The sequence below is a fragment of the Tannerella forsythia genome (assembly GCF_001006485.1).
Classification (GTDB): domain Bacteria; phylum Bacteroidota; class Bacteroidia; order Bacteroidales; family Tannerellaceae; genus Tannerella; species Tannerella forsythia.
Window position 1 is genome coordinate 1 of record NZ_JUET01000030.1, and the last position, 57,671, is coordinate 57,671.

Here is a 57,671-nt window from a genome sequence, read left to right on the forward strand (position 1 = left end):
ATTTGATATTCGTTTAAAAACCTAACAGATTAATCAAATTTTTTTTTCGATTTTTATAAACAACTGTTTTTTGAGTTTTCAGCTTACTTCATTTCTTCCTGAGAAAGTAACTGGTAAAAAAATCCCTCGAAAATCAAGAGGTGTTTCCGAGGGAAGAATATCTGTGAATTTGTTAGATAATCAATTAAATATATAACGTAAGCTTAGTTGCATATAATATGTTGAAGCATATCCTATGTTAGGTCTATATGTTTCTTTAAGTATTTCCTTTCCGTTTTTAAGAAAGTTAAAGATTGGTTTTACTGAGCCATTTCCTTCTATAACTTCTTTCATATTTGCTACTTCTAAGATATTATTTTTATTTACGCTATGACGGATTCCCCATTTACTGTTTAGAAGATTTCCTACATTTATGATATCTAAACCTACTTGTATTGTATTTCGTTTTCCGCCGGCATGTATAAAGAAATCCTGCAAAATTTTTATATCGAAAGTATTTACCCAAGGCATGAGTGCACCATTACGCATCGCATATTTTCCTTTGTGAGTTCTTAAATAAGCATCTTGTTCGACATAATTCCAAAAGTCGGTTTCTTGTTGCGAAGCCGTATAAATAACTTTACCGTAATTAGGGCTTTTTTTATTCGTATCGAATAGATCGGCAAATGTTATTTCAGATTTGTCTTTCGGAATATAAAGCACAGCATTGCCTCCTCCGTCATTATTTAAGTTGTTCGCGTATAAATAAGAAAAACGACCTGATTCACCGCCTTCATAAAATAAAGATACGGTTGTAGCGAAATATTTGGCATACTCTTTTCTATACGAAACAGAAGCTATTAAGCGATTGGGTAAAATATAGTTCATATAACCTATATCATGAGAGTTTGAACCGTAAGTACGAGGATCATTGAACCAAGCAGAACCTACTTGATCACCGATTCCATCGCCCGAGCTCTTTCCGTAACTATGTGTATAGGCTATTGAAGCATCAAAACCATTTTCAAACGATTTCTGTAATTTTGCCGTGATAGACCAATATTCATTTTTTCCTGCATTATTAAGTAAATATACATTCTTTAATTTAGATTGATAATATTGTTTTTTGGAAATAGGACGTTGATCCGGATATCCGTTTATTTGAAAAGCATCAGGCTTTAATCCCACATTCGTTACAGCTACCGAATGAATATCTTTACTATAAATTCCTTCTAGTGAAGCATTCATATTCCATGGTAACTTGACGTCAATGGCAAGGCTACTTTTCCAGTTCTGTGGTAATTTTAAATTATGATCTATTTTTACTATTGCTGAGGGTAATGCTGGTTCTGCTTTTAGTCCACCCGGATAGATTTCATTTAAAATTTCAGAAGTTGTCGGTTTAAATGATGGAATTGATTTACCTGAATAAGTTGTTTGTAATACTCCTGCATCACTTGCTTGAGCTACAATCCATACAAAAGGAATCGTTCCCGTAAAAAGACCAGTACCTCCTCGTAAAACAATAGAACGATCGCCTTTTATATCGTAATTAAATCCTAAACGGGGAGAAAATAAAACTTTGGCTGACGGTAATTCTCCCGTATCGAATTTTTTGCTGTCAAAGTCTAACTCTGCAACTTTAGGATTATATGTATTTATTTTCGGATAAAAAGGTAAATCAGTTCGTATTCCGGCTAATATTTTTAATCGTTCAGATATATTTATCTCATCTTGTGCATATAAGGTAAACTGGTTAAATTTAAAAGAAGGAAATGCCTGTGAAATGGAAAGATCGTTGGGATGTGTAATTGCAAATGATTTTGCAGGCTTATTTGAAATAAAATCGTCCCATGAATCAAAAGCATAATATCCTGTTCCAAAACGTTGAAAACCATTTTTTGTATGATTATATTCGAATTGTAATCCGGCTGTAATGGTATGTTTATTTACACCAAATGTAACATCATCATTTAAAGTAAAGGATTCAACTTTTCGTAAATTTCCGTGTGAAAAAAGTTCTGTTCCGAAACTTACGAATGGAGTTTTATCTTTTAATATATCTACAAAAGGAAATGCTTTACCGGAAGTAGAACGAGGTTCGTCTTGATTTGTATAAGTAAATCTGAATAAATTGCTTAATTTTCCAAATGAGGAATTTAATTCGGCAGCAACAGATGAAAAATTTTGTTCTTGAAAATACCCGGTATTTTTATACCACATTGCATACATTCCCCTTCTATTATAACTTCTGTCATAAGGTGAGGGGAAAATTTGGGATGATGAAGTGCTTGGGTACAAAGGTTCTTTACTTTTTGTGATGTTATATCGGATATTTAAACGGTGATTATTGTTTATATTCCAATCTACACGAGCTAAAAATTTCATTCCCGGACTCTCGTTTGAATAATTTTGATAGGGTCCTGTTTCATAACCGTACGTTTCGGAAAGATATTTACTGATCATATCCATTTCGCTGGCAAGCGGACGAGCGATATTATTTGATCCGTCAGTATAAGGATTACCATCTGTTGCAGCTATTCTTGATGGACCGGGAACAATCGTTTTTTCCGTTTCATAGTTAATGAAAAAAAATAATTTATTTTTAATAATAGGACCTCCGAAACGTATGCCGTACAGGTTATATCTACTTTCTGTGCGCTCAAAAGTCTGATCTTTTACTTTATTTCCTTTAAATTTTTCGTTGTTCAGATAGGTATAGACTGATCCTCTGAATTCATTATCGCCTGAACGAGTCACCGCATTAATAGAAGCTCCGAGAAATCCGCTTTGTCGAACATCATAAGGAGTTACGCTTACCGATATCTGATCAATCGCATCTAAAGAAATCGGTGAACCGTTTGCAGGCATACTTTGTCCGATACCGAACTTATTGTTAAAAGAAGCTCCATCAATTGTAATATTGTTTTGTCGGTAAGTACCTCCTCCAATAGCTGCTCCATTTGCTTGAGGAGTAAGTTTCGTAAAGTCGGTCAAACTTCTGCTAACTGAAGGTAATGTGCTAATAATTCTTGTATTAATATTGGTCACAGCACCGGCTCTGTCGCTGTTCATATTTGAACTTCCACCTTTTGCTACAATTTGAATTTCATCTAATCCGACAGCTTCTTCTATAAGTTGAATGTTTAATACATAATTTTCACTTAATGAAAGTGTTATTCCGGTTGTTACCGATTTTTTGTATCCGATATATGATACTTCTAATTTATATGGACCACCTACGCGCATTCCATTCAGGTTATATCGTCCATCTACGTTGGTAATTGTTCCATACGTTGTTCCCGAAGGTTCATGTGTGGCGACAATAGTTGCACCTATCACTGCTCCTTCTTTATCTGTCACGTGTCCGCTCATACTTGCGGTCGTTACCTGTGCTTGTATTGCAGTAGTTGTCATAAGAAGAAACATTACTGCAAGAAATTGAATTTTTTTTATCATAAGTGCTTATATTAATTAGTTAAATAAATTTCTTTTTGATTCTAACGATTATGTTGTTTCTATGGGTTTGTTCGATAATCAGGCATTTTATCGTTATTTTTCAACCACTTCCGTACGAGGGTATTGTGGTGTGATTTGTTTTTTGTTTCGGATATACTCCACAAGAGTTTCTTCCGATGTTTTGTCGGTAATCTGCGGTGCTTTTTTATGCTCGTACGTATATGCCGATGCAAGATAATCATTGATTCCAACGCGGTAATATTTGTTTTCGTCGAGCAGTTTTCCGTTTGCCATTTTCATTTCGACGAGTTCCGCTATACCGTCTTTTGTGAAAATTTTGTATGTCATCCCCGACACAAATAAGTCAGCGCGTTTGTTCCTGCGTTTATGTGAGTTTTTGATGAGTGAACGGATTTCGTCAGGTTTCATTTCGATGATCACGATACGGTTGTTAAACGGGTCCAATTCATAGATTTTTCCCATGGTAAGGTCACCTTTTTCGATTTTCCCGATGCGTACTCCGCCGGCATTTTGAAAGGCGAAATCCGTTTGATGTACGTTTACGATGGCATCGGTCATCAGATTGCCAAGCGCTTCTTTCCCGTCAAATTGTTTTCCTGCTTCTCCAATGATTTCATTCATCGGCGATTCGTCGTGATATTTAGCGATTAATGCTTTGATGGATTCATCTTCGTCACGCAGTTTGGAAAGGTTAATCAGCTCATTTTTTCTCTCAACCACTTTGCCGTTTCTGACTGTAAGCGTTGTTTTACCGATATATTTCAGATATTCGTTTGCCTGTGTGATCAGAACATTGTTTACGATGATTCCCGTATCAAGTTTCGTGTGCGTATGTCCACCCACGATTAGATCCAGTTCAGGCATACGTTCGGCGATCTCTTTATCTGTATCTATACCTGTATGTGTCAAAGCGATGAATACGTCACATTGATTTCGTATCTCCCGTAATGCGCAGAGCGCTTCCACAGGGTTTGTAAACGTAATGCCTTTTACTTTGTCGGGATGTGTAGCAGGAATGAGCCGACCGTTTACGTTTTCGATCTGAATGGCTGAGATGATGCCGATTTTCACTCCGTCGATTTCGATCGTGGCCGAAGGTTCGGGTTGTTTGATGCAAAGGCTGTCGTTAACCGTCATGTTAGCACAGAGGAACGGGAATTCGGCTTGAGCCATACGGTCGCATAAGATATGCTGACCGTAGTCGAATTCATGGTTCCCGAATGCCGTAAAACGATATCCGATGCGGTTCATCAAGTCGATTATGGGAAAGCCGTTACCGTATTTCGGACAGTAATCGACGATCGGGTTACCCGAGAATAAATCACCTGCGCTTAATACCAATACATTCGGATTTTTTTGTCGTTCTTGTTCGACGTAAGCCGCTACTTTCGCGTAGTCATCAATATGTGCGTGCATATCGTTTGTTGAAAGTATAATAATCTGTTTGTCCTGTTGCCCGCATGCTACGCAACAGAACAAAATGATCCATGTAGTGAGTTTCTTCAACATAAATTCCGTTTTTTTTTATCTTTGGTGCAAAGATAGTATATTTTATATTACATTAGTGTTGCTTTGCTGTTTTTTGTTATTTCTGTTTCGTATCTTTTCCAAAAAACGTATCTTTGTACAAAGTAGTTCGTTAATGAATAAATTTTATGAAAATCGGTATTCTTTCGTCGGGCGGAGATTGTCCCGGCATCAATGCGACGATTCGCGGAGTAGGTAAAACGGCCATCATGCACTATGGCATGGAGGTGATAGGCATCCATAACGGCTTTACGGGTTTGCTTAATCGAGATACCGAGCTCTTCACGGAACGAACGCTTTCGGGTATTCTGAATCTGGGAGGAACGATTCTCGGGACTTCGCGCGAGAAACCTTTCAAAAAGATTATTCAGTCCGGTGACAATAAAAAGCCGGAGATCATCTGCCGGAACTATATGGAAATGGGACTTGACTGTCTTATCTGCATCGGCGGAAACGGTACGCAGAAGACGGCGAACAAACTTTTCCAAATCGGACTGAATGTGATTGGAGTACCCAAAACAATCGATAATGATATTTACGGTACGGACCTCACGTTTGGGTTTGATACGGCAGTCAATATTGCGACCGAAGCGATTGATCGTCTGCACTCGACAGCCAGTTCGCACAAGCGTGTGATGGTTGTCGAAGTGATGGGACATAGCGCCGGATGGATTGCACTCTATGCCGGTATGGCAGGTGGTGCAGATATTATCCTTATTCCTGAGCTGGGTTTTGATATTCGTAAAGTCAATGAAAAGATATTGCACCGTTTGCATCTTGGCAAACCGTATTCCATCATTGTGACAGCGGAAGGACTGAAGACGGATTGTCTCAGTCCGGCTGATTATATTTCGCATGCCGTGGGAGAGGCGACGGGCATTGAAGTGCGTCAGACAGTGCTTGGATATATTCAGCGCGGCGGAAATCCCTCTCCTTTCGACCGCAATCTGGCTACACTTCTTGGCGGTCATGCGACCGAGCTTGTGGCTCAAAAACAGTTCGGGCGTATGGTCTGTTTTAAAGACGGAAAAATCGGCTCCGTGCCGCTCGCCGAAATTGCGGGCAAGACGAAACGCGTATCATCCGATAATGAGCTTATTAAACAAGGGGAGCGTATGGGGATTTCGTTCGGGATATGACAAAAGGTATTTTTTGATTGCTTTTAATTGTCTCATGATCCTCGTGGTCGTTTATTCGTCCGATGGAGATGGATTTCGGAAAGATTAAAGCTGTTGTATAATTAACTTGAGATGGATATTGAAGCATTGCGCACTTACTGTTTGTCGCTCTCGCCCGAGGTGGAAGAAAAGTTTCCTTTCCAAAAGTTTCGGGCTGCACGTGACGTCCTGGTGTTCTACATCGGCGGCCACATGTTCTGTTATTTCGATATCAACGACTTGAGTCGTGTGTCGATGAAATGCAGCGAGGAGGAGGCTATACTGTTGCGCGAGCAATACGATTGCATCGGACTGCCCTACAATGCGAACAAGAATTTTGCGAAATATTGGATTGGTATCGACATCACACGAGCTGACGACGAATTGATAAAGCGATTGATAAAGGGCTCACTTGAAATTGTGGGCAAAAAAAGTATAACAGTTTAAAATAAAGAACAGGAGAAGCCGGGCTGTCGATAGCCGATGTTGACAAGCGTTATCGCACCACCTTGTCGTTCTGTAAGATGAACTATATGGGCGTGGTGCTCACAGGTGGTTTCTTGAATATGAGCGATGGCAAGGTAGACCCTGCTTTTACGCCATAGGCCGACCAACATGTTGCACGCGTCATGGAGAATTGGTTCTATTGCGGAATCTGGGATAAATACGCTACATCGGGGCTCGCTCCCTCGGGCTTGAGCGAAGATTGGCGTTTCAGTTCGGTAATCAGGCTTTGCATGTTTTTATCTGTGCGAATCCTCCGGATCGCTTTTTTGGCCGCCGTTTGTTGCGACTCTTTCTTTGTGTAGCCTGTGCCTGTGGCTAACGGATGACTTTCAACCGATACAGTGGTATGAAATATTGGGTTTTTGTTTTTGTCTGAATAGATGTCTGTCAGTTCGAAATCGATTCTCAATTTTTCTTTTTGTCCCCACTCCAACAAATTCGATTTAAAGTTCATCTCTTTGCGGGCTAATTTTTCCAGCGACAGATAATGACCGATCATTCGCTCTTTGACAAACTTGAAGCATTTCCGATATCCGTGATCCAAATAGATGGCGCCGATCAGTGCTTCGAGTGCATTGCCATATACGCAGTTGTTGTGAGAGTTGGGGCGAATGGAGGCAACGGTCATCTTGTCGAGCCCCATTTCGAGGGCTATACGGTTCAAGGTCTCACGTTGTACGATTTTAGAGCGTACGCTGGTCAGAAAACCTTCTTTTTTGTTCGGAAAATGTTTGTATAGAATATCGGCTACAGTCGCTCCGAGGATGGCGTCGCCGAGAAATTCGAGCCGTTCGTTATTATGGGGTCGTTTGCCGTCGGGAAAGTGTGACGAGCGGTGTGTAAGCGCCTGTTCGTAGAGTTTCACATCGTTCGGATGGAATCCCAACAGTTGGGATAAGGACAGATAAGGCTCTTTATTCTGAGGAATAAAGAGCCTTTTTAGTTGTTGTAAGAACAAACGCACGTCTATTTCTCAAATTTTTTCACAATTACACTGGCATTGTGCCCGCCAAATCCAAACGTGTTGGATAATGCAGCCCGTACCACGCGTTTTTGTGCTTTGTTAAACGTAAAGTTCAGTTTGTAATCAATCTCAGGATCATCGTCTCCCTCGGCATGATTGATGGTCGGAGGAACGATATCGTCACGTACGGCTAACACAGCGGTTGCCGCTTCCAATGCGCCGGCAGCGCCTAAAAGATGACCGGTCATTGACTTTGTTGAGCTGATATTCAGTTTGTAAGCATGTTCGCCAAAGACATCCTTGATGGCTTTTACTTCGGAGATATCGCCCACAGGAGTAGACGTACCATGTACATTAATATAGTCTATGTCTTCCGGTTTCATTTCCGCGTCTTCCAGCGCATTCCGCATCACCAGCTTTGCACCTAATCCTTCGGGATGGCTTGCCGTGAGGTGATGAGCGTCTGCCGAGAGACCTGCGCCTGCTACTTCGGCATAAATTTTTGCACCGCGTGCCAGAGCATGTTCCAGCTCTTCGAGGATCAGACAGGCTGCTCCTTCTCCGATAACGAAGCCGTCGCGGCTTTGACTGAACGGACGGGAAGCGGTCTGTGGCGAATCGTTGCGTGTCGAGAGCGCATTCATGGCGTTGAAACCTCCCACCCCCACAATGGCGATGGCGGCTTCGGCACCTCCGGCTACGATCGCATTGGCTTTGCCCAAACGGATATAGTTGAACGCATCGGCAATGGCGTTTGTCGAAGAGGCACATGCCGAGACCGTGGCAAAGTTGGGGCCTCTGAAACCATATTTCATCGAGATATGACCGGCCGCTATATCTGCGATAATCTTAGGGATAAAGAACGGATTAAAACGTGGCCCACGCTCCGCATCGTAGTCCCGTACTTCGTCTTCAAACGAACGGATACCCCCGATACCGGCGGCAAAGATCACTCCGATCTGGTTCAGATCTTCCTTTTCCAAGTCCATTGCTGAATCTGTCACGGCTTCCGTCGCTGCTACGAGCGAGAGCTGTGCATACCGGTCATACTTGCGCACCTCTTTCCGGTCGAAGTACTGCAATGGGTCGAACCCTTTGACTTCGCAGGCAAATTGTGTTTTGAACTTGGAGGCATCAAATTGAGTAATAGGCCCTGCGCCGCTTACCCCCTTCTGCAAAGACTCCCACGTTTCCGCGGTGTTGTTGCCGATAGGAGTAAGAGCACCGAGACCCGTTACTACGACTCTTTTTAATTCCATACTGAATAAAAAGCAGATTACTTCGCGTTTGCTTCGATATAAGCAATAGCGTCTCCTACCGTAGAGATTTTTTCAGCCTGGTCATCCGGAATGGAGAGGCCAAATTCTTTTTCAAATTCCATGATCAACTCCACTGTGTCAAGAGAATCTGCTCCCAAATCATTCGTGAAGCTTGCTTCGTTTGTTACTTCCGATTCTTCAACACTCAATTTGTCAACAATAATCGCTTTTACGCGAGATGCTACATCAGACATAATTTTTTGATTTAAATGAATACTGTTTTTGCAATACTTTCTATTTTTGCAGTGCAAAGGAAAGAATTTTTTATCTTACAGAACAAATTTTTAAGGCAAAAAAACTCGAATATTGCACATTTTTATGTTTTTTGTGCATTTCTTGTTTTTGGGAAAGCGATGAAAAGGATGGTTATTTTCGCTTCGGGCGATGGGACAAATGCAGAGAATATCATACGATATTTTCATGATAACGAAATGGTTGAAGTGGTTTCCGTGTACTCCGAAAATGCTTCTGCCAGAGTACACCATCGTGCAAAACGGTTGGGGATTCCTTCCATAACTTTCCCGAAAGAAAGTCTGTCCGGTGGCACCTCCGTTTTGAAGAAATTGGCTGAAGATGGCGCCGATTTTATTGTATTGGCCGGTTTCCTGAAGAAGATTCCGGACGCCATTTTACGTGCTTACCCGAAAAAAATTCTCAATATTCATCCGGCTTTGCTCCCCAAACATGGGGGGAAAGGAATGTATGGTATGCGCGTGCATCAGGCTGTCGTGGCTGCCGGCGATACGGAATCGGGGATTACCATCCATTTTATCAACGACCGATACGATGAAGGGCAAGTTGTTTTTCAGGCACGTTGTCCGGTTGCTCCGACCGATACTCCTGAAGATGTGGCGACTAAAGTACATGCCCTCGAATATGCGCATTACCCCGCCGTGATTGAGCGCGTTCTGCTCGGCGAAAACTTGCACGAGTCGTTTTAGCATCGTATCTTTGTGCAGAGCGTATGATTTTTGACACAAGAGAATGGCAAAAGTATTGATCATAAGATTATCGGCAATCGGCGACGTAGCCATGACAATCCCTGTCATTTATTCGGTGGCGCGAGCTAATCCTGAGGACTCGTTTACCGTACTGACGCAGTCATTCCTGATACCGATTTTCATCCATCGTCCCGAAAATGTACGAATCATCGGTCTCAACACGCAAAGCACGGAGAAGACGCTATGGGGGGTGTTGCGTTTCGCTTTTGCTCTGACCGGGTATAAGTTCGATAAAATTCTCGATCTGCACGACGTTATTCGCAGCAGAGTGATCGATTTTACTTTCCGGTTACAGCGTAGACCGGTATATATAGTGGATAAGATGCGGGAAGAGCGTAGACGCCTGACCGGCAGACCTCCGAAAACCATCCGCCCTCTGCGGCTTGTATCGGCGCGTTATGCCGATGTTTTTCGGACTGCCGGATTTCATTTTACCGATACCTTTATTTCTTTGTACGAACAACATCCTGCCGATGATGCATTGATTGCATCTATGGCCGGCGAGAAGCAAGGTAAATGGATCGGCATCGCGCCGTTTGCCAAGCATCGCGGGAAGATTTATCCCATTGACGAGATGGAGGAAGTCGTCAAATCCCTGTCGGGGCAAAACGACATGACGATCTTTTTGTTCGGCGGAAAAGGCTACGAAGAGGCGGTTCTCGATCAATGGGCGTTTCAATATCCGGGTGCTCGGAACATGGCCGGGAAGCATCGGCTGGATCATGAACTGGCGCTGATCAGTCGTCTGGATGTCTTTCTGTGTATGGATTCGGCGAATATGCACTTTGCTTCGCTTGTCGGGACGAAGGTGATCTCCATTTGGGGGGCTACCCACCCATATGCAGGTTTTTACGGCTATAAACAGCCTTACGACTTGGCGATACAGGCCGACTTGCCTTGTCGGCCATGTTCAACGTACGGAAATAAACCTTGTTATCGTGGCGATTGGGCCTGCTTGTCACAAATTACAGCCGAACAAATTGTTCGAAAGATAAACGACTATCTGAGTAAGGCATGAGATTCGCGATTCATCCGGCGTATTCCGGCGATGAGGTTGAAACTTTCTTGGAGCAGCTGCCGATGATGTTTGATGGGGAAGGAGAGATGCTTTACGATAAACGCAATCAGGTGAAACGTTTCGTGTTGCCTTCGGGACGTCCTGTGGTCGTGAAACGTTTCAAAAAACCGATACTGATTCAACGGATCATCTATGGATTTTTCAGGAAAACAAAAGCTCAACGTGCTTACCTCTATGCAGCTGTTTTGCGTCATCGCGGCTTTGGTACGCCGCACGAGATTGCCTACCTTGAGCAACGTCGGAGGGGGCTGCTCTCTCATTGTTATTTTCTTGCGGAAGAAGATGGTGCGCCGGCGATCTATGAACGTCTTGTTGCACAGCAGCCTTTCGATCGTGTCATTGCCGACGATTTTGCAGCGTTAGTGGCGGCATTGCATCAAAAGAGCATTCTTCACGGCGACTTGAATCCGACGAATGTACTGTTCCGCACACGCGACGACGGGCATTATACCTTTTCTTTGATCGATACGAACCGGATGCGCTTCAAAGCCCTCGGGCAGAATTTTACGGCATACGAATGCCTCAATAACCTCACCCGGTTCGACGTACAGGATGAGTTGTATCATTATGTGCTGAGAAGATACATAGAATGTATGGGGTGGGAAATGGAATCCTATTTTGCTCAAGGGATAGAGATTAAGCGGATTTATGATGAACATAGGAAGAAACGAAAAGCATTTTTGAAGAAATTCAAATGAGGAGAAGGTTAAGGTTGTTGTTCGTCCGCGGTATGACCTGCTTTCTGCCGATGAGCGGACAAATCGTCGGTATGTTATGGTCATTATGCTGAAAATATTCGTACCTTTGACCGATTCAATAATAACGTTGCCGGTATTGCCGGAGTATAAATTAAAAAAATAACGATGAAAGCAAACCGATTTATTGCTGGAGCAATCATGATGATGTGTGTGACTTTCGGATGCAAGAAGCCCGAACATTTTATCACCGATTCTACTTACCGAGATCAAGTGTCGAAAGATTTCGATGCGAAAGCCGAGTTATTTGCCGACTCGTCCCTGTTTGCCGTTTTTGATACGGAGATGACTGTGCCCGAACGCGAGGCCATGCAGTTCTTGTATGCCTACATGCCGGTGGGCGACATTGCCGACTACGACGGGCAATTTTATCTGAAGAACGTGCGTTCGTCGTTTGCCGCACGCAAGGAGATGCCTTGGGGCAAAGATATTCCCGAAATGATTTTTCGTCACTTCGTGCTTCCCGTGCGGGTCAATAACGAGAATTTAGACGAGAGCCGGATGGTGTTTTACGAGGAGTTGAAAGACCGTGTAAAAGGTTTGTCGCTGCACGATGCCGTGCTGGAGGTCAATCACTGGTGCCATGAGAAAGTTGTTTACATGCCGTCGGATGCACGCACCAGCTCGCCGCTTGCGTCGGTACGCACGGCGTATGGCCGTTGCGGTGAAGAGTCGACGTTTACGGTGGCTGCTCTACGCTCGGTCGGCATACCTGCCCGTCAGGTGTATACGCCTCGCTGGGCCCATACCGACGATAACCATGCGTGGGTCGAGGCGTGGGTCAACGGCAAGTGGTATTTTTTGGGTGCCTGCGAGCCTGAACCCGTACTTAACCTGGGCTGGTTCAACGCTCCGGCGTATCGCGGCATGCTGATGCATACCAAAGCATTCGGAGCGTATAACGGTCCGGAAGAGGTGATGGAACAGACGGCATGTTATACGGAAATCAATGTCATCGATCATTATGCACCGACCGGCAAGACCGTTGTAACCGTGACGGACAGCGAAGGCAAACCGGTAGAAGACGCGCTGGTGGAGTTCAAGTTGTATAACTATGCCGAGTTTTATTCCGTGGCGCGTAAGAAGACCGACGATGAAGGCCGGTGCTCGCTCGCTGCCGGGAAAGGTGATATGCTTGTATGGGCTACGAAAGACGGACGGTTTGGGTATCATAAGGTATCGTTTGGGAAAGATGATGAGGTAACGATTACCCTCGATAAAACACCGGGCGACACGGCAACTGTCGAACTCGATATCGTACCGCCGGTAGAAGGTACGATCGCTGCCGAGAGCGAGGTGACTGACGAACAAAAAGAAGAAAACGCCCGACGGATGCACGAGGAAGACGAGATTCGAAACCGTTACGTCGCAACTTTCTTTACGGACACGATGGCTGTTGCATTGGCAAAAGAACTGTTGGTGCCCAATCACGAACTGAAGGAAATCATGCGGAAAAGCCGCGGAAACCATGCAGAAATAGAGAAATTCTTCCGCGAATCGGTCAACCACAAAGATCTCTACTCCGAGATGGCCGGAGCCCAACCCGGAAGCGTGCCAATCGAGGCGATCTTCCTGCTGTATAGAATTTCCGAGAAAGATTTGCGCGATACTCCCGCCGACGTCCTGCTCGATCATTTAGACAATACACCGAAGATCCCGGAGAATCTTTACGAAATAAAGAAGACCGTCTCTAAGGCTCCCTCGGAACTTGAGAGCCTCTTCTATTTTTTCGTTATGAATCCGCGTATATGGAATGAGTATCTGACACCTTACAAGAAGTTTTTCGCCGAGCAAATTGATGCTTCGTTAGCAACCGAGGCACGCAAGAATCCGCAAGCATTAGTCGAATGGGTGAAACAACATATCACTGTGCGCAACGACCTGAATCCGCAACGTATCCCGATAATGCCGATAGGTGTCTGGAAGGCGCGCATAGCCGATACACATTCACGCAATATCTTTTTCGTTGCTGTGGCACGCAGTCTGGGCATCCCTGCACGTATCGAATCGGTCACCGGCAAGGTCCAATATTACTGCCGCGGATGGCTCGACGTTGATTTCGAGGCGGCCGCCAGTCGGGCGAATGCTCCGCAAGGAGCGCTTTCAGCCGGTTATCAACCGGTCAAAGCGCTCGATAATCCGAAGTACTATAGTCATTTCACGATTGCCCGGCTGAAGGACGATGCCCGGTTGCAGACGCTGAACTTCGAGACGGAGGCTGACATGGGGGCGGGCGATACATGGAAAGACCTGCTGCAATCGCCTTGTTCCTTGCGATTAGACGAGGGGAACTATGTACTTGTCAGCGGTACGCGTATGGCCAGCGGGAAGGTGCTGGCGCGTCTGAGCTTCTTTCCTATCGAAGCAGAAAAGAAAACGACGGTCGACCTTGTGATGCGTCACGACGATGCCGACATCCAAGTGATCGGAAACATCAACGCCGAAGCGAAGTATCGTACCGAGAAAGGTGAGGAAACGACAATCCTCAACACCACGGGACGCGGTTACTTCGTCATCGGTATTCTTGGTGCACGTCAGGAGCCGACGAACCATGCCATGCGTGATATTGCGAAACTCAAGGCCGATTTCGAACAATGGAATCGCAGTATGATCCTGCTTTTCAAAAATGAACAAAACTTCAAACTCTTCGACCGGAATGAGTTCGGCGAATTACCTTCGACCATCACGCTCGGAACGGATGAGAACGGCGAGATTTCGCGTATGGTTACCGACGCGATGAAACTCTCGAATCCCGACAGCCTCCCGATCTTTATCATTGCCGATACCTTCGGACGGGTCGTATTCGTTTCGCAGGGGTATACCATCGGATTGGGCGAACAGATGATGAAAGTGATTCATCAATTGTAAAATCCCTTCGGATAGATAATTAAGGGTTAATTGTCATTCTTCGAGTACACGGAATCGCAATTGATCATTGATTCGAGACGCTCCCCCCCCCGGGTGTCTCGAATGACTTATTACAGACATGAAATAACAGGCTGAATATCATTAGTAATGACCGGTTTAAAAAAGAAAAGGTCTTCAGAAATGAAGACCTTTTTTGGAGTGATCCGCCTGGGGCTCGAACCCAGGACCCCATCCTTAAAAGGGATGTGCTCTACCTGCTGAGCTAGCGAATCGAACTTGAAGTACTTTTTTTTAATGCGAGTGCAAAGGTAATGCTTTTTTTGAAGAAAACAACGAATACCGTAATTTTTCCGTATTTCTTTTTTCATATTCATATCTTTGCTTCTAATATTATATATAGATATAGATAAAAAATGAGGAATATCATGATTGATCGGTGGAAAATCATTTTGGCCGCATGTCTCTGCTTCGGTACACAGACAATTTTCTCCCAATCCGTTCCTGCTCCATTAAAGTGTTTCTTAGACAAGCCGATGGTTCGAGGAGCTTCCGTCGCATTGATGGTAAAGGAAGTAAGCAAAGGTGACGTCATATACGAGTATGAAAGCAAGCGTCTGTTGACCCCGGCTTCGGTGATGAAGACCATTACGGCAGCAGCTGCTCTTGAAATCTTAGGTGAAAACTTTCGCTTCGAGACGTCTGTTTCGTACGACGGAGAAATTCGCGACGGCATCCTGCACGGTAATTTGTACCTCTGCGGAAGCGGAGACCCTACGCTTAACTCGTCTGAACTTGATACCCCGAAAGACAGTGTGCTGATGCTTTGGGCAGCCGGTATCCGCAAGGCCGGCATCCGCGAAGTTGCGGGAGCGCTGATTGCGGACGAAAGCATTTTCGATACCGAAGGCGTATCGATGAAATGGATGCGTGAAGACCTCGGAAGTGAATACGGACAGGGGAGCTATGGGCTGAACATCTTCGATAATCAGTTCCGTCTGTACCTTGAGAGCGGAGTGGCCGGTACAACTCCGGCGATCAAATACTGTGAACCGGACATACCGTCTCTCACGTTTCACAACTATCTCAAAGCTCTTCCCGCATCTACCGACAGCTGTTTTATCATCGGATTCCCATTTTCCAATGAGCGATACCTCTACGGTGCAATCCCTACGCGCTGCTCTCACTTCAAACTGATTGGCGATATTCCCGACCCTGCGCTTTTTTCAGCCCGTTACGTTCATACGTTCCTTCAACGCGAAGGTATCCGCATCAAAGGGGCTCCTTCGTGCCATCGCATCCTTTCACAGGCTGGACAGTGGAAAGAGACACCCCGCAAAACCTTGATCACAACTTATTCGCCTCCGCTTAAGGAGCTCACTCGCATATTTTGTTTCGTCAGCCATAACCTGTATGCCGACGCCGTGTTCAAAACGCTCGGGTTACGTTATGCTCCTTCCTCGAAAGAGGCGATCTCTTCTTTCGGAAGGGGAGCACAGGTCATCACACAGTATTGGAAGCAAAAAGGGATCGACACCTCTTCGCTCCGGATGTTCGACGGGAGTGGTCTGGCCATTACCAACAAAGTAACGGCCGAATTCCTGTGCGACGTATATACTTACATGGCCATGCGTTCGAAAGCATCGGAGGCCTTCGTGCATTCGTTGCCGCAAGCAGGGATAGACGGTACCTTGCGAAACATGATGAAAGGAAGCTCGTTGCAAGGAAAAGCGCGACTGAAAAGCGGCAGCATGAGTCGTGTCCTGTGTTATGGCGGATACATCGATCACGACGGGAAGCGTTATGCCGTTGTGATCTTAGTCAATAATTTCACCGGAAAAAGTCGCCGGATGAAAGCCTCTATCGAGGAGTTACTACTCTCCCTTTTCTAAAAAACAACACAGGTCTGAATTAAAATCACTACATTTGTCGCTTAAAAAAAACGGAAGAACGTTTACAGCAGCTGCGAATATGAGTGTATCAATTAAAGAAGTAACAACAAAAAAGGATCTGAAGAACTTCGTCAAGTTCAATATCGATTTATACAAAGACAACCCGTATCATGTTCCCGGACTTATCGAGGAGGAAATGATTACCTTATCGAAAGAGAAGAATCCTGCTTTCGAAAACAGCGAAGCGATTTATTTTTTGGCGTATAAGGATGATAAGATCGTGGGGCGGATTGCCGGGATGATTGTCCATGCCAGCAACAAGATCTGGGGACAAAAATATGCACGTTTCGGTTTTGTCGACTTTATCGATGATCCGGAAGTTGTCGATGCCTTGTTTCATGCCGTAGAGGCATGGGCCCAAGCCAAAGGTATGGAAGCTGTTCACGGGCCGATGGGCTTTACCGACATGGATCACGAGGGGATGCTGATCGAAGGGTTCGACCAGCTCGGCACGATGGCAACGATCTACAACTATCCGTATTATCCCCGACAGATGGAACGGATGGGCTACGTGAAAGATCAGGACTGGCACGAGTTTAAAATTTATATCCCGGACGCGATCCCCGAAAAACATTTGCGCATCGCCGAAATCGTGAAAAAGAAATACGGCCTCAAAGTATTGAAGTTCAAAAAACGAAAAGACATTCAGCCGTATGCGCGCAAAGTCTTCGAAACGCTAAATGCGTCGTTCGCTCCGCTCTACGGGTTTGCCGAACTGACCCCGAAGCAGATTGATTACTATGTAAGGATATATATTCCGATGTTGCGTCTTAACCTGATCACGTTGATTGTGCGCGAAGAAGACGATGCGGTAGTCGGCTTCGGTATCTCGCTCCCCAGCCTTTCGCATGCCTTGCAAAAGGCCAAAGGGCGACTCTTCCCGTTCGGTTTCATTCCACTGCTCAAAGCAATGCACTCGAAAACGAAGATTGTCGATCTGTATCTGATGGGTATACTTCCCGAATATCAGAACAAAGGCGTGAATGCACTTCTTTTCTGCGACCTTATCCCCGAATATATCAAGCTGGGAGCGGAGTACGCGGAGAGCAACATCGAGTTGGAGACAAATACGGCCGTACAGGCGCAGTGGGATTATTTTAAACGTGAGCATCATAAAACACGAAGGGTCTTTATCAAAAAACTGATTTGATTTATGAACGAATACGCAAACCTTTCGCAAACGACGGTTTACGAAGATAAAGATATTGTCACGCTCGAAGGACTTGACGCCGTTCGCAAGCGTCCCGGTATGTATATTGGCAATACGCACGGCGGCGAAGATCGGCACGATGGCATCTACGTCCTTCTGAAAGAGGTCATCGACAACTCAATCGATGAGTTCCGTATGAAAGCCGGCACCCGGATCGATCTTACGATCGACGAAGGGCATGTATCGGTACGTGACTACGGACGCGGCATTCCGCAAGGTAATCTGGCGAAAACCGTCTCGACGCTTCATACCAGCGGTAAGTTTGGCTCCGAGGCATTCAAGAAGTCCATCGGTCTGAACGGAGTCGGTATCAAGGCGGTCAATGCGCTGTCTACCGATTTTACCGTCGTATCGTATCGTGATCAGGTAGAAAAAAAGGTTGAGTTTCAGCGTGGAAAACTTGTCTGCGACGCTGAGGCTGTTGAGACGAAAGAGAGAAACGGGACTCTTATCCGGTTCACGCCCGACCCTTCCATTTTCGAAAATTACGCATACCGTCACGAGTTTGTAGAGACGTTGATTCGCAACTATTGCTACCTGAACTCAGGACTGTCCATTTATTACAATGGAGAAAAATATATTTCGGAAAAAGGTCTTGAAGATTTGCTCAATGAAAACATCACCGACGAGATTCTTTACCCTATCGTACATCTCAAAGCGAACGATATAGAGATTGCCTTTACGCATGTCAACCAGTCGCGCGATGATTATTATTCGTTCGTCAACGGACAGTACACTTCGCAGGGAGGCACGCATCAGGCCGCATTCAAAGAGTCTTTTGCACGTACGGTGAAGGAGTTTTACAATAAGAACCTCGAAGTGGCCGATATCCGTAGCGGACTTGTAGCCGCTATATATATAGGAGTAGAGGAGCCGGAGTTCGAATCGCAAACAAAGATCAAGTTAGGCTCGCGAAACATGAGTCCGAAAGGCAATCTGTCGGTGGCCAAATTTATCGGCGATTTTATAAAGAAGGAGGTCGACAATTACCTTCACAAGAATCCGGAAACAGCCGATGCGCTCTATAAAAAGATACAGGAATCTGAAAAGGAGCGGAAGGCCATCGCCGGAGTGGCAAAATTAGCACGGGAGCGGGCTAAGAAGGTGAACCTTCACAACCGTAAGCTGCGCGATTGCCGTATCCACCTCAATGACGGGAAGAGCGATAACAAGACCGAGAGCAGTATCTTCATTACTGAGGGCGACTCGGCCAGCGGTTCGATCACGAAAAGCCGTGATCCGAACTTACAGGCCGTATTCAGTCTGCGTGGAAAACCGCTGAACTGCTTCGGTCTGACTAAAAAAGTCGTGTATGAGAATGAAGAATTCAACCTGCTGCAAGCCGCCTTGAACATTGAAGACGGGCTGGACGGATTGCGCTATAACCGGGTCATCATTGCCACGGATGCCGATGTGGACGGCATGCATATCCGGCTCTTGCTGATCACGTTCTTTCTCCAGTTCTTCCCCGACTTGGTGAAACAAAAGCATGTATTTATCCTTCAAACCCCGCTCTTCCGCGTCCGTAACAAACAGAAAACCATCTATTGCTACAACGAGGAAGAGAAAAACGCGGCAATTCATGAATTGGGAAAGAATCCGGAGATTACGCGCTTCAAAGGATTAGGTGAAATTTCTCCCGACGAATTCAAACATTTTATCGGGAAAGAGATGCGCTTGGATCCTGTTTCCATCAAAAAGGAAGACGCGATCAAGGAACTGCTCGAATTTTACATGGGAAAGAATACGATGGAGAGACAAAATTTTATTATAGACAATCTTGTGGTAGAGGAAGACCTCACCGCCTGAATGCAGACACATGGAAAAAAGAAGAGCTATTTTCCCGGGAACTTTCGATCCTTTCACGATCGGCCATCAGTCGTTGGTCGATCGTGCATTAACGTTAGTCGACGAAATCGTCATTTCCATCGGAATCAATTCGGCCAAAAAAACATATTTCTCATTAGAGGAGCGAGTGGCATCCATTGAACAACTCTATCGCAGCGATCCTCGCGTTAAAGTCATGTTGTATGACTCGTTGACCGTCGATTTTGCGAAACGCATAGATGCCCGGTTTATTCTGCGCGGTATCCGCACCGTAAACGATTTTGAGTACGAGAAGTATATGGCGGATGTCAACCGTGAACTCACCGGTATCGAAACGTTCATTCTTTTTACTGAGCCCGAATATACACATATCAGTTCCAGTATCGTGCGCGAGCTGTTACAATATGGCAAAGATATCTCCCGTTTTGTTCCTCAAGAAGTTCAACACACATTAAAACAACAAAAATCATGAACAGAATTTTATCGATCCTTATAGTCTGCATATTGCTTTATTCATCGGCTCATGCGCAGCAGCGATCCGACATGGAAGCCCGGAAGCTCTCCATGGCATTGTATGCCATCAGCAACTTATACGTGGATAAGACGGACGAAAAGAAGCTGGTAGAAGATGCAATCGTCGGGATGCTTGAAAAGTTAGACCCTCACTCCGACTATTCGGATCCGGAGGAAACGAAAGAGCTGACGGAGCCGTTGGACAGTAACTTCGACGGCATCGGTATCCAGTTCAATATGCTTACCGACACGCTCTACGTGATTCAGGTCATCTCCGGAGGTCCTTCGGAAAAAGTAGGACTGATGGCCGGTGACCGGATCATCATGGTAGACGATTCGCTGATTGCCGGTGTGAAGATGAAAACGAGCGACATCATGAAACGGCTGAAAGGCCCGAAAGGTACCGAAGTGCGTGTGAAAGTGAAACGCGGTACCTCCAACGAATTGCTCGAATTTAAGATTATCCGTGGCAAAATACCCGTTTACAGTTTAGACGCTGCTTATATGGCCGATGCAACGACCGGATACATCCGCTTGAATCGTTTCGCCGCCTCTTCGAACGAAGAATTTAACCAAGCGCTCGACAAGCTCCGCAAACAGGGTATGAAACATCTGATTCTGGACTTGCAGGGCAACGGCGGAGGCTATCTCCATGTGGCGTGTGCCTTAGCCGACGAATTTCTCGGAAAAGACAGGCTGATCGTCTATACAAAAGGGAACAGACAGCCACGCGAGGAGGCCGACGCTACCGAAAAAGGAGGATTTGAGAACGGACGGCTGATCATCATGGTCGACGAGTCATCGGCTTCGGCGAGTGAGATCGTCTCCGGGGCCGTGCAGGATTGGGACAGAGGCATCATTCTCGGACGCCGCACGTTCGGCAAGGGACTTGTACAAAAACCGATCCCCATGCCCGACGGATCGATGATCCGCCTCACTGTCGCACGTTATTACACGCCTTCGGGACGATATATTCAAAAACCTTATAAGAACGGTCAGGCCAAAGAATATAATCGTGATCTGATCGAACGGTATAATCGGGGCGAACTGATGAATGCCGACAGTATTCATTTTCCCGATTCCTTGAGATTCAATACCTTGTTGAATAAACGCACGGTCTATGGGGGCGGCGGAATCATGCCCGATATTTTTATTCCTTTCGATTCGACGCGTTACACCGACTATCACCGGAAAGTAGCCGGGATGGGAATCGTCAACCGCGTAGCGATGAATTATCTCGACAGGAATCGCAAGGAACTGAGCAGGAAATATCCGGCATTCAAAACATACAGGGCGAAGTTTGAAGTGACGGATGAAATGCTTCAAGAGCTTCAGAAACTTGCGGCCGACGAGAAGATCGAATTTAACGAGGAGCAATATCATCGGTCCAAGCCGCTGATTTCGCTTCAACTTAAGGCGCTTATCGCACGCGACTTGTTCAATATGAACGAATACTTTCAAACGATCAACGACGACAACGAAAGCCTGAAAGAAGCCCTGCGTATCATCAACGACGAGGCTGTCTATCGCAAGGTGCTCGGACAAAGTCAATGACATGAAGGGAATGATCGGTTAATAAAAGAAATTATCTTATGGAATCATGGAATGCATTTATCAGCCTGTTGAATGAGATGTCGCCCTACCTGTTGCTGGGCTTCCTCTTTGCGGGACTGCTGCACGTGTATGTACCGCGGGGAATTTACATGCGCTATCTTTCGCAGAATGATTTCCGGTCGGTACTGTGGGCGGCCTTATTCGGTATTCCATTGCCTCTGTGTTCCTGCGGAGTGATACCCACAGCCATGTCGTTACGCAACGAAGGGGCAAGTAAGGGAGCAACCGCCTCCTTTCTGATCGCTACGCCACAAACAGGGGTCGACTCCATCATGGCGACTTATTCGCTTCTGGGACTTCCGTTTGCTGTCATCCGTCCGTTCGTGGCGTTAGTGACCGCGTTTGTTGGCGGAATGGCGGTGAACCGCTTCGCCGCCGGCAGTGAGAAAGAATCGAACGGATCATCTCCTTCTCCATGTGAGACCGGATGCTCCAACAATAACAATTCCTCCCGTCCGAGACGATCCAACCGTCTGATTGAAGCGCTGCGCTACGGATATGTGGAAATGCTTCAAGATATTGGCAAATGGTTAGTGATCGGGTTGGTGATTGCGGGACTGATTACTGTCTTCGTGCCTACAACCTTTTTCGAGCAGTACGCTGACACCCCGATAAAGAACATGTTACTCGTACTACTCTTTTCTGTCCCCATGTATCTTTGTGCCACGGGGTCTATCCCGATTGCTGCGGCACTGATGCTGAAAGGCATGTCGCCCGGTGCGGCGCTCGTCCTGCTGATGGCGGGGCCGGCCACGAACATGGCGGCTATTCTCGTTATACGCAAAGTGATGGGCGCAAAGACCCTTATCACTTATCTTGCAGCCATCATGATCGGTGCAGTCGGCTTCGGGCTGGTAATCGATTATCTACTGCCTGCCGAATGGTTTGCGGCTCCGCTCACCGTCACGGCTGCGGCCTGTTGCCAGCCGGATACACCCTGGTTCAAGACCTCGTGCAGCATCCTGCTTGTGCTACTGCTTGTTTATGCTTTTTTCTTGAAATACAAACAAAAACCTGTACAAATAAACGATATGACAGCAAAATATAAAATTACCGGCATGAGTTGCAACCATTGCAAAGAAAGTGTGGAGAAAGGCCTTGGCAAGTTGGCGGGCGTCACTTCCGTAAGCGTTGATTTGAACAGTGGGACGGCTTTTGTTGAAGGCACCGCTACGGAAGCCGAAGTCAAGGCGGTGATCGACGATCTCGGCTTCGGGTACGGCGGAAAAGCATAAGGCAGAACGGATGGAACAGAGGCGCCGCCCGCCCGTCTCGTCGTGACCCGGAGAAAGAACAGGCGCAACGTATCATATATAAGCGCCTGTCGGGCGAAGAGAAAGCATACTTTTCCGGGCACGGATGCCGCTTGCAATAAATACTTTTACGACACGTTGTATAGAATAAGTTTTGTATCTTTGCAACGCTTTTTAGGTCGCCCCGCACGATGGGAGTGACGTGGACTTGTTGTATGGAGAAGACAACAAAAAAGATGATCAAACAGGTTCGTTTTGCCGTGGTGGGTTGCGGACATATCGGCAAACGCCACGCGGAAATGATCGCCCGTGAAGAGGGAGCGGAGCTGGTGGCCCTCTGCGATATCCGACCCGAACTCGTATTGGGTATCGAGGCATATAAAGTACCTTTTTTCCGCAGTTTGGATGCTTTATTAGAAAGCGGTATTCCGTTCGACGTATTAAATATCTGTGTGCCGAACGGTCTGCATGCCTCGATGGCTATCCGGGCGATGGAAGCAGGCTGTCACGTGGTCATCGAAAAGCCGATGGCGCTCTCTGTAGCCGATGCCGAGAAGGTCATCTACACCGGTCTGAAACACCATCGACAAGTCTTCTGTGTGATGCAAAACCGCTATTCTCCGCCTTCGGTCTGGATCAAAGAGATAATTGAGTCGGGACGTCTGGGACAGATTTACATGGTGCAGCTCAATTGTTACTGGAATCGCGATGAACGTTATTACAAACTCGGCGGGTGGCACGGAACGGCCGACTTGGACGGCGGCACACTCTTTACACAATTCTCGCATTTTATTGACGTGATGTACTGGCTTTTCGGTGACATTACCGACATACAGGCGCGATTCGACGATTTCAATCACCATGACACAACCGCGTTCGAAGACTCGGGCGTCGTTCACTTCCGTTTTACGAACGGAGGAGGTATGGGCTCGTTGAACTACTCGACTGCCGTTTGGGATAAAAACCTCGAAAGCAGTATGCTGATTGTGGCGGAAAACGGAAGTGTGAAAATTGGCGGACAGTATATGAACGAAGTCGAGTATTGCCATATCCGGGACTACGAGATGCCTGTCCTGCCGCCTACGAATCCGGGCAACGACTACGGCGCCTACAAAGGCTCGGCACAGAACCATCACCTCGTGATCCGCAACGTGGTGAATGTGCTTTCCGGTAACACCTCCGATACGATAACGACGAATGTACTTGAAGGCATGAAAGTCGTCGATATCATCGAGCGGATTTATGCGTTGAAAAATATCCGGACAAAAAATGATTAAATAACAAATTAACATTAATAATTATGGCAACCGTTGTATCATCAAAGAACACCAAGACAGAGATTCTCGAAGCATACGAAAATCTTTTGGAAGAAGTGCAGAAAGCCAAAGCCAATCATCCTAAACTACAACAGGAAGAGAAGCAAAATAAAGAAATAAGTGATCGTGTTTCCGACTTGTCAAAAGACAATATCGGAAAAAGTATTGAAAACCTGAAAGTGACTTTAAATAGTTCGTTAAACGAATTATTGGAAGGTCTTTCCATCGAATATAAGAAATTATCCGATATAAAAACGGCCATTGCAGTTGAGGAGAAGAAACTCGAAGACTTGTACTCGCTCACGGCCAATACCGACTCGTTAGCCACAATGCTTCTTGTACAGAAAGAAAAGAAAGAAGCCTTCGAAAAAGAAATGACTGAAGCAAGACTTTTATGGGAGACGGAGAAGCTGAAACACAAAACGGCAGAGGAGGAGTATGTCAACGAAGTAGCCAAGCAACGTAAGCGTGAAGAAGAAGAGTATACGTACCATCTGAAAACAGCAAGGCAAAAGGATACGGACGAGTATAAATCCAAAGTGCAGCAACTCGAAAGAGAGCTTCAAGAGAGAAAAGCGCAGTTCGAGCAGGAAATGATGGAACGTGAAACAAACCTCAAAACTGCAGAAGCAGAATTGGTGGAGTTGCGCAAATATCACGCCGAGTATCCTCAGATGTTGGAAAAGGCGCTGACCGATAAGGAGACGGAGATCACAAAGAGCTTAAAGACGGAGTATGAGTTTAAAAACAAACTCTCCGAACAGCAGAATGAGGCAGAGATTCGTCTGAAAGATCAGCAAATAACCTCTCTGCAGGAAAAGATAAAAGAGCTCCAGGCACAGGTAAAAGAGTATGCCGATAAGGCTCTTCGTGCTGAAACCAGTGTAAAAGATATTGCATTGAAAGCGATTCAGAACTCTTCAATACCTCGCTACGTAAAAGAAAAAGAAGGAGAATAATATCTAAATGCCTGAAGCGACACTGAAAGAGAAAACAGCCAAGGGCTTGTTCTGGGGCGGAATCAGCAATTTCGTACAGCAAGTGATTGGTATGGCTTTTGGTATAGCCATCGCCCGGATCCTTTCGCCCGACGATTACGGATTAGTGGCGATGCTGGCCATCTTCACGGCGATGGCCAATGCGGTTATGGACAGTGGCTTTACTACGGCGCTTATCAACAGAAAAACTATCGAACACAGGGACTATAATGCGGTCTTCTGGTTTAATGTCTTTGCGGCTATTGGAATGTATGTCATTCTGTTTTTTACGGCGCCACTGATTGCCCGGTTTTATAACCAGCCGGTGCTGGTTCATCTTTCTCGAATCGTCTTCCTGAGTTTTATCCTTGCGTCTTCCGGCATTGCACACAACGCCTATCTACTTAAAAAAATCATGGCCAAGCAACGTGGAATCATCGATATGGCGGCGGTGTTCTGTTCGGGTGCAGTCGGGCTGGTATTGGCGTTAAACGGTTTTGCGTTTTGGGGATTGGCGGTGCAGCAGCTGTCTCAGATAATGATTGCCGTAGTGCTGCGCTGGTACTTCTCGCCATGGAGGCCGACATTTGAATTTGACTGGGCCCCGCTCAAAGAAATGTTCGGATTCGGAGTGAAGATATTTATCGGTGTTATTGTGGGTATGTTATCTGCCAATATCTTTTCCGTCATATTGGGGCGTTATTATGGAAAAACGGAAACGGGTTATTATAGTCAAGGTAATAAATGGGCCTCTTTGGGTAATTCTGTTTTGTCGGGGATGATAACAGGAGTGGTACAATCCGTTCTCGTAGAAGCTTCGGATAATATACATCGGCAGGTTAATGTGTTTCATAAGTTAGTAAGATTCGGTGCTTTTGTTACTTTTCCTGCAATGTTTGGATTACTTTTTGTCGGGAAAGAATTTGTTTTACTGACGATCGGTGAAAAATGGCTGGGCAGTGTCATATTTTTGCAGTTATTCTGTATTTGGGGGAGTTTTGGTTTCTTGGAATCAATCTATGTGTATTTGCTGATTTCCAAAGGAAAATCGGATGTTTATGTATGGGTCATTACTGCCATGTGTTTCTTTCAGATATTAAGCGCTTTATTAATGAGGCCATTAGGAATCATACCGATGATTACTGCCTACATCGTAATTCGTTTAATGTGTTTCTTCCCGAATCACTATTTTACAAATAAACTGATTGGTATTAGATTTTCATCTATAATAAAAGATATATTGCCATACTTTGTAATTGTAATCTTTTCCATTGGAATGACGTGGTTTATTACGAAAAATATTGGAAATATATACATATTATTCTCTGCTAAGATCATATTAGTTGCTGCCTTTTATATTGGGATATTATGGATGACAAACTCCGTTATTTTTAAAGAAAGCCTTGGTTATATATTTAAAAAAACATACCGCTATGCTAAATAATAAATCCATATTGATTACCGGGGGCACTGGGTCCTTTGGTAAAATGTTTGTTAAAAAGATACTACAAGACTATCCAAACGTAAAACGAATTGTTATTTTTTCTCGTGGCGAATTAAAACAATACAAAATGCAGCAAATGTATCCTGCAAATAAATATCCTCAAATGCGCTTTTTTATTGGTGACGTGCGAGATGCAGAGCGTGTTAAACAAGCTTGTGAAGGTATAGATGTAATCATTCATGCTGCAGCGATTAAGCAAGTTGACACAGCAGAATACAATCCGGAAGAGTGTATAAAAACAAACGTTGGAGGAGCACAGAATGTTATTCGTGCAGCTTTATACTGTGGAGTTAAACATGTTATTGCTTTATCTACTGATAAAGCTTGTGCTCCGATTAATTTATATGGAGCAACAAAACTAACTTCAGACAAGTTGTTCACGGCGGCCAATAATATTAAAGGGGGGCGTAATATCAGATTTTCAGTTGTTCGTTATGGAAATGTAATGGGATCACGGGGCTCAGTTATTCCTTTCTTTATAGAAAAAAAGTATCAAAAAGCAGCATATCTCCCTATAACCGATCAAAGAATGACTCGATTTAATATTTCTTTGGAGGCCGGGGTGGATTTGGTTATGTATGCAATTGGACATCATTTAGGGGGAGAAATTTTTATACCCAAAATCCCATCTTATCGAATTATAGATGTTGCTCAGGCGATTGCCCCCAATATTCCGATAAAACAGATTGGTATACGACCCGGAGAAAAACTTCATGAAGAAATGATTACTATCACAGACGCTCTAAACACATTGGATTTGGGGAATTATTATGCCATATTACCGGCAGTATCATTTAATCATACTTCGGCGGAATACATAAAGCATCATAATGCGAAATATGTTCCGGAAGGATTTCACTATAGTTCTGGAGAAAACTCGGACTGGGAGACTGTTGAATCAATACGTGAGAAGATAAGAAAATATGTTGATCCTCATTTTAACGCATAATGATAACAAGACCGATACCATATGGACATCAAAAAATAACGGTGGAAGATATTCAGGCTGTTATAGAAACACTCCGATCGGATTTTTTGACACAAGGGCCTAAAATAAAAGAATTTGAAAATGCTTTTGCCCAATACGTGGGAGCAAAATACGCTGTTGCAGTTAATAATGCAACGGCTGGATTACATTTAGCTGCTATTGCTTTATGTATTAAACCTGAAGACAAAGTTATTGTTACACCACTAACATTTGCAGCAAGTGCAAATTGCATTCGGTACTGTGGAGGTAATGTCGTGTTTTGTGATATTGACAAAGACTCTTATTTGATAGATATTGACAAACTGCATAACATACTTAGTTCATCTCCTATGGGAACATACCAAGGAGTCGTGCCTGTCGACTTTGCTGGATATCCTGTAAATCTGGAGAAACTTCGCCAATTAGCTGATGAATATGGCTTATGGATATTAGAAGATGCTTGTCATGCACCAGGTGGTTATTTTGTTGACAATCAAGGAGATATACAAATGTGCGGTAATGGTACATTGGCCGATATTTCAGTATTTTCATTTCATCCAGTGAAGCATATTGCTACCGGTGAAGGGGGAATGATTACAACAAACAGTAAGATCTTATATGATAAACTTTGTCTTTATCGCACTCATGGAATAACTAAAGATCCTTTGTTAATGCAGGAAAATCATGGGGGGTGGTATAATGAAATGATAGACCTTGGGTATAATTATCGTCTTACTGATTTTCAGGCAGCATTAGGAATTTCACAGCTTAAGCGAGCTGATACGGGTATAATTCGCAGGCGACAAATAGCCGAGAACTATAACCAGGCTTTCAAGACAATACAAGGTATCAAGATTCCTTATGTAGAAGAAAGGTATCATCATGCATATCACTTATATGTTATTCAGGTAGAAGATCGATTAAATTTATATAATTACCTACACAAAAATAATATTTTAACACAAGTACACTACATACCATTACATCTAATGCCGTATTATCAAAAGAGAGGAAATAAAAAAGGAGATTTTCCGATCGTTGAAGCATATTATCAACATTGCTTAAGTCTGCCAATGTTTCCTTCTCTAACCGAAGAAGAACAAAATTATATTATAGAGAAAGTGATTAATTTTTTTATCAAATAGACAGGATATAACAAATCGAAAGGAAACGATTCCCCCTTGGGGAAGCAGAACTTGGCAATTTGTCAAAAAAAAAGAAAGACGAAGTTGCGAAAAATAAATCACCTCTTTCTTTGATAAGAAAAAAAAGAATTAAAGCACAAATGAGGAGTTTACAGAATAAACTGATTATAGGAACAGTTCAATTTGGATTGAATTATGGTATTAATAATATGTCAGGTCAAGTTTCAATTGATGAAGCAGATAAGATCCTTGCTTTAGCCAAGAAAGCGAATGTTTGTTTCATAGACACTTCATCTGCATATGGAAATAGTGAAAAAATATTAGGAACTATATTAGACAATTATCCACGAGGTTTTAATGTGATATCTAAATATCCCCAAAGTGACAAGTCTGTATATGACATGTTTAAAGAATCGTTAAAACAAATGAAACAGAGTCGGTTATATGGATATTTGGTACACCATTTTGATTTTTATAAAAAAAATCCGTCTATATGGGATAGTTTTCTCAGGTTAAAAGAGCAAAAATTGGTTCAAAAAATAGGGTTTTCTATTTATCACATAGAAGAATTGGAATTCCTTCTTAACAATAAGGTAAAATTCGATCTTGTGCAATTCCCTTATAATATCTTTGACAGACAATTTGCTCCTTATCTGAGTATACTTAAAAATCTCGGAGTGGAAATACATACTAGATCCGTATTTCTTCAAGGTTTGTTCTTTAAAGAAATCCTCTCCTTGCCCCAAAAACTTCTCCCTCTTAAATCACATTTAAATGAATTGCATAAATATTGTGATGCTCATTCTATAAGTATAGAAAAATTGGCATTGGGGTTTGTGACAAGCAATCCGCTCATAGATAAAGTCTTGATAGGTGTGGATGGCATTAAACAATTTGAAAAGAATATCGCTATTTGCAATTATTGCATATCGGATAAAGATGCTTCCTTTGTTTCATCCATAGATGTTACAGAAAAGAATTTACTGAACCCCGTTAATTGGAATTAAAATGAAAATATTGGCTATTACTCAGGCAAGATATGGTTCTACACGTTTACCGGCGAAAATATTAAAGGAAGTTGCGGGTAAGACATTGTTGGAGATACATATACATCGAATTCTGCAATCAAAACTAATTAATGAATTAAAAATAGCAACGACTAACGAAGAGGGAGCAAAGTATATAATTAATATCGCGAACATATTAAATATTGGATATTATCAAGGTTCAGTTGATGATGTTTTGGATCGCTTTTGTAAGACTGCAGAGCCTGAAAATCCGGATTATATTGTTCGTTTCACATCAGATTGCCCATTAATAGATCCATCTGTTATTGATGATGTAATAAGATTTACTATAGATGGTGATTATGATTATGTTGCAACAGACTCGAACAGTTATCCTGATGGCCTGGATACGGAAGTTTTCAAATATTCCGTGTTAAAAAAAGCTTGTGAAGAGGCTAAGATGAAATCAGAAAGGGAACATGTAACTCCATATATATGGAAAAATGGAACAGCCAAAGGGGGCGATTTGTTTAAGACATACCATATCCCTTGTGATAAAGGAGATTTTTCTCGGTTTCGTATTACGATAGATGAAATAGAAGACTTTGAGGTAATCAAAATTTTAATTGAACATTTAGGATATCAAAAAGGGTGGACGGAATATATTGATTATCTATCAAAAGAAAGGAGTGTTTTTGATATTAATAATCAATACAGACGCAATGAAGGATATTTAAAGTCAATAAATAATGATTTAAAAATAAGATAAGCGCAATGAATAAAGGACAGAATTTATACAAGAAAGCTAAAGGATTGATTCCCGGTGGAACAATGTTATTATCGAAAAGGCCTGAAATGTTTTTGCCGGAATTTTGGCCCGCATATTTTAGCAAAGCAAAAGGATGTAAAATTTGGGACTTGGATGGTAAGGAATACTTTGACCTCTCTCTTATGGGAGTTGGAACAAATACATTAGGTTATGGTAATGATGAAGTTGATGAGGCCGTTACTTGTACAATTAAAAATGGTAATTTATCGACACTCAATTGTCCGGAAGAAGTGGAGTTAGCAGAAAAATTGATCGAACTGAATCCATGGGCAGACATGGTTCGTTTTGCTAGAACTGGAGGAGAAATAAATGCAATAGCAATTCGAATAGCTCGAGTTGCAAGTGGAAAAGATAAAGTGGCTGTATGTGGATATCATGGATGGCATGATTGGTATCTTTCCGCTAATTTGGGGAATGAGGAAAGATTAGCGGGCCACCTCCTTCCCGGATTGGACCCTGCCGGCGTACCAAGAGTACTACAAGATATGACAATCCCATTTAATTATAATAACTTCCAAGAATTACTTGACATTGTCAATAAGAATAATGTTGGAGTCATTAAAATGGAGGTTTGTAGAAATATGGGGCCGGAAGATAATTTTCTTCAAAAAATACGCCAATTGGCATCAGAAAGAAAAATCATTCTTATTTTTGACGAATGTTCCAGTGGGTTTAGGGAAACGTTTGGAGGATTATATAAGAAGTATAATGTTGAGCCGGATATGGCTATTTTTAGTAAAACAATAGGAAATGGTTATGCTATTTCTGCGGTAGTCGGTAAACGTCATATCATGGAAACGGCCCAAAAAACATTTATCAGTAGTACCTTTTGGACAGAAAGAATTGGTCCGACCGCTGCAATTGCAACCCTGAAAATTATGAAAAGAATAAAATCATGGGAGATAATAACAAAAATTGGACTTGAAAACAAAAAAAGATGGCAACAGATAGCTGATAAATATGGTTTGTCTATAACCCAATGGGGAATTCCTGCATTGGCCGGATTCACTTTTAACAGTGAGAAAAATCTTGCATATAAAACATATATAACTCAAGAGATGTTAGCAAAGGGATATTTAGCAGGAAACAGCATGTATACATGCATCTGCCATACAAAGGATATTCTGGACGGATATTTTTATGAATTAGACAAGCTTTTTGCAGATATTAGGGACTTCGAAGATGGTAGAGACATAACGAAAGCCCTGAAAGGTCCTATGTGCCATGGGGGATTTAAAAGATTGAATTGAACATTAAGAGTCCTATTACAATACATGTTAAAATGAAAAAGATAAAAACTATCACAGATTCTACCTCCAAAGAAGAATGTATAAGAGAAAAATTCTGGGATTTGTTTGAGAGTTGTCCAATCCCTCCTTCTGAAAGATTGAACAATATAGGATTATTTTTAAATCGGCAGACCTTGTCTCGAATTTTTTTTATGAATAAATTGTATCAAAAAATTTTGAATATCCATGGGGTTATTATCGAATTTGGCGTTAGATGGGGACAAAACCTGTCTTTGTTCTCCTCTTTTCGAGGGATGTATGAACCATACAATTACAATAGAACAATTTATGGGTTTGATACATTTTCAGGGTTCCCCAAAACAAATGTTAAAGACGGGGGGGGCGGTAAAAACAGTAAACTATTCGGTAACTGAAGATTATATGGAATATCTTGCAAAAATTCTTGAATATCATGAGAATGAAAGTCCTATTTCTCACATTAAGAAGTTTCAACTGATAGAAGGTGATGCCTCTCAAACGATAAAAACTTTCTTAAAAGAAAGACCTGAAACAGTCATTTCTTTAGCTTATTTCGATTTTGATCTATACCAACCTACTAAAGACTGCCTTGAGGCTATACTTCCATATTGTACCAAAGGATCTATTTTGGCTTTTGATGAATTAAATTGCAAGTATTTTCCGGGTGAAACAATTGCCGTTCGAGAAGTATTAGACCTGACCAAATATCGATTACAAAGAGATAGGCAAAATCCATATTGCTCATATATAAAACTGTAAGTATGACAAAAAAAAAGATATTCGAAATTGGAGAGTTTAAATATATCAATTTTACTCATCTTTCTAGAGATTCATCCTTAATAGAGAATGTTAGACAGTGGAGAAATCATCCAGATATCAGAAAGTATATGTATAATGATGATGAAATTTCAGAAGAGGAACATCAAATTTTTATATCATCATTAAATAAAAGGAAAGATGTAACATATTGGTTCGTTCACTATAAAGAAAATCCTATTGGAGTAGTATCTTTGGTAAAGATAGACGAATCAAATAAACAGGCGGAATTAGGTTACTATTTAATTCCCAGAATATTAAATAGCGGATTGGGGCTTACTTTTGCTTTTCACAACTTCTTGTTCTCCTTTAAATGTCTAATGTTTAATATTTTATTTGGTGCCACTCATGCCGATAATAGAAATGCTCTTCTTTTAGATAAATATTTGGGATGTATTATGGGAGAATATTTGACAATAAAGAAGAATGGAAACAGCCGAAATTTTTTGAGTTGGACTTTGAAAAAAGAAGATTTCATGAGGGATGGTTTAAAAAAAAATGATATTAGGCTTTTTGTTCGGTTTTGTAGGGAATCAAAAATCTGATAAATATGCTTCAAAAATTTAATTTCCATCATATAGGATACGCCGTATGTGATATTGCAGAGACTGCTTTTTTTTACACATCCGAAGGATGGTCTATGAGCAAAATAACAATAGATAAGGTACAAAACAGTCAAATAGCATTTTTATCAAAGAACGGTCAACCTCTAATCGAGTTGGTGTCTCCAATTGATGATAAGTCGCCAGTCTGTAAGATTCTTGAAAAAAACGGTGTGACACCTTATCACATTTGTTATGAGGTGGATGATATATATGAAGCGATAAAAATCATGCGTAAGAAACATTTTATACCATTATTCAAGCCCGTAGAGGCGATTGCTTTTGAGAACAGACCTATCTGTTACATATACAATAAGAATGTTGGATTGATAGAACTATTAGGTAGTTAACCTACGTTTCTGTCATAGATGGAAAATACGATTGTTCTTTGTGCTCTCAATATGAAATATTATATCTATAGAAATATGACAATAGAGAATTTCTTCAGCAATATTGAAGCAACATTCTCTGGTTATGAGGACATTTCAACAATAAATGTAGATGTGGACCGATATGTTTGGTTTTATTTGCCCCCTCTCATATGTGATATACAAAAAATGGCCGATAAGATATACAGCTATACAAATATGTTGAAAATGACAGTATTCCAACTCCCTAAAAATAAAACGCTTATTTGTTTTACAATGCATCTTGTTTTTGATATTAACAATATTATATCGGATACTCGCATTAGTGATGCTGTCACCCAATACAACAAGGCTCTTTATCATATCGCATCACAAAATGAACAAGTAAAAGTTATCGATTTTGCAAAATTTCTTTTACGTTATTCCGATTGTGACCAGATTGATTGGAAATACTATTTTATCTCACAAATGGCTCTTAATCCGCGACTGGCTAAACCGTTTAAAAGCTGGTTTGAACATCAACTCGATGCAATAGACCTTAAACGAAAGAAATGCCTTGTCTTAGACCTTGATAATACTTTGTGGGGCGGTATATTAGGTGAAGATGGACCTAATGGTATAGCCCTTGGGGGAGATTATCCGGGCAAAGCATTCCTATACTTTCAACACTGCCTCGAAGAACTTAACAAACAAGGAATAATTCTCTCCGTGTGTAGTAAAAATAACATAGACGATGTCATGCAACTATGGGATGAACATCCCGACAATATCCTTAATCAAAAACATTTTGCATCTTGTAAAATAAATTGGATGAATAAAGCTTCTAACATTCAGCAGATAGCGGAAGATTTGAATATCAGTACAGACAGTATGGTTTTTATTGATGATAATCCTGCAGAACGTGCATTGATTCAAAAAATGTTACCTGAAGTCATTGTTCCTGATTTTCCCGAACAACCCTATTTATTACCTCCATTTATTAAAGATGTTGCAGAGAGATATTTTTCTGTCTACAGATTAACAAAAGAAGATTTAAATAAAACCGAGCAATACAAAGCGAATTTGCAACGACGTGAAGCTAAAAAGATGTTTTCTAATATGGATGAATATCTGAAAAGCCTTGACATTATTCTTTCTGTCCGTGAAGTGAATGAAAAAACACTGGCACGGATTGCTCAAATGACACAGAAAACAAATCAATTTAATCTGACAACAAGGCGTTATACAGAGATGGATATTAGAGACTTTATTAATAATAATTCAAAAATATATACACTTTCGGTCTGTGATAAATTTGGAGACAATGGTATTACAGGCTGTTCTATAATAACTTTTGACCACAATAGAGCGAATATAGATACATTTTTGTTGAGTTGTAGAATATTAGGAAAAAACATCGAAATGGAATTTATTCATTATATTTTAAATGAGCTCAAAAAACATGGCCTTGATTCAGTAGATGCTTCATATATTGCAACAGCAAAGAACAGTCAAACCTCTGAATTTTATGATCATGCAGGTCTATCATTAGTAAGAGAGGAAAGGGGCATTAAATATTATTCATTGAATTTAAACTTATATCATTATACTCCCAGTATATATTATAAATATCAATAAAAAAAATGAAAGAGAAGATAAAAAAAATTGTATCCTCTGTCTTAAAGATGCAAAATGTGACAGATGAAACTGCACAAAGAGATTGTGATAAGTGGGATTCTCTAAAACATTTATATCTCATTGTCGAACTTGAAGATTCATTTGGAGTTTCATTTGAACCGGAAGAAATAGCAGAAATGAAGGATATCAAGTCTATTTATGAAATCGTTGCAAGAAAATTATAATATTTCTGCAAAATATTATATCTTGTAAAACGTACAAAAGGATGGGCAAACGTCAGATTATATTTCGTGCAGATGCCGGCAAGAGGATTGGATACGGGCATTTTGTACGTACATTGGCTTTGGCGGATATGCTAAAAGAAGAGTTTGAATGTGTATTCGTTACGCAAGACCCAACAGAATACCAAAAAAGAGAAGTTGAACGAATTTGCCCTCTAATAGGACTTCCTTCTGACAACAGTAAATTTTCATTGTTTTTAAGAATGCTTTCTGGCAAAGAGATAGTGGTATTAGATAATTATTTTTATTCAACTGATTATCAAAAAAAAATAAAGTCTAAAGGGTGTAAATTGGTCTGTATTGATGATATGCATGATAAGCATTATATTGCAGATGCTGTGATTAATCATGGATTAGATAACCCAAAATTGTTTGATGTTGAGCCATATACAAGGTTGCTTCTTGGGTTGGATTGGGCTTTGATACGTAAACCGTTTCGATGTTCTGGTTCCATTCGGGATCGAGAAAAAGGGCATATTGCTATTTCTTTTGGTGGCGCTGATTGGAATAATCTTACAACAAAATTCTCTGAAAAAATCACGAATGACTGTGAAATAGACAGAATTACAGCAATTGTGGGGGATGCATTTCCATTTGAAAAGAAGCTGAAAAAGGTTGGTAAAGTCCAAATTGTCAAAAATCTAAGTGCTTTTCAGATGGCTGACTTATTTCGTAAGGTTGAATTTGTAATACTTCCATCAAGTACAGTTTGTATTGAAGCATTAGCTTGTAAATGTCCCGTAATTGCAGGATGGTATACAAAAAACCAAAAAGAAATGTATCATTCTCTATTAAAAAATAAAAGAATAGTTGGTTTGGGTTTTCTAAATGAGCGGACGATCCATGGTTTATGTAATGTGTCACAAATAAAGAGAGGGGATAATGATGTTAAAATCTGGGAAATACAAGATATCTCAAAAAAATATATCCATGCTTTTCACGGAATATAACAATGTTGTTTTTTAAGATATTCTTCCTACGGAAACACAAAGTAGACGCAATAGTAATTGATGAAGGGTGAAAAATTTCGCAAAAAAACAATAGAAAATTCTCTTGATTTACTTTTGGTGAATGTGACAGTAAATAATTGAGATAATTTAACAATAAACGTATGATATTTGCAGTCTTGTAAAAATATGCAAAGCCAATTCAAACAAATAATTCGTAATACAATATGAAGACAACAATTGTAGCAGAACTATCAGCCAATCACAATGGAAGTATAAAAATCGCTATTGAAACAATTAAATCGGCAAAACGCGCTGGTGCTGACGCGATTAAGTTTCAAACTTACACTGCTGAGACAATGACTTTGAATTGTCATATGCCGGATTTTAAAATAGCACAAGGTACTTTATGGGATGGGCAGTATCTATATGATTTGTATCAGAAAGCATATACACCATGGGAGTGGCATGATGAACTTTTTCGAATAGCAAAAGAAGAAGGGCTTCTCTGTTTTTCCACTCCTTTTGATAAGACGGCTGTTGATTTTTTAGAGACATTAGGAAACCCGATTTATAAAATAGCTTCATTTGAGATTACAGATATATCGTTAATCGAATATACGGCAATGAAAATGAAACCAATGATTATATCAACGGGCGTTGCAATGCTCGAAGATATTCAATTGGCGGTTGACACCTGTCGCGCAGTCGGTAATGATGATATAACACTTTTAAAGTGTACCTCTTCTTATCCAGCCCCAATAGAGGATGCAAACTTATGCATGATTCCAGATTTAGCTAAGCGCTTTGGTGTAAAATCTGGATTATCGGATCATACATTAGGGTCTATCTCTGCTATTACGGCAGTTGCTCTTGGAGCAACAATGATTGAAAAGCATTTTATTATGGATCGGTCTATAGGAGGCCCTGATGCGACATTCTCCATGAATGAAGCAGAGTTCAAACAAATGGTGAAAGATGTTCGTGATGCCGAAAAGATTATTGGAAAAATAAAATACGAATTAACTGATAAAATGAAAATAGGGCGTGAATTTAGTCGTTCATTATATATTGCTGAAGATATAAAAGAAGGGAATATACTTACAGAACGAAACGTGCGATCTGTTCGTCCTGGGTATGGTTTACATCCCAAATATCTAAAAGATATAATTGGAAAGAGAGTGAATCGAGACTTAAAAAAAGGAATGCGGTTGGACTTAGATTACATTAAGAAATGATTGATGTTTTAAATTTAGAATGGACCTCATATCCTTCAAGGGATAGAAATACGGCAACTTTGATTTGTAATTATTTAAAGATGATGGAATTTTCCGTTGTGGAAAGGTCTGTATTTCATGGATTTGAAATGATCAATAAGTACCATCCGTTATTATTATTTATAACAAATGGGACGGGTGCTAAAATTAATTTCCATATAGTTAAGTATGCAGCATTAAGAGGAATAAAAGTAATAACGTCTGTTTCAGAAGGAAATTTTAAAACCTCAAGCGAGACCCTACCTGAATTTGTATGGGGATGGAATAAAGATCATGTTTTCTATGAAAGAATAAACATGCAGTGGAGTGAACGAACTAGAAAGATGACTGTAGATGCGTATCCACAATTTCAGTCACAAATAAAAGTTTCAGGAGCAGCAGGATTTGATTATTATAAAATAGTTAAACCTCTCAAGAGAGATGTTTTTTTACACAAATATCACAAAGAAGGATATAATAAAATTATAGGTTGGGGATGTTGGGATTTTGCTGTCGCATTCCCTGGAGATACAAGATATGAATATTTTTTATCCTTATATGGAAGTGATACAATTACTCGATTTCAAAAAGATCGTGATTTATCAAATCAAGTATTATTAAATATCATCGAGAAGAATCCCGATATTTTGTTCTTACTAAAAGAACATCCCGGAAATACAAGAGGATTATTTGAATCAGGAATAGCCGGAGCCGAAAAATTCCCCAATGTCCTTATATTGAAAAAAGAATCAATCGTTGATTGTATTGCGGTAAGTGATTTCTGGATTACGTATGAATCTACGACCGTTATTGAGGCATGGCTCTTAGGGAAACAAACATGCTTGTTAAATCCTACGGGAATTGATTTTCCACGGGCGAATGTGTATAAAGGTTCTCCGAATTACCCTGATGTACCTACATTGCAGGCTGCAATTGATTCCTTCTATTCAACGCATGAATTGCCCGGCTTTCAGGCAATGGAATCGGAGAGAAAAGAAGTGATCAGGGAGACGATACAATGGGATGACGGACTGAATCATGTCAGAGCCGGAAATGAAATTATCCGTGTTTTAAAAGAAGAAGAGAAGCGAGAGAAAAAAAGAATTCCTTTTGATTTGAGAAAGATTAAATGGAAACAATATTTGCTTTCACGTGGGATCCCTCGAAAAACAAACAATTTTATTTATGACAAACTGAGAGGATTTGATCACGAAGAACTGTCTCAACGGAATGCAGAAATATATAATCAACAGATTGCCTATTATAAAAAAATGGGATTATCAAAAGAGGATCTACGAACAATAACAGTAATATAAGTATAGAGGTACAATGGATATAGGGCAAATAAGAAAAGACGTACATGCATATTATCATTCCATATTTAATGATAAATATGGTAGATATGTGAGAATCCTGGAACTCTTTCCTCCAATAAAAGAGTCTGATTGCATTCTTGATTATGGTTGTGGGACAGGTTGTGTCAGTCAATATTTTTACAACAAATACAAATGTAAAGTTGATGCGGTAGAGCAATCTGAAATAGAGTTAACGAAAGCAAAAATAAGTTTTCAGGGGGGGGGTAAAATGGATGACTATTCATGAATTTTCATTTCCTGAATTAAAGTACGATCTTGTTTTTTCATCACAAGTAATAGAACACGTACATAATGTTGGTAATTATTTATGTAGAATAAATAGAATGCTAAAATCAGGAGGATGCTTGATTATCAGTTTGCCAAACATTATAAACCCTAATTTTATATGGGGGACTTTCTTTATATCTACTGATCGTCTACGAAGGCATTCTATGGAAATGTTGTCAAATTATAATAAGGTGCATAATCATATTAACGCATGGGATGCATATAATTTTGTTACCTTATTGGCTTCGTGTGGTTTTGAAATGGAAGCATACTTACCAATAGAAGGAGTTGCCCAACCTTACTTTATATGGAAAAGAATTCCTATAATAGGGAAATGGCTACCTGCGTACACCAATAAAAAGAATCGTGGAAAGAGGGGGAATTGGTCATATACAATGAGCTTTAGATTCAAGAAAGTAAGAGAGGCATGTATCGAAAACTATGATTGAATAAAATAGTTAAATGAGGAAAATCTATTTTTTTACCAGATCATACTTGCCTAGTGTAGGAGGGGGAGTGATAACACGATTGAGAAAGGTGGAAATATTCCGTAATGCCGGTTATGATGTGACAGTTGTGACACCTAATTATGAGAATAAAACCATAATTTGCTCAGAGAATTTGATAAAAATACCATATTTAAATAATAAGATTGATTTGTGGTTTGAGAATTTTGGCATTTATGAAGATTATTTAGATAAATGGGTGCGTACTTCATATAGATACCTAAAGGATAGGATAAAAAAAGATGACATCCTTTTTTGTACGAGTGGCGGTGAGTTGGGTATGATAAAATTAGGTTTCTTGTTAAAGAAGAGTCTGGGATGTAAATTTGTGGTTAATTTTCATGATCCTATTAATTATACGACGGTTAATGGCCTAAGTCGTACTCCTCCTGTTTTTGCTGTAAAACGAGATGCTTTTGAGGCTAAATATGTTCCAGAGGCAGATATGGTTATTACATCTTCTATGACTTTAAATTTGGCACTAAAGAAGAAATATCCTCGGATTAAAATAGTTAAAAACTGCTATCATGGTTATACAAAGAAGATACCAATTAGCATAGAAGAAAAAAAGAACTCTTATCCGCTTAGAATTCTTTATGGTGGGGTATTGGCGAAAGAGCAATCGCCTGAAATATTGGCGGAAGCTATTTTGAAAACGACAAACGTAGAGGGAATATTTATTGGTAAATATGAAAATTATACACCAATGTTGAAATATGATAAGTCTGATAGGATTAAGTTATTGCCAATGATGTCTCACGATCAATATATAATAACAATGTCAAAGAGTGCCGATATTGGTTTTCTCTCTCTGAGAGGAGATTATTGGGGCGCTTGTGTTCCTTCCAAATTATTTGAATATATTAATATGGGACTACCTGTGTTAGCTTCTATACCATTAGGTGATGCATTTGATATTATTAATGAGAATAACTATGGAAGAGCTGTTTATTATAAAGATATGAATGGGTTAATAGAAGCTATAAAATACATGTCTAATCCTGATACTCTTGATACTATGCGAAGAAATGTTTTTGAAGATAGAGAGAAATGGGCATTTGATGTCAACTTTGCAAATGTATTAGAATGGATAAAAGAATTATAATAAGATGTGTGGAATAACAGGGTATATCTCGAGTTCAGCTCATATTTTAGTTTCTGATTTTTATAGGGCACATAGATTAATTAGACATAGAGGTCCCGATGATGAAGGCTTTGTTATGTTGAATCAGGGAAGACAATTTCACTCTTATAGGGGAGATGAAACGATTGATCATTTTCGGAAATTGCCACATCTATTGACTGAAAGTACGACAAATTTTATATTTGGTCATCGGAGGTTGTCAATATTAGACATCACATCTAAAGGACATCAACCTTTTTTATCTGATGATGGAAATTATGTAATAACATATAATGGTGAAGTTTATAACTATAAAAATTTACGCGATGAATTGGAGTGTAAAGGATATCACTTTCACTCGGATTCTGACACAGAAGTTGTATTATACTCGTATGTAGAATGGGGGAAAGGATGCTTTGCCAAATTTAATGGTATGTGGGCATTAGCTATTTATGATAAAAAGAAAGATGAAATTATTTTGTCAAGAGATCGTTTTGGCATAAAACCTCTTTATTATACAATAACGGGAAATGGTTCTTTTTGTTTTGGCAGTGAATTGAAATTTATTAGAGCTTTAGATACTTCTTTAGACGTAATAAATAAGAATGTTGTTCGTAATTATTTGCAAAGCTGTTTCTTAAATAATACAGAAGAGACTTTTTTTTGTAATATTAAAGAGTTAGAACCAGCTCATCTTTTGATATTATCCAAAGGCCGTATAGAGATTGAAAAATATTGGTCGTTTACTCCACAACAAACTATTACAGACATAAATGAGGCAGTAGAGCATTTTTCTTTACTTTTTGAAGATTCAGTGAAGCAATATATACAGTCTGATGTGGAAGTTGGAGCCTTGCTTAGTGGAGGATTAGACTCAAATTTAATTGTTGGTGTAATGAGTAAATTAGGGTGTAAACCACAATGTTTTTCAGCTGTATTTGAAGATGAAAGGTTTAGTGAAAAAAAATATATAGATGAGAGTGTGCAATATTATAATTTGAATGCCCATTATATATATCCAAATCCTACGGATTTCCTGAAAGATTCATATGATATGATGTACCATATGGAAGAACCATTTAGATCATTGTCTGCCTATTCTGGTTTTTATATATATAAATATATGCAAATGCAAACGGCTTCTGTGAAAGTTGTATTGAATGGGCAAGGAGCAGATGAATTATTTGGGGGATATACCAATGATTATTTTGTGTTTTTTGCGGAACTTTTATTGCAGGGGCGTATAAGTAAATTTTTCAGAGAAGTTCATCTCTTCTCTAAAAGAAGACGAATTCCTTTTAGCTTGATATGTAGACATATTTTGAGGGCTTGTCTTTTTAATAATAATTTTCCGGAGCATTGTTTATCGGGAATAACGAAAACCCCACTAAGGGAATATTTACGTTATGAAGATAGAAATTCAATGGCTTTTGGGATTGAGGCTAGAGTACCTTTTTTAGATTATCGAATAGTTGAGTTTGCTTTATCTTTATCTACTAGTTTGAAAATAGATAATTTTATAAATAAAAGAATTGAAAGAATTAGTGCAGCAGGGACAGTGGTTGACTATATTATAAATAGAGAAGATAAGATGGGCTTTGTCTCTCCCCAAGAAATGTGGCAACAAACAGATCTAAAAAGAGCGTTTGATGAGGTTTTTTTAACAAAGAAATTGAGTGCCATAACGTCTATGCCAATAGACCCCTTACTGAAAGAATATGATAATTATTGTTCTGGAAAAAATGAGAATTGGGGGAAAATATGGAGGATTTATTGTTTATATAAATGGGAGGAAATGTTATAGGTTGTGCAAAGTGTTATACCTGAAAGAAATATAGTTGTAGTTGTATTTTGTGTGGCAAAAAGTAAGAGAAACAAGTCTTGTAGAAAATTTCAAACTGGGAACATACATCAATCGGACAGTACGGGGGGGGCTATTTGACATAGAGCACACCGGAACCGTCAATTATGGGGAGCGAGGTGTCAGCGGCATATAAAGAGCTAAAGGATGATGCATGAAAACCAAAATACGGAATTTAAATCTTCGTGGCGTGAAGAATATATCCGTTACATATCGGCGTTCAGCAATAGTGAAGGTGGTTTTTTGTATCTGGGAGTCAATGATGAAGGTGTGGTTATCGGATTGGACAACGCTGAAAAATTATTGGAAACATTGCCTAATCTGATTAATCAAAAAACAGGGATTCTACCGGTTGTTAAAATAAGAGATGAGGGTGGAAAACGGTATATTGTCCTTACCGTGCATCCGAGTATTGTCCCGATTTCATATCACGGTCACTACTATATACGGAGTGGAAGCGTAACGACTGAACTGCAGGGGCCTCAGTTGTCCGAATTTCTACTCAAAAAACACGGGGTTACCTGGGAGGAAATTGAGGTGGATGATTTTACGGAGGAAGAATTGGATTTGGAAACGATAGAGCGTTTTAAAATATTGGCCAGAGATCGCTTGCCTTATGTTAAAGAAGAAAAGTCAAAGATGATTTTGCAGAAACTCAATTTGATCAAAGGAGATAAATACAAACGGGCCGCGGTGTTGTTGTTTGCTAAAAATCCGCAAAAATATTTTCTTCAAGCCCGAATCAGGATTGGAAAATTTTTGAATGAAGCGGAGATCCTTACCAGCGATATCGTGGAAGGAAACCTGTTCAGACAAGTCGATTTGTCTTTAGATATCCTGCGAACCAAATATTTGCTCAGTCCCATTTCGTATGAAGGGATTTATCGACGCGAAAAACTGGAATATCCCTATGAGGCTTTGCGTGAAGCGGTGCTTAATGCCGTTATCCATCGTGATTATATGATTACTTCCAATATTCAGATTCGCGTATATCCCGATAAATTGGAGATCATGAACGATGGTAAGCTACCGGGGGAAATCACGGTAGAAGACCTTAAGAACGTCCATAATTCGATTCCTCGTAATTTCTTGATTGCGGATACTTTTTATAAATCCGGGCAAATAGAGAATTGGGGGCGTGGAACGATTCGCATCATTAAAGAATGTGTCGATAACGGATTACCACAACCGTTGTTCTATGTGAATAAGCACCTGTTTACGGTTCGTCTTCTTTTGAATCGTACCGATAAGGTCACCGATAAGGTCACCGATAAGGTCACCGATAAGGTCACCGATAGCTTATCCGAAAAACAAAAAAAAATCATGTCGTTATTACGCGAAAATAACAGAATGACGTTATCCGATTTGTCTGAAGCGTTGGGAATATCGCGTCGTAAGATAGTAGATCATACCAATAAACTTAAAGAAAAAGGGGTGCTGATGCGTGTAGGAAATAATAAATCCGGGTACTGGCAAGTTATCATGTCTTCGGAATAGTATGGAAGCGTTTTTAAAGAAAAAGAGGAATCTTTGCAATTTGAGGAAGGATAGACTGCAGAAACAGGCAGCCACTGGAAAATAAACAAACGAGAATAAAGGATGTGTTGGAATCTGTAATAGATAAAGAATAGACAGAAACAATGAACAAAACTATTTGCATCGGTTTAGGGTATATCGGTTTTCCGACAGCGGCGATGCTGTTACTCCGCATGAATGGGATAACAAGACAAAAAGTAAAATAAGGCACATCATTATTTTCGTTTTTCGGCAAAAAGTAAAATAAGGCACATCATTATTTTCGTTTTTCGGCAAAAAGTAAAATAAGGCACATCATTATTTTCGTTTTTCGGCAAAAAGTAAGAAAAAATAATTTCAATGGAGAATTTCAAATCAGGAACCTATATCAATCAAGGCTACTACAAAAGTTTTCAGCCCGAGCCGATTAATAGAGCATGGAAATTCTCGGACATGAATGTATTTCAATTGCTCAGTCAAGCAGACCGCCATTTGGGACGCCTTGATATGTATTCGGAATATGTGAACATTGACTTCTTTGTCCGTATGCACGTCGCCAAGGAAGCAACACAGTCGACTAAGATAGAAGGTACACAGACGAACATCGAAGAGGCTTTTCTGAAAAGGGAAGAAATCGAGACCGAGCGGAGAGACGGTTGGGAAGAAACTCGTAACTACATTTCAGCCATGAATGAAGGGATAAATCTCTTGCATACATTGCCGTTCTCGTCACGTCTGATACGGCAAATCCATAAAATTCTGCTGCAGGGGGTACGTGGTGAACATAAACTTCCCGGTGAATACCGAAGCAGCCAAAACTGGATTGGTGGAGTTTCTTTGGCCGATGCTGTTTTTGTGCCCCCGATACATACCAGTTTGCCGGAATTGATGTCCGATTTGGAAAGATTTGCCAACGATAGTCTCAATCCTTTGCCCGATTTGTTAAAAATCGCAATCATACACTATCAATTTGAGACGATCCATCCATTTTTAGACGGAAATGGCCGTGTGGGACGTTTAATGATTACTCTTTATTTAGTCAGCAGAGGTATCCTGAAGCAACCTGTTCTGTATTTGTCTGATTTCTTTGAGAAGCATCGGACACTCTATTACGATAACTTAATGCGAGTACGCACACATAACGACCTTAATCAGTGGCTGAAATTCTTTCTGAGAGGTGTTATTGAGACTGCCCGGAAAGGAGTAGAAACATTCGACAAAATTCTACAGCTTCAAAAACATACTGAGTCGAAGATAAAAGAACTGGGTACAAAAGGTAAAGATGCCGACAGAGTAATCGATTTTCTCTACCGAACTCCGGTTATTGATGCTCAAAAAGTGGCGGAGGTTACAGGAAAATCGCTCAAGACCGCTTATGAGCTTATTGTTAGGATGGAAGATTTGCGGATACTAAAAGAAATTACAGGGGCTTCCCGTGGCAAACTGTATGTTTTTAAAGATTATTTGAATTTATTTTATTAATTAAAAGCCGGTGACTTTTCTTTAAACATTCAGAAACGATAGCGCATAGTGGTTTTATCCATAAGAAAAAGAATTTATTTCTTTAAGAAAGACCTGCAATTTGAGGGAGGAGAGACTGCAGGAACAGGCAGCCACTGGAAAATAAACAAACGAGAATTAAGGGATGTGTTGGCATCCGTAATAGATAAGAAACAGACAGAAACAATGAACAAAATTATTTGTATCGGTTTAGGGTATATCGGTTTTCCGACGGCGGCGATGCTGGCCGGAAAGGGACTGACGGTGGTTGGTGTCGATATCAATGAACGGGTGGTCGAATCGGTGAATAAGGGTGAGACGCACATCGTAGAGCCGGGATTGTCGGAAGTGGTTGAACAAGTCGTGCGAAGCGGACATTTGCGCGCAACGATGCGGCCGGAAGAGGGCGACGTATACCTGATTGTCGTTCCGACACCTTTCAGAGGCAATCATGAGCCGGATATTTCGTATGTTGAAACGGCGATACGTTCGGTTATTCCCCTGTTGAAGAAAGGCAGTCTACTGATTATCGAATCGACCTCACCGGTAGGGACGACCGATAAAATGAAACAGCTCGTTTACGCCGAACGCCCGGAATTGGAAGGAGCCATTTACATGGCTTATTGTCCGGAAAGAGTACTGCCCGGCAATCTCCTTTATGAGCTGGAATATAACGACCGGGTGATCGGGGGGATTGATGAGGCTTCGACGCAAAAGGCCATGGAGTTTTATACGCTCTTCGTGAAAGGTAATCTGCATAAGACGAATGCCAAGACGGCCGAGATGTGTAAGCTGACGGAAAACTCGTCGCGCGATGTACAGATCGCTTTTGCCAACGAACTGTCTCTGATTTGCGACAAGGCCGGAATCAATGTTTGGGAGCTGATCGAGCTGGCCAATAAGCATCCTCGGGTGAATATCCTGCAGCCGGGTTGCGGTGTCGGCGGACATTGTATAGCGGTCGATCCGTACTTTCTGACTTCGGAATTTCCGGTAGAGTCACAGTTAATTGCCAAATCGCGCGAACTCAATAACTATAAAGCTTTCTGGTGTGCGGAAAAAATCAAAAACACCATGTTGGAATATGAGATGAAACGTTCGCGTAAGCCTGTCGTGGCGATTATGGGATTGGCCTTTAAACCGAATATCGACGACCTGCGGGAAAGTCCGGCAAAGTATATTACCCAAAAAGTCATGCAATCCGAGCCGGAAAATCTGCTGATTGTAGAACCCAACATACACGAACACCCGATCTTTAAGTTGACGGACTACCAAGCGGCTTATGAGCGGGCGGACATTGTCGTTTTCCTTGTTGCGCACAAAGAATTCAAGACGTTGGCATGGAACGAACAGAAAGTGATACTTGATTTCTGCGGGATATTCAAAAAGTAAGATGATGAAAAGAGTAATGTTAGTCTTCGGGACACGTCCCGAGGCGATCAAGATGGCTCCGCTTGTGCAGGAATTCCGAAAACATCCCGATCAATATGAAACGTTGGTCTGTGTAACGGGCCAACATCGGGAGATGTTGGATCAGGTGCTAAACATTTTCGGGATTGTTCCGAACTACGACTTGAACATCATGAAGCCGGGGCAGGATTTGTATGATGTCACAGCCCGAATCCTTTCCGGTATGCGTGATATCTTAACCCGGACCCAACCGGATGTGCTGCTGGTACATGGCGATACAACCACTTCGATGGCTGTTGCTTTGGCAGCATTCTATCAACAAATACCGGTAGGGCATGTGGAAGCAGGACTGCGGACACATAACATTTACAGTCCGTGGCCCGAAGAGATGAACCGGCAGATTACAGGCCGGATTGCAACATACCACTTCTCTCCTACACCGTTAAGCCGGGAGAATCTGCTGCGTGAAGGCATCGACAAGAGCCGTATTCTCGTCACCGGTAATACCGTGATTGATGCGCTCTATGCCGTAGTCAATAAGATGAAAGACGATGTTCCTTTACAATTATCACTCGAGAAAGAGCTGAAGGCCGCAGGCTATGATACAGGCCGATTGGTGACGGAAGAAGGGCGTCGCCTTGTGCTTATCACCGGGCACAGGCGCGAAAACTTCGGTGATGGGTTTCTACATATCTGCCGGGCGATTAAAATGTTGAGCGAGAAATATCCGGATGTCGATTTCGTTTATCCGATGCATCTGAATCCGAATGTTCGGAAACCGATCAAAGAGATTTTCGGAGAGAATTGTCAATCCAACTTATTCTTTATCGAGCCGCTGGAATACTTGTCGTTCGTATATCTGATGGAGAAAAGCCATATTGTCCTGACCGACAGCGGAGGCATACAGGAGGAAGCCCCCGGGCTGGGTAAGCCGGTACTCGTTATGCGTGATACGACGGAGCGTCCTGAAGCGCTGGAAGCCGGAACAGTCAAGCTGGTCGGAACGGATTATGATAAGATTGTCTCGGAAGTTTCGTCTTTGCTGGACGATGCCCAATATTACGAAAAAATGAGCCGGGCGGTCAACCCATATGGCGACGGAAAGGCTTGCGAGCGGATTGTTAACTCTTTTCAGCTTTCTTAAAAGATGAAAGTCATCTATGTAAATGTAACCATTCCGTCTTACACACATCCTTTATTGGAGCGAATCGTGTCAAAAGGATGTGACCTGATAATGCTTTTACCTCAAAACGATGACAAGACAGTCGGAACGGGAGTAAAACGTGCTGAGGCAAAAAAAACGTCCTATCGAATTTGTTATAGTCGCTCAAAGATCAAATGGTACGGTAAACCTGCCTTGATTGATCTGAAACATATTTTATTGGAGGAGAAACCGGGTATTCTGATGATCGGATGGCCTTATTTTTTGCATCTGTTTTTTGACCGGAGTATTCTCAAACTTATGAGGAAGAATAAGATTCGACTAATTCTACAGGAAATTCCTTTTCAAACCCCTCCTTTCGGAAAGCTGGGCTATTTCAAGGAGCATCCGGTATACAATGAAAACATGGAGCTACAAAGTCACGGATTGTGGTTTTATCTCCGTGCCATATTAACGATGTGGATACGGCGGTATATCTACAAAAAGGCAGATGCAACAGTCAACTATGCTTCTTGTGCATACGATGTTCTTCCTTCTTATGGAGTAAAGAGGGAAGATATCTTTGTTCGCTATAACACATCGGATACAGATGCATTATTTGAGCAGCGTGAAAAAGTGATATCAACACTTCCAATGCTCAAAGTATGTCCGCGTATTCTTCATATCGGACGATTGGTGAAATGGAAAAAGGTAGATTTGCTGGTTGAGGCTTTTCAGAAAATATCCGAAAAATATCCGGATACCGAACTGGTCATTATTGGAGATGGCCCTGAAAGACAAACACTGGAACAACAAGTCCTACAACTCGGATTAGAAGACAGAACTGTCTTTACGGGAGCAATTTATGATCCTCTGACATTGGGACAATATATGCACGAATCGAGTGTATATGTGTTGGCGGGTATGGGAGGCCTCTCGATTAACGACGCGATGTGTTTCTCTTTACCCGTAATTTGCTCCGTTTGTGACGGAACAGAAAAAGACCTGATAACAGATGGGGTAAATGGGTACATCTTTCAAGAAGGCAACGTTGATAGCCTCGCTTATAAAATCGACTTGGTTTTATCAGATAGAGCAAAAGCAAAAGTTATGGGAGAGGCTTCATATCGGGTAATAAAAGAAAAAATAAATTTAGAAACCGTTAGCCAGCGGTACATAGATGCGTTTAATTATGTAATAAGTAAACAACAATGAATAACAATCTGACCGATCGCTCTTTCTGGAAAACATACTGGAAAAACTATCAATACGGAAAAGTACCGCAGAAGATGTTTTTTGACCGTTTTCTTCCCAAAGATTTAAACCATAAGTCATTTATTGAGATCGGAGGTTTTCCGGGAACGATGTCCGCATATTTTCATCAAAAATACGGATGTTCGGTATCGCTGTTGGATTTCTATATCGATGAAGAGATGGTCCGTGAAACGGAGCGTGTCAATGACATAAAACCCGATACGATTGCCTGTATCGAACAGGATTTTTTTAACTTTTCTACGGACAGAAAATATGATATTGTTTTCTCTTTGGGATTTATCGAGCATTTCAACAATACGCGGGATGTAATTCTGCGGCATGTAGACTTACTCGCTTCCGGCGGACTTTTGCTTATTGTCTTGCCCAACTTGTTAGGGCTAAACGGATGGATACAGCACCGGTTTGATAAAGAGAATTATGATGCACATAATTTAAAGTCGATGGAGATCGATCGATTAAAGAAAATCATGGCGACATTCTCTTTGAAAGATTTACGTGTCGAATACACAAGAAAACCGATCGTATGGTTAGAGCCTAAGGCTAAAACGTCTTTAATGATCCGGCGGATGGTAAAGATGATAAGTTATGCGATCAAGTTGTTTCCCGTCAAAGGGAAGTTTTTGTCACCCTATATTGTGATTGCAGCGAGAAAATAAGATGAAGATACTCCTGCTCAGTACGTTTGAGTTACAAGGGGGCGCCGCCATCGCCTGCAAGCGTTTGCAGCAAGCGTTAGAGAAGCAGGGTATATCTGCTAAGATGCTGGTACGTGATAAGCAGACGGACGACGAACGGGTTTGCAGTATTTACGAGAAACAGCCTAAGTGGTTCGGCAAGTTCCGATTTTTATGGGAGCGTCTTGTTATCTGGTTAAATAACGGTTTTTCACGTCATAACTTATTTGCCGTATCGATTGCCAATACGGGATATCGTATTGACCGGCATCCTCTCGTAAAATGGGCGGATGTTATTCACTTGCATTGGGTCAATCAGGGTTTTCTATCCTTGAAGAGCATTGCAAAATTATCCTCATTGGGTAAACCTGTTGTTTGGACGATGCATGACCAGTGGGCATATACCGGAATATGTCACTATACCGGGGGATGTTTGAAATATTACACACAATGTCAGGCGTGTGCCAAACTAAAGCATGCCTGTAAAAAGGATTTATCTCGACGTATTTTTAAGAAAAAGGCGGAAATCTATCGTTCCGGAAAAATCACGTTTCTCGGTTGCAGCCAATGGATCGCTGATGAGGCACGAAAAAGCGCACTGTGTCATGAATCGAGGATCTGTTCCATCCCTAATGCGATTGATTGTACAGTTTATGAAAAAAAAAACAAAGCGGAAGTTCGCCAATCGCTCCATCTGCCCACAGATAAGAAATTGCTTTTATTCGGGGCTTGCAAGGTGACGGATGATCGGAAAGGTTTTAACTATCTGAAGGAGGCTTGCGAATATTTATCCCGACGGGAAAAAATATCGAAAGATGAGCTTCTGATTGTCGTTTTCGGCGGAAATTCGGAAGAAATTGCAGCCTTATTGCCTTATCCGGTATATCATGTCGGTTATATTCGTGATGCGGAGAAGATGATCGATTTATATAATGCGGTCGACCTGTTCGTTATTCCTTCGATGGAAGATAACCTTCCGAATACCATTATGGAAGCTATGGCATGCGGTATTCCTTGCGTCGGATTCGATGTGGGGGGAATTCCCGAAATGATCGATCATCGGCAGAACGGGTATGTGGCAGAATATAAGAATGCAGACGATTTAGCTAATGGTATCCATTGGATTTTGGAAGAAGCTGATCCGGAAATACTTTCGAAGAATGCACGTAAGAAGGTTGAGCAAAGCTATAGCGAAGAGATCGTAGCCAAACAGCACATAACATTATATCACAGTCTATTGTCATAATATATGTCTCCTCTGTTTTCCATTATCACCGTCACTTACAACGCAGAGAAAGTGTTGGAGCGGACGTTGCGAAGCGTTGCGGAACAATCGTATGCAAGGATCGAATATATTGTGATCGACGGAGCATCGACGGACGGGACGATGGAGATAGTTACGAGTTACAAGTCACAAAGTCCGGGATTGGTTCGGTTTGAAGTGATATCCGAGCCGGACAAGGGACTTTATGATGCAATGAACAAAGGACTTCGGGTGGCGACAGGCGATTACGTGTGGTTTCTCAATGCGGGTGATACGTTGCAGTCGCCGGAGACGGTGGCTCGGTTGACCGAGGTGGCCGAACGGAACGGAATGCCGGATATCCTTTACGGAGAGACGGACGTGGTGGATGAACAGGGGAAGTTCTTGGCGGCGCGTCGGCTGAAAGCGCCGGAGCATTTGACATGGAAGAGTTTCTGTACGGGTATGCTGGTCTGTCATCAGGCCTTTGTGATGAAGCGGGAGGCGGCACCGGAGTACGATTTGCAATACCGTTTCTCTGCCGATTTTGACTGGTGTATCCGTTGCATGAAACAATCCACGGCGATTGTCAATTCACATCTGCGTCTCATCCATTATCTCGCGGAGGGGATGACAACCCGCAACCGCAAGGCGTCGTTGAAAGAGCGCTACCGGATCATGTGTAACTATTACGGCACATTCCCGACCCGGATACGACACCTTTGGTTTGCCCTTCGTTTCTATTGGGCGAAGCTTTTCGGGAACAATTATTAGTGAATCGACATTATAATGTAAGAATTGAAAAGATAGAACATCATGAGCGATACATTGAAAAAAAGTTTGCCGCATATCTTAGCGGTATTGTTGTTTTTAGGGCTGTCCGTCATTTACTTCGCGCCGGAAGTATTCGACAATAAAGGGCTGATGCAGGGCGATGTGACGAGCGCACAAGGTTGGGGAAAAGATCTTGTCGATTACTATAAAGAAACGGGAGAGCACGCTTTCTGGTCGAACCGTATGTTTGCGGGGATGCCGCACAATTACGCGTATGGCGCACCGATCTTCAACATCTTCAGTTATGTGAGCCGTGTGTTCTCGCTCTACTTCCTTTCCGGAAACGCCTTTGTGGTTTTCCTCTCTCTCATCGGTTTCTACATTTTTATGATCGCTTTGGGGTGCAGACATTGGTTAAGTATCATCGGGGCGATCGCTTATGCGTTCGCGTCGTTCAATCTGATCAGTATTCATGCCGGACATGTGAATAAATGCCTTGTGATGGCCACGATGGCACCCGTTATCGGAGGAATTATTCTCTGCTATCGCAAGAAATATCTCTGGGGAAGCATCGTCACGCTTGTTTTTACGGGGATGAACATACTTTGGAGTCATCAACAGATCAGCTACTATCTGTTGATGATGATTCTTGTGTTGGCTGTAGTCTATTTGATCTATGCCATCCGTGAACATACGTTGCCCGATTATTTCAAATCGTCTGCTATTCTACTGGTCGTTGGTTTGCTGGCTATTGCTCCGGCGTTAGGTTCATTGATGAACTCGGCCGATTACGTAAAAGAGACGATGCGCGGCGGCGCCGTGTTGAAAGCCGATCCCGACGGAAAGAAAGAAAGCTCCGGACTGGATATCGACTATGCGTTCAACTGGAGCTACGGCAAAGGAGAAACGATGACGCTGCTGATACCTAATTTCTACGGAGCCAGCTCGCATTACGATATCGGCACGGATTCGGAGTGTTACCATTTCTTCAGCCGTAACGGACAGGCCGCACAAGGAAAACAATTCTGTCAGTACGCTCCGGCTTATTGGGGCGACCAACCTTTTACGGCCGGACCGGTTTATGTGGGAGCCGTCGTCTGCTTCCTGTTTGTGCTGGGGCTGCTTATCGTGCAAGGGCCCGAACGATGGTGGTTGCTTGCCGTGACCCTGATTTCGTTCGTCCTGTCGTGGGGGAAAAACGCCGGGATCAATGAGTTTCTGTTCCATCACCTGCCGCTGTACAACAAGTTCCGTACCCCCTCGATGGCACTCGTTATTGCGGAAGTATCGATGGTCGCACTGGCCGTGCTTGCCGTCAAAACGTTTCTTGAATACAAAGACGAGCGGAAGAAGCTGCTTCGTCCGTTATCGATCTCGGCCGGCATCACAGGAGGGCTGTGTCTGCTCTACGCTTTGTTCGGCGGCAGTGTGATGAGCTTTACAAGTCAGGCCGACACGCAGAATTTCGGTCAGTATCCCGATCTGCTGGTGGCTTTGGTCTCCGACCGTCAGAGCCTGCTATCGGCCGACGCGTGGCGCTCGTTTGTGTTTATCGCACTGGCGGCCGCGGCGTTATGGCTGTATATAAGAACATCGTATAAAACAGGGTATCTGCTGGCCATCTTCGGCGTACTGATTTTTATCGATGCGTGGACCGTCGATAAGCGTTTCCTGAATCACGACAGCTTTGTGCCGAAGAAGAAATCGCGCGAGATCGTGGCGACGGAAGTCGACAAACTCATCTTGCAGGACAAAGACCCGAACTATCGGGTATTGAACTTGACGAAAAATACGTTCAACGAGTCGGAGACGTCGTATTTCCATAAATCCGTCGGCGGATACAGCCCGGCCAAGCTGCGCCGTTATCAGGATATAATTGATTATCATTTCTCGCAACAGGGCATTAACCCGAAGGTGCTGAACATGCTCAATACACGTTATATCATCGTTCCGACTCAGCAAGGGCCGCAGGTGCAGAAGAACGACCGGGCGCTGGGTAATGTATGGTTCGTGAACGAGATTCAGTGGGTAAACTCGCCCGACGAAGAAATCGTTGCCTTAAACGACTTCGATCCGTCGCAGAAAGCAGTGATCGACATGGTCTGGAAAGAAAAGCTGGCCGACTGGGAGCAGTTACAACATGCGACGGACAGCGCGGCTTCGATCCGTCTGACTGACTGTGTCAATCCGGGTCATCTGCTCTACGAGAGCAATAGTACGCAACCTCGTCTGGCCGTCTTCTCCGAAGTGTTTTACAAAACATGGCGTGCGTATATCGACGGGCAGGAAGTGTCGCCGGTGCGGGTGAATTATATCTTGCGGGGATTGAAGGTGCCTGCGGGTCAGCATAAGATCGAGTTCAAGTGCATCGATGAGGTTTATCTTCGCAGTGCGAAAATCTCCATGACCGGCTCAATCATTGTGGGGATCGTCCTGATAGGACTGCTCGGTTTCGCGCTTTGGGATGCTATCCGGAAGAAAAAGCCGGCCATCGCCGAAACTTGACGCGCAAAAATATAACGAAATCTTTTTTAACCCAAAGTGAGGCTGTCTCAAAAGCAAAGACAGCCTCTTAAAAAAAGAGGCGTCTCGTTTTGAGGTGGCCTCTCTTTATTTGCAGGAAAACAATCACCATCATTTTCCATACCATGTTATAAACATCTGTGATTATTGGTTGCCTCCGCGATGATTTTCGCGATGCGGACGGCCTCCATTGTCACGACGGCCTCCGTTGTTGTTTTGACGTGGCGGACGTGCGGGACGTTCCGCTTCCTTATATCCTTCAGGTTTCGGCATCAATACTTTGCGAGAGAGTTTGAACTTGCCTGTCTTCGGATCGATATCGACCAGCTTCACCGTGATGCTGTCGCCTTCACGCAGTCCTGTTTCTTCGACCGTTTCCAGACGTTTCCAGTCGATCTCCGAGATGTGCAGCAGACCGTCTTTGCCCTGCATGAATTCGACAAAAGCGCCATAGGGCATGATGGATGAAATCTTACCTTCATACACTTCTCCTACTTCGGGTACGGCAACGATGGCCTTGATGGCACGCATTGCAGCATCGATCGATTCTTTATTCGTTGCCGAGACCTCAACAATGCCTTGATTGTCGACCTCTTCGATCGAGATTGTTGCCCCGCTCTTCTCCTGAATCCCCTGGATAATCTTCCCTCCCGGGCCGATTACCGCACCGATAAATTCTTTTCCGATAATCAGTGTCTCGATGCGTGGCGCATGAGGCTTAAGTTCGGCACGTGCTTCGGGCTGAGCGTCGGTAATCTTTCCGAGGATATGCATACGTCCTTCCTTGGCTTGTGCAAGGGCCTTTTCAAGAATCTCGTATGAAAGTCCGTCCACCTTGATATCCATCTGGGTCGCTGTAATACCGTCCTTCGTACCGGTCACTTTAAAGTCCATGTCGCCGAGATGGTCTTCATCGCCGAGGATATCGGAAAGAATCGCATAGTTCGTCCCTTTGTTTTCCGAAATCAACCCCATCGCAATCCCCGATACCGGCTTCTTGAGAGGCACACCGGCATCCCGTAACGCCAACGTCCCGGCGCAGACGGTCGCCATCGACGACGAACCGTTAGACTCGAGAATATCCGAAACGACACGCACGACATACGGATAGTCATTCGGGATCATCCGCTTGAGTGCACGGTGGGCAAGGTTTCCGTGTCCTACCTCGCGACGTCCCACACCGCGTTGCGGTCTGGCTTCACCGGTCGAGAAAGGCGGGAAATTGTAGTGTAGCAGGAAACGGTCACGTCCCTGATTCAACACGTCATCAACAATTTTCTCATCATTCTTCGTACCCAATGTGACGGTTGTGAGCGACTGTGTCTCACCGCGTGTAAAGATTGCGGCTCCGTGAGGCCCAGCCAAACAGTCGGTTTCGATCCAGATGGAGCGGATATCGGTTGTTTTCCGACCGTCGAGGCGCTTGCCTTCGTCGAGGATAGCCCGACGCATGGCTTCTTTTTCCACGTCGTGGTAGTAACGGTCGATCAGCGCCCCTTTCGTCTCCAACTCTTCTTCCGTATATTGAGCTTTGAATTCTTCTACGATCTTTTCAAAAGCTTCGGCACGTTCTTGTTTGCCCTGTCCCGAAACGGAGATCGCATACGCTTTGGCATAGAGGTCGTCGTGTACTTTCTTACGCAGGTCTTCGTCGTTCTCCTCATGGCAATATTCACGTTTAACCGTTTTTCCGCATGCAGCTTCGAGCTCTTTCTGAACGAGGCAGTGCTTTTTGATGGCTTCATGCGCCACCTTGATGGCTTCGAGCATCTCGCTCTCCTGCACTTCGCTCATCTCGCCTTCTACCATCATGATATTGTCATACGTGGCGCCGACCATGATGTCGATATCGGCCTTTTCGAGTTGCATAAAGGTCGGGTTGATGATAAATTGGCCGTCGACACGTGCCACACGCACTTCCGAGATCGGTCCTCCGAACGGGATGTCGGAAACGGCGAGGGCTGCCGAGGCGGCCAGTCCGGCCAATGCGTCCGGCATATCTTCACCGTCGGCAGAGAAAAGTATGATGTTTACAAATACTTCAGCATGATAATCGTCCGGGAACAACGGACGGAGTACGCGGTCGACTAATCGAGAGGTGAGCACTTCATAGTCGGAGGCTTTCCCTTCTCTGCGCGTAAAGCCGCCGGGAAAACGGCCAAATGCCGCAAATTTCTCCTTATAATCTACCTGAAGCGGCATAAAGTCCGTACCGGGCACTGCGTCTTTTGCCGCACAAACCGTGGCCAACAGCACTGTGCTTCCCATTCGGACAGTTACGGAACCATCAGCCTGCTTGGCCAACTTCCCGGTTTCGATGGTGATGATCCTTCCATCACCTAAATCAATCGTCTTTTCAATTACATTCATCTTTGTTTCTTTCGTTACGTCTAAAAACATCTAACTTCTTAAAATTCGGACAAAGGTAGAAAATTATTGACAATTAATCGTGAACGCGTCGTTTTTTTTCGGAGAAAGAGTCGTTGAGGGCCTTCTTCTCCCTCCTTGAAACAAGAAGAATGATATACCGCGAAAAGACTATCAGGCAGACCAATGACAACCTTCATCAAGACTTCGTTAGC

Annotated in this window: 48 protein-coding genes and 1 tRNA gene; 42 read left to right on the top strand and 7 right to left on the bottom strand. The window is 42.3% G+C overall.

Annotated elements, in window-relative coordinates:
* Window positions 1-180: 180 nt before the first annotated feature.
* Complete coding sequence (locus tag Tanf_RS01070) at window positions 181-3,438, bottom strand: TonB-dependent receptor (protein ID WP_046824590.1); 3,258 nt, start codon at window positions 3,436-3,438, stop codon at window positions 181-183.
* Window positions 3,439-3,531: 93 nt separating this feature from the next.
* The gene (locus tag Tanf_RS01075) at window positions 3,532-4,968 is read right to left on the bottom strand and encodes a bifunctional metallophosphatase/5'-nucleotidase (RefSeq protein WP_046824591.1); all 1,437 of its coding nucleotides are present in this window, start codon (window positions 4,966-4,968) and stop codon (window positions 3,532-3,534) included.
* 146 nt (window positions 4,969-5,114) lie between these two features.
* Here Tanf_RS01075 and Tanf_RS01080 point away from each other — a divergent pair, with 146 nt between their 5' ends.
* Both Tanf_RS01080 and Tanf_RS01085 read left to right on the top strand, forming a co-directional pair.
* Window positions 5,115-6,125, top strand: coding sequence for an ATP-dependent 6-phosphofructokinase (locus tag Tanf_RS01080; RefSeq protein ID WP_014224509.1), 1,011 nt, complete (start codon window positions 5,115-5,117; stop codon window positions 6,123-6,125).
* Window positions 6,126-6,236: 111 nt separating this feature from the next.
* Window positions 6,237-6,590 (top strand): MmcQ/YjbR family DNA-binding protein, encoded by a 354-nt coding sequence (locus tag Tanf_RS01085; RefSeq protein ID WP_014224507.1) that lies wholly within the window; start codon window positions 6,237-6,239, stop codon window positions 6,588-6,590.
* Window positions 6,591-6,786: 196 nt separating this feature from the next.
* Here Tanf_RS01085 and rnc read toward each other — a convergent pair whose 3' ends face one another.
* Genes rnc through Tanf_RS01100 form a run of 3 tightly spaced genes read right to left on the bottom strand, consistent with a single transcriptional unit; the run spans window position 6,787 to window position 9,127 of the window.
* On the bottom strand, window positions 6,787-7,614 hold the full coding sequence (rnc, locus tag Tanf_RS01090) for a ribonuclease III (protein ID WP_236684353.1): 828 nt from the start codon (window positions 7,612-7,614) through the stop codon (window positions 6,787-6,789).
* A 2-nt stretch (window positions 7,615-7,616) separates the two neighbouring features.
* Complete coding sequence (gene fabF, locus Tanf_RS01095) at window positions 7,617-8,873, bottom strand: beta-ketoacyl-ACP synthase II (RefSeq protein ID WP_014224505.1); 1,257 nt, start codon at window positions 8,871-8,873, stop codon at window positions 7,617-7,619.
* A gap of 17 nt (window positions 8,874-8,890) precedes the next feature.
* Window positions 8,891-9,127, bottom strand: a complete 237-nt coding sequence (locus Tanf_RS01100; RefSeq protein ID WP_014224504.1) for an acyl carrier protein — start codon at window positions 9,125-9,127, stop codon at window positions 8,891-8,893.
* 159 nt (window positions 9,128-9,286) lie between these two features.
* On the opposite strand from Tanf_RS01100, the gene purN reads away from it, so the two are divergent.
* The 4 genes from purN (at window position 9,287) to Tanf_RS01120 (ending at window position 14,635) form a co-directional block, all read left to right on the top strand.
* Entirely contained in the window at window positions 9,287-9,874 is a 588-nt protein-coding gene (gene purN, locus Tanf_RS01105; protein ID WP_041591132.1) for a phosphoribosylglycinamide formyltransferase, read from the top strand.
* A 43-nt stretch (window positions 9,875-9,917) separates the two neighbouring features.
* On the top strand, window positions 9,918-10,952 hold the full coding sequence (locus Tanf_RS01110; protein WP_014224502.1) for a glycosyltransferase family 9 protein: 1,035 nt from the start codon (window positions 9,918-9,920) through the stop codon (window positions 10,950-10,952).
* Window positions 10,949-11,710, top strand: a complete 762-nt coding sequence (locus Tanf_RS01115) for a lipopolysaccharide kinase InaA family protein (RefSeq protein WP_046824592.1) — start codon at window positions 10,949-10,951, stop codon at window positions 11,708-11,710. The genes Tanf_RS01110 and Tanf_RS01115 overlap by 4 nt, the downstream gene beginning before the upstream one ends.
* 165 nt (window positions 11,711-11,875) lie before the next feature.
* On the top strand, window positions 11,876-14,635 hold the full coding sequence (locus Tanf_RS01120; RefSeq protein ID WP_052448955.1) for a transglutaminase family protein: 2,760 nt from the start codon (window positions 11,876-11,878) through the stop codon (window positions 14,633-14,635).
* 199 nt (window positions 14,636-14,834) lie between these two features.
* On the opposite strand, the gene Tanf_RS01125 is transcribed toward Tanf_RS01120, so the two are convergent.
* A tRNA-Lys gene (locus Tanf_RS01125) sits at window positions 14,835-14,907 on the bottom strand.
* A 153-nt stretch (window positions 14,908-15,060) separates the two neighbouring features.
* Between Tanf_RS01125 and dacB the strand changes: the two genes are divergently transcribed.
* The 36 genes from dacB to Tanf_RS01300 all read left to right on the top strand — a co-directional run bounded on the left by dacB (window position 15,061) and on the right by Tanf_RS01300 (window position 55,071).
* The gene (gene dacB / locus Tanf_RS01130; RefSeq protein WP_014224499.1) at window positions 15,061-16,524 is read left to right on the top strand and encodes a D-alanyl-D-alanine carboxypeptidase/D-alanyl-D-alanine endopeptidase; all 1,464 of its coding nucleotides are present in this window, start codon (window positions 15,061-15,063) and stop codon (window positions 16,522-16,524) included.
* A gap of 79 nt (window positions 16,525-16,603) precedes the next feature.
* Entirely contained in the window at window positions 16,604-17,734 is a 1,131-nt protein-coding gene (locus tag Tanf_RS01135; protein ID WP_046824593.1) for a hypothetical protein, read from the top strand.
* A gap of 3 nt (window positions 17,735-17,737) precedes the next feature.
* The gene (locus Tanf_RS01140) at window positions 17,738-19,603 is read left to right on the top strand and encodes a DNA topoisomerase IV subunit B (RefSeq protein ID WP_046824594.1); all 1,866 of its coding nucleotides are present in this window, start codon (window positions 17,738-17,740) and stop codon (window positions 19,601-19,603) included.
* 10 nt (window positions 19,604-19,613) lie between these two features.
* A complete protein-coding gene (gene coaD, locus Tanf_RS01145) occupies window positions 19,614-20,093 on the top strand; it encodes a pantetheine-phosphate adenylyltransferase (protein WP_014224496.1) in 480 nt (159 codons plus the stop codon).
* The gene (locus Tanf_RS01150) at window positions 20,090-21,688 is read left to right on the top strand and encodes a S41 family peptidase (RefSeq protein WP_046824595.1); all 1,599 of its coding nucleotides are present in this window, start codon (window positions 20,090-20,092) and stop codon (window positions 21,686-21,688) included. The genes coaD and Tanf_RS01150 overlap by 4 nt, the downstream gene beginning before the upstream one ends.
* A gap of 38 nt (window positions 21,689-21,726) precedes the next feature.
* On the top strand, window positions 21,727-22,983 hold the full coding sequence (locus Tanf_RS01155; protein ID WP_046824596.1) for an SO_0444 family Cu/Zn efflux transporter: 1,257 nt from the start codon (window positions 21,727-21,729) through the stop codon (window positions 22,981-22,983).
* Between the two features lie 254 nt (window positions 22,984-23,237).
* Window positions 23,238-24,278: a Gfo/Idh/MocA family protein gene (locus tag Tanf_RS01160; RefSeq protein ID WP_046824638.1), complete on the top strand. Its 1,041-nt coding sequence runs from the start codon at window positions 23,238-23,240 to the stop codon at window positions 24,276-24,278.
* 23 nt (window positions 24,279-24,301) lie between these two features.
* The gene (locus Tanf_RS01165; RefSeq protein WP_046824597.1) at window positions 24,302-25,276 is read left to right on the top strand and encodes a coiled-coil domain-containing protein; all 975 of its coding nucleotides are present in this window, start codon (window positions 24,302-24,304) and stop codon (window positions 25,274-25,276) included.
* 7 nt (window positions 25,277-25,283) lie between these two features.
* Complete coding sequence (locus Tanf_RS01170; protein ID WP_046824598.1) at window positions 25,284-26,738, top strand: lipopolysaccharide biosynthesis protein; 1,455 nt, start codon at window positions 25,284-25,286, stop codon at window positions 26,736-26,738.
* The gene (gene pseB, locus Tanf_RS01175) at window positions 26,728-27,747 is read left to right on the top strand and encodes a UDP-N-acetylglucosamine 4,6-dehydratase (inverting) (protein WP_046824599.1); all 1,020 of its coding nucleotides are present in this window, start codon (window positions 26,728-26,730) and stop codon (window positions 27,745-27,747) included. The genes Tanf_RS01170 and pseB overlap by 11 nt, the downstream gene beginning before the upstream one ends.
* Complete coding sequence (gene pseC, locus Tanf_RS01180; protein WP_046824600.1) at window positions 27,747-28,910, top strand: UDP-4-amino-4,6-dideoxy-N-acetyl-beta-L-altrosamine transaminase; 1,164 nt, start codon at window positions 27,747-27,749, stop codon at window positions 28,908-28,910. Before pseB ends, pseC begins: the two co-directional genes overlap by 1 nt.
* 59 nt (window positions 28,911-28,969) lie before the next feature.
* Window positions 28,970-29,917, top strand: a complete 948-nt coding sequence (locus Tanf_RS01185) for an aldo/keto reductase (RefSeq protein ID WP_052448956.1) — start codon at window positions 28,970-28,972, stop codon at window positions 29,915-29,917.
* 1 nt (window position 29,918) lies between these two features.
* Window positions 29,919-30,686 (top strand): cytidylyltransferase domain-containing protein, encoded by a 768-nt coding sequence (locus Tanf_RS01190; protein WP_046824601.1) that lies wholly within the window; start codon window positions 29,919-29,921, stop codon window positions 30,684-30,686.
* Between the two features lie 5 nt (window positions 30,687-30,691).
* Window positions 30,692-31,996, top strand: a complete 1,305-nt coding sequence (locus Tanf_RS01195) for an aminotransferase class III-fold pyridoxal phosphate-dependent enzyme (protein ID WP_046824602.1) — start codon at window positions 30,692-30,694, stop codon at window positions 31,994-31,996.
* Window positions 31,997-32,028: 32 nt separating this feature from the next.
* Complete coding sequence (locus Tanf_RS15350) at window positions 32,029-32,409, top strand: hypothetical protein (protein ID WP_201774568.1); 381 nt, start codon at window positions 32,029-32,031, stop codon at window positions 32,407-32,409.
* Window positions 32,360-32,773 (top strand): class I SAM-dependent methyltransferase, encoded by a 414-nt coding sequence (locus tag Tanf_RS15355; protein ID WP_201774569.1) that lies wholly within the window; start codon window positions 32,360-32,362, stop codon window positions 32,771-32,773. The genes Tanf_RS15350 and Tanf_RS15355 overlap by 50 nt, the downstream gene beginning before the upstream one ends.
* Window positions 32,774-32,775: 2 nt before the next feature.
* Window positions 32,776-33,375, top strand: a complete 600-nt coding sequence (pseH, locus tag Tanf_RS13730; RefSeq protein WP_052448957.1) for a UDP-4-amino-4,6-dideoxy-N-acetyl-beta-L-altrosamine N-acetyltransferase — start codon at window positions 32,776-32,778, stop codon at window positions 33,373-33,375.
* Window positions 33,376-33,380: 5 nt separating this feature from the next.
* Window positions 33,381-33,782 (top strand): VOC family protein, encoded by a 402-nt coding sequence (locus tag Tanf_RS01210; protein WP_046824603.1) that lies wholly within the window; start codon window positions 33,381-33,383, stop codon window positions 33,780-33,782.
* Window positions 33,783-33,857: 75 nt separating this feature from the next.
* The gene (locus Tanf_RS01215; RefSeq protein ID WP_236684354.1) at window positions 33,858-35,417 is read left to right on the top strand and encodes an HAD-IIIC family phosphatase; all 1,560 of its coding nucleotides are present in this window, start codon (window positions 33,858-33,860) and stop codon (window positions 35,415-35,417) included.
* Window positions 35,418-35,422: 5 nt separating this feature from the next.
* On the top strand, window positions 35,423-35,641 hold the full coding sequence (locus Tanf_RS01220) for an acyl carrier protein (protein ID WP_046824605.1): 219 nt from the start codon (window positions 35,423-35,425) through the stop codon (window positions 35,639-35,641).
* Between the two features lie 41 nt (window positions 35,642-35,682).
* Window positions 35,683-36,648, top strand: a complete 966-nt coding sequence (gene pseG, locus Tanf_RS01225; RefSeq protein WP_052448958.1) for a UDP-2,4-diacetamido-2,4,6-trideoxy-beta-L-altropyranose hydrolase — start codon at window positions 35,683-35,685, stop codon at window positions 36,646-36,648.
* 224 nt (window positions 36,649-36,872) lie between these two features.
* Window positions 36,873-37,883 (top strand): pseudaminic acid synthase, encoded by a 1,011-nt coding sequence (gene pseI / locus Tanf_RS01230; RefSeq protein ID WP_046824606.1) that lies wholly within the window; start codon window positions 36,873-36,875, stop codon window positions 37,881-37,883.
* Window positions 37,880-39,217, top strand: coding sequence for a BFO_1060 family glycosyltransferase (locus Tanf_RS13735; RefSeq protein WP_140230620.1), 1,338 nt, complete (start codon window positions 37,880-37,882; stop codon window positions 39,215-39,217). The genes pseI and Tanf_RS13735 overlap by 4 nt, the downstream gene beginning before the upstream one ends.
* A 13-nt stretch (window positions 39,218-39,230) precedes the next feature.
* Window positions 39,231-39,503 carry a class I SAM-dependent methyltransferase gene (locus Tanf_RS15705; protein ID WP_014224474.1) on the top strand — a complete coding sequence of 91 codons (273 nt, stop codon included), beginning with the start codon at window positions 39,231-39,233 and terminating at the stop codon, window positions 39,501-39,503.
* Window positions 39,490-39,993 (top strand): class I SAM-dependent methyltransferase, encoded by a 504-nt coding sequence (locus tag Tanf_RS14020; protein ID WP_074451633.1) that lies wholly within the window; start codon window positions 39,490-39,492, stop codon window positions 39,991-39,993. The genes Tanf_RS15705 and Tanf_RS14020 overlap by 14 nt, the downstream gene beginning before the upstream one ends.
* Before the next feature lie 88 nt (window positions 39,994-40,081).
* Entirely contained in the window at window positions 40,082-41,155 is a 1,074-nt protein-coding gene (locus Tanf_RS01250) for a glycosyltransferase family protein (protein ID WP_140230619.1), read from the top strand.
* Between the two features lie 4 nt (window positions 41,156-41,159).
* Window positions 41,160-42,977, top strand: a complete 1,818-nt coding sequence (gene asnB, locus Tanf_RS01255) for an asparagine synthase (glutamine-hydrolyzing) (protein ID WP_046824607.1) — start codon at window positions 41,160-41,162, stop codon at window positions 42,975-42,977.
* Window positions 42,978-43,181: 204 nt separating this feature from the next.
* On the top strand, window positions 43,182-44,531 hold the full coding sequence (locus tag Tanf_RS01260) for an ATP-binding protein (RefSeq protein WP_080948517.1): 1,350 nt from the start codon (window positions 43,182-43,184) through the stop codon (window positions 44,529-44,531).
* 378 nt (window positions 44,532-44,909) lie between these two features.
* The gene (locus tag Tanf_RS01265) at window positions 44,910-46,031 is read left to right on the top strand and encodes a Fic family protein (RefSeq protein ID WP_014224467.1); all 1,122 of its coding nucleotides are present in this window, start codon (window positions 44,910-44,912) and stop codon (window positions 46,029-46,031) included.
* A 204-nt stretch (window positions 46,032-46,235) separates the two neighbouring features.
* Window positions 46,236-47,441: a UDP-N-acetyl-D-mannosamine dehydrogenase gene (wecC, locus tag Tanf_RS01270; RefSeq protein ID WP_046824645.1), complete on the top strand. Its 1,206-nt coding sequence runs from the start codon at window positions 46,236-46,238 to the stop codon at window positions 47,439-47,441.
* Between the two features lie 4 nt (window positions 47,442-47,445).
* Window positions 47,446-48,603, top strand: a complete 1,158-nt coding sequence (gene wecB, locus Tanf_RS01275; protein ID WP_046824646.1) for a non-hydrolyzing UDP-N-acetylglucosamine 2-epimerase — start codon at window positions 47,446-47,448, stop codon at window positions 48,601-48,603.
* Window positions 48,604-48,606: 3 nt separating this feature from the next.
* Window positions 48,607-49,815, top strand: coding sequence for a glycosyltransferase (locus Tanf_RS01280; protein WP_046824608.1), 1,209 nt, complete (start codon window positions 48,607-48,609; stop codon window positions 49,813-49,815).
* Window positions 49,812-50,531: a class I SAM-dependent methyltransferase gene (locus Tanf_RS01285; RefSeq protein ID WP_052448963.1), complete on the top strand. Its 720-nt coding sequence runs from the start codon at window positions 49,812-49,814 to the stop codon at window positions 50,529-50,531. The genes Tanf_RS01280 and Tanf_RS01285 overlap by 4 nt, the downstream gene beginning before the upstream one ends.
* 1 nt (window position 50,532) lies before the next feature.
* Window positions 50,533-51,795, top strand: a complete 1,263-nt coding sequence (locus tag Tanf_RS01290; protein WP_046824609.1) for a glycosyltransferase family 4 protein — start codon at window positions 50,533-50,535, stop codon at window positions 51,793-51,795.
* Between the two features lie 3 nt (window positions 51,796-51,798).
* Window positions 51,799-52,566: a glycosyltransferase family 2 protein gene (locus tag Tanf_RS01295; RefSeq protein ID WP_046824610.1), complete on the top strand. Its 768-nt coding sequence runs from the start codon at window positions 51,799-51,801 to the stop codon at window positions 52,564-52,566.
* A 42-nt stretch (window positions 52,567-52,608) separates the two neighbouring features.
* Entirely contained in the window at window positions 52,609-55,071 is a 2,463-nt protein-coding gene (locus tag Tanf_RS01300) for a glycosyltransferase family protein (protein ID WP_046824611.1), read from the top strand.
* A gap of 162 nt (window positions 55,072-55,233) precedes the next feature.
* Here the strand turns inward: Tanf_RS01300 and Tanf_RS01305 are convergent, their stop codons facing one another.
* Window positions 55,234-57,459 carry a polyribonucleotide nucleotidyltransferase gene (locus Tanf_RS01305; RefSeq protein WP_046824648.1) on the bottom strand — a complete coding sequence of 742 codons (2,226 nt, stop codon included), beginning with the start codon at window positions 57,457-57,459 and terminating at the stop codon, window positions 55,234-55,236.
* Window positions 57,460-57,671: the final 212 nt, after the last annotated feature.

Bases quoted from the DNA above. Each gene is read 5' to 3' on its own strand.
- Tanf_RS01140 (WP_046824594.1), top strand. From the start codon at position 17,738: ATGAACGAATACGCAAACCTTTCGCAAACGACGGTTTACGAAGATAAA.
- Tanf_RS01260 (WP_080948517.1), top strand. From the start codon at position 43,182: ATGATGCATGAAAACCAAAATACGGAATTTAAATCTTCGTGGCGTGAA.
- Tanf_RS01120 (WP_052448955.1), top strand. From the start codon at position 11,876: ATGAAAGCAAACCGATTTATTGCTGGAGCAATCATGATGATGTGTGTG.
- pseI (WP_046824606.1), top strand. From the start codon at position 36,873: ATGAAGACAACAATTGTAGCAGAACTATCAGCCAATCACAATGGAAGT.
- Tanf_RS01295 (WP_046824610.1), top strand. From the start codon at position 51,799: ATGTCTCCTCTGTTTTCCATTATCACCGTCACTTACAACGCAGAGAAA.
- purN (WP_041591132.1), top strand. From the start codon at position 9,287: ATGAAAAGGATGGTTATTTTCGCTTCGGGCGATGGGACAAATGCAGAG.
- Tanf_RS01220 (WP_046824605.1), top strand. From the start codon at position 35,423: ATGAAAGAGAAGATAAAAAAAATTGTATCCTCTGTCTTAAAGATGCAA.
- Tanf_RS01170 (WP_046824598.1), top strand. From the start codon at position 25,284: ATGCCTGAAGCGACACTGAAAGAGAAAACAGCCAAGGGCTTGTTCTGG.
- Tanf_RS01115 (WP_046824592.1), top strand. From the start codon at position 10,949: ATGAGATTCGCGATTCATCCGGCGTATTCCGGCGATGAGGTTGAAACT.
- Tanf_RS01085 (WP_014224507.1), top strand. From the start codon at position 6,237: ATGGATATTGAAGCATTGCGCACTTACTGTTTGTCGCTCTCGCCCGAG.
- Tanf_RS01155 (WP_046824596.1), top strand. From the start codon at position 21,727: ATGGAATCATGGAATGCATTTATCAGCCTGTTGAATGAGATGTCGCCC.
- pseH (WP_052448957.1), top strand. From the start codon at position 32,776: ATGACAAAAAAAAAGATATTCGAAATTGGAGAGTTTAAATATATCAAT.
- Tanf_RS01135 (WP_046824593.1), top strand. From the start codon at position 16,604: ATGAGTGTATCAATTAAAGAAGTAACAACAAAAAAGGATCTGAAGAAC.
- Tanf_RS15705 (WP_014224474.1), top strand. From the start codon at position 39,231: ATGGATATAGGGCAAATAAGAAAAGACGTACATGCATATTATCATTCC.
- Tanf_RS01110 (WP_014224502.1), top strand. From the start codon at position 9,918: ATGGCAAAAGTATTGATCATAAGATTATCGGCAATCGGCGACGTAGCC.
- Tanf_RS01265 (WP_014224467.1), top strand. From the start codon at position 44,910: ATGGAGAATTTCAAATCAGGAACCTATATCAATCAAGGCTACTACAAA.
- Tanf_RS01160 (WP_046824638.1), top strand. From the start codon at position 23,238: ATGATCAAACAGGTTCGTTTTGCCGTGGTGGGTTGCGGACATATCGGC.
- Tanf_RS01070 (WP_046824590.1), bottom strand. From the start codon at position 3,438: ATGATAAAAAAAATTCAATTTCTTGCAGTAATGTTTCTTCTTATGACA.
- dacB (WP_014224499.1), top strand. From the start codon at position 15,061: ATGATTGATCGGTGGAAAATCATTTTGGCCGCATGTCTCTGCTTCGGT.
- coaD (WP_014224496.1), top strand. From the start codon at position 19,614: ATGGAAAAAAGAAGAGCTATTTTCCCGGGAACTTTCGATCCTTTCACG.
- Tanf_RS01165 (WP_046824597.1), top strand. From the start codon at position 24,302: ATGGCAACCGTTGTATCATCAAAGAACACCAAGACAGAGATTCTCGAA.
- fabF (WP_014224505.1), bottom strand. From the start codon at position 8,873: ATGGAATTAAAAAGAGTCGTAGTAACGGGTCTCGGTGCTCTTACTCCT.
- Tanf_RS13735 (WP_140230620.1), top strand. From the start codon at position 37,880: ATGATTGATGTTTTAAATTTAGAATGGACCTCATATCCTTCAAGGGAT.
- Tanf_RS01075 (WP_046824591.1), bottom strand. From the start codon at position 4,968: ATGTTGAAGAAACTCACTACATGGATCATTTTGTTCTGTTGCGTAGCA.
- Tanf_RS14020 (WP_074451633.1), top strand. From the start codon at position 39,490: ATGACTATTCATGAATTTTCATTTCCTGAATTAAAGTACGATCTTGTT.
- pseB (WP_046824599.1), top strand. From the start codon at position 26,728: ATGCTAAATAATAAATCCATATTGATTACCGGGGGCACTGGGTCCTTT.
- Tanf_RS01280 (WP_046824608.1), top strand. From the start codon at position 48,607: ATGAAAGTCATCTATGTAAATGTAACCATTCCGTCTTACACACATCCT.
- Tanf_RS01190 (WP_046824601.1), top strand. From the start codon at position 29,919: ATGAAAATATTGGCTATTACTCAGGCAAGATATGGTTCTACACGTTTA.
- Tanf_RS01080 (WP_014224509.1), top strand. From the start codon at position 5,115: ATGAAAATCGGTATTCTTTCGTCGGGCGGAGATTGTCCCGGCATCAAT.
- Tanf_RS01210 (WP_046824603.1), top strand. From the start codon at position 33,381: ATGCTTCAAAAATTTAATTTCCATCATATAGGATACGCCGTATGTGAT.
- Tanf_RS15355 (WP_201774569.1), top strand. From the start codon at position 32,360: ATGTTAAAGACGGGGGGGGCGGTAAAAACAGTAAACTATTCGGTAACT.
- asnB (WP_046824607.1), top strand. From the start codon at position 41,160: ATGTGTGGAATAACAGGGTATATCTCGAGTTCAGCTCATATTTTAGTT.
- Tanf_RS01195 (WP_046824602.1), top strand. From the start codon at position 30,692: ATGAATAAAGGACAGAATTTATACAAGAAAGCTAAAGGATTGATTCCC.
- Tanf_RS01305 (WP_046824648.1), bottom strand. From the start codon at position 57,459: ATGAATGTAATTGAAAAGACGATTGATTTAGGTGATGGAAGGATCATC.
- Tanf_RS01100 (WP_014224504.1), bottom strand. From the start codon at position 9,127: ATGTCTGATGTAGCATCTCGCGTAAAAGCGATTATTGTTGACAAATTG.
- Tanf_RS01290 (WP_046824609.1), top strand. From the start codon at position 50,533: ATGAAGATACTCCTGCTCAGTACGTTTGAGTTACAAGGGGGCGCCGCC.
- pseG (WP_052448958.1), top strand. From the start codon at position 35,683: ATGGGCAAACGTCAGATTATATTTCGTGCAGATGCCGGCAAGAGGATT.
- Tanf_RS01150 (WP_046824595.1), top strand. From the start codon at position 20,090: ATGAACAGAATTTTATCGATCCTTATAGTCTGCATATTGCTTTATTCA.
- Tanf_RS01215 (WP_236684354.1), top strand. From the start codon at position 33,858: ATGACAATAGAGAATTTCTTCAGCAATATTGAAGCAACATTCTCTGGT.
- wecC (WP_046824645.1), top strand. From the start codon at position 46,236: ATGAACAAAATTATTTGTATCGGTTTAGGGTATATCGGTTTTCCGACG.
- wecB (WP_046824646.1), top strand. From the start codon at position 47,446: ATGAAAAGAGTAATGTTAGTCTTCGGGACACGTCCCGAGGCGATCAAG.
- Tanf_RS01300 (WP_046824611.1), top strand. From the start codon at position 52,609: ATGAGCGATACATTGAAAAAAAGTTTGCCGCATATCTTAGCGGTATTG.
- Tanf_RS01285 (WP_052448963.1), top strand. From the start codon at position 49,812: ATGAATAACAATCTGACCGATCGCTCTTTCTGGAAAACATACTGGAAA.
- pseC (WP_046824600.1), top strand. From the start codon at position 27,747: ATGATAACAAGACCGATACCATATGGACATCAAAAAATAACGGTGGAA.
- Tanf_RS15350 (WP_201774568.1), top strand. From the start codon at position 32,029: ATGAAAAAGATAAAAACTATCACAGATTCTACCTCCAAAGAAGAATGT.